Source organism: Bacillus sp. UMB0893 (genome assembly GCF_002858905.1).
Taxonomy (GTDB): domain Bacteria; phylum Bacillota; class Bacilli; order Bacillales; family Bacillaceae; genus Bacillus_P.
On record NZ_PKLB01000013.1, the window covers coordinates 1 to 54,846 of the forward strand.

Consider the following 54,846-nt stretch of genomic DNA (forward strand, 5'->3'; position numbering starts at 1 on the left):
TCCGCTCGACTTGCATGTATTAGGCACGCCGCCAGCGTTCGTCCTGAGCCAGGATCAAACTCTCCGAAGAAAATTTGTGACTCAATTTGTTGCTGACTTCAAAAATTTAAAACGTTTGGTACGCTTTTGGTTTTGTTTAGTTTTCAAAGATCATTTCGCCATCACTGGTGACGGCTTATATAATTTAACATGGTCACTATCGCTGTGTCAACAACCTTTTGAATTTTTTTTTACTTATTTCAAAGTCGATTTGTTTCTTAGCGACGAAAAATAATATACCACCAATTCCAAACAATCGTCAATAGAAATTACCTAATATTTTTATTGAAATGTTGATCAAGTTTTCCGCTAATTATTTTATATAAATTAACCAGCAGCTCTCTTTTTTCTAAAAGTGATTTTTTTTGAACAAAAGTCAAATTATCACCTATTAGTATATTGCATACAATTGCTAATTCTTGTTCTACTAACATTTCTATTTCTTTAGCTTCTTTGTCGTTGAAGATAAATCCTTTTGCCATATAATCCTCCTCTTGGGGTTTTATCATTATTGCACAACCTGTATTTTTCTAATCATATATTTAACAGCTTGGCATACATATGAGACAAGAACATTGGGACGGGGTTGATTAAGATGAACAATTTTTATATTATGCATATGAAAAACATTAAACAGATTCTCATTATTGTCATAGCAGCTCTTTTTACAGCTGGAATTTTATATATCGAAAATGTTCTGCAATTTCCTGTTTTTTCAACGGCTGATGGTCCAAAAGCCATCTTTAGAGGAGAAGAGAAAGAGAATAAAGTTTCTTTAACGTTTGATATTAGCTGGGGAGACGAGAAAGCAGCACCAATCCTTGAGACTCTTAAGAAAAACGGGGTCACGAATGCAACCTTTTTTCTCTCCGCTGCCTGGGCAGAACGGCATCCTGAAATCGTCAAACAAATTGTTAAGGATGGGCACCAAATAGGCAGCATGGGTTATGCCTACAAAAATTACACATCTTTAGAAGCAACGGAAATTCGCCGTGATCTTTTAATGGCACAGGACGTGTTTAAAGAATTAGGTTTAAAAGACGTTAAACTCCTCAGACCGCCAACCGGCAATTTCAATCAAGAAATTCTTACAATAGCCGAACGATATGGTTATACTGTCGTGCATTACAGCGTGGATTCTGATGATTGGACAAATCCAGGCGTGAGTGAAATAGTAAAGAATCTCAATGACTCCGTACAAGGCGGCGATATTATTCTTTTACATGCTTCAGATTCAGCTAAGCAAACTCAAAAAGCATTGCCTCAAATTGTAGAGGGCCTTAAGCAAAAAGGGTTAAAGAATGTATCCGTTGCAGAATTAATTGCCAACGCAAATGCTAAGTCAACAGAAGTTAAATAAATGGTTGGATAGATGTTGTTTTTAAGAATATAAAAGAAAGCTAAGCTCACATGGGCTTAGCTTTTTTTGCTGGCGATAATTTAGTTAGCAGCAGAAGCTGGTAGGCGTTGCAAATAAGGAGCGGAAGCAGCATGAGATATAACCAGTCTCCTTCATTCACACGAAGTGCAGGAACCCACTCAACGGTAGTGACGACAATCATAAAAAATAACGCAGGAATGAATGCCTTTTTATTTGTTTGCTGCATTTTAATATAAGCTACTGCCAGCGAGAAAATGACCACGAATAACGCAAGAACCGTATAGGACACGACAGACTCGCCTTCAGCTGCAAAAAGCTGGTAGCGGAAATAAATTAAATCAAATACAACAAATAGGATTAACAGTATTTGAATGGCGTTCCATAAGGATGCTGTTTTAAAAATGCCAAGACCAAAACGATGGATGGTTAAATACGCAAAAAAGCCCATTTGGCTGATAATACTAAAAATAAATCCTACTCCAATGAGCCAAAATAAGATGGATAGTATTTCAATGATATCAAACGATATAAAAAATTCCTGGTACTCGCCCCATTTTAATGCAAATCCAACGATACTTGTACTAATGCCGCCAACGAGCAGAGTCGTCAGAAATAAACGCACCCAATTTCGACTATTCAATGTTGTATCCCCCAATATGTATTCTACTCATGAAATTTTACCAATGTCTGTCTAAAAAAGCTATTTTATTTACCAGTATAAAAAGCTCTAGATAATTCATATTAAAAATAGGCAACTTGAAAAAGAAAGGAGCTTTGATCACATGAAAAAGCGAAGGTTGCTCTTATTGATAACAGTTATAGCCATCTGTTCTATCCTTGCAAGCTGCTCGCCACAGGATCAGCCTGCCGGACAGCTTGATTATGAAGAAACGAAAAAGATGGTTGTTGATATATTAAAGACAGATGATGGAAAGAAAGCCATTGAAGAAATATTAGCCAATGATGATATGAAACAAAATTTAATTATGGATCAAAAAGTGGTTTCAGATACCATCTCTAAAACCCTAACATCAGAAAAAGGCGTAGAATTTTGGCAAAAAACATTTGAAGATCCCAAGTTCACCGAAAGCTTTGCTAAAAGCTTAAAGACTGAGCATGAAAAAGTAATAAAAGGATTAATGAAAGATCCTGAATATCAAGAAATGCTAATTAAAGTGCTTCAGAATCCTGAAATGGAAAAAGAAATGACGAAGGTGCTTCAAAGCCAGGAATTCCGCAAGCATTTGCAGGAAGTTATTACCGAGACTATCAGCAGCCCGCTCTTTAAAACCAAGATGGAAGAAACTCTTCTAAAAGCCGCTAAAGAAATGCAGCAAGAAGGCGGCAGTTCGGGTGGCGGCAGTGAAGGCGGCGGCGGTCAATCCGGGCAGGGCGGCGGACAAAGTGAATCAGGTGGAGAAGGCGGACAATAATTGACCTTAACCCCTTATTGAAAGCAAGATAAAAAAGCGCCAATCACTTGGCGCTTTTCCTTTAAACATTTACAGGCACAAGTTCTGTTACCTTTTTGGCGATTTCCAAATAAATCGCGCCTGTTGGATGGTCTTTTGCGTAGACAGATGGAGCAAAATCCTCTTCGTTCCAATCTGGCTGCTGAAGAGGGATGTTTCCAAGCACCGGCACTTCAAGTTCGCGGGCAAGTTTGTCTCCTCCGCCTTTGCCAAATACATATTCTTTTTCTCCAGTCAGCTTGCTTTCAAAATAAGCCATATTTTCAACGACTCCGATAACTTCATGTTCTGTTCTGAGTGCCATTGCACCTGCTCTGGCAGCTACGAATGCAGCTGTTGGATGTGGAGTCGTGACAATGATTTCTTTACATGAAGGAAGCATGGCATGTACGTCAAGAGCAACATCACCTGTTCCAGGAGGCAAATCAAGCAGCAGATAATCAAGATCTCCCCACTCTACCTCTTGAAAAAAGTTATTGAGCATTTTACCAAGCATTGGCCCGCGCCAAATAACAGGTGCATTGTCTTCTACGAAAAATCCCATTGAGATGACCTGAACACCAAAGCGCTCAACTGGGATAATTCTCTCTCCCCGCACAACAGGTCTAGTTGTAATACCCATCATATCCGGAACACTGAATCCGTATATATCAGCATCAATTAAGCCTACCTTTTTGCCTAAACGTGCCAAAGATACGGCCAAATTAACCGAAACAGTGGATTTGCCTACTCCGCCTTTTCCGCTTGCAATGGCAATAAACGTCGGCTGTTTGCTTGCAGCAAGGACAGAGGCATCTTCAGGTTTAGCTGTTTGATACTTAGCTGTTACTTCCTTAGAAAGTTCTGTAAATCGAAGACCGACAGTCTCAGCACCCGCTTCTTTTAGCTTAGCAACAATTTCCTGCTGCAGCTGCATCTGTTCAGATGTACCTGTTTTGGCAATTGCCACTTTTATGCTAATATGATTTTTCTCTGCTTTAATAGACACTTCTTCAATCGCATTTAATTCTTCTAATGTTTTATGTAAAAAAGGTTCTTTTAATTCACCGACAATTTTACGTGCAATATCCTCTCTCACCATGCTAATCACCCTTTGTTGTATTCGTTTTCACAATTATAACATAATTACTTTTGGAAGTAGATAAGAAACGCTTGACCTGCTCTATTTCAAAATTTAAGCAAATCGGGAGCGCGTTAATCGCAAGATTTGTTTTGAACGAACAACTTAAAAAAACCCTCACTCAGGAGGATTTTTTTCATGTGTCATATATCTTAGGATTCCGTTATAGATCGATGCAGCGACCTTATCTTGGTATTCTTCCGTTCCAAGCAGTCTTGCCTCCTCTGGATTTGACAGGAAGCCTACCTCTACCAACGCACCCGGTTTATCGATGTGTTTCATTAAGTACAGTGTGTTCATTTGTTTTGCTTTTCTTGTCGTATTTTCCAAATTTCTTCTTAATTCATCCTGAATGAACTTTGCAGCTTGTTCATTCTCTTCCATTTTTGAATTGTAAAAAGTCTGGGCACCGCTCCACTGATTCGAAGGGATTGCATTCAAGTGGATGCTTAAATACATGTCTGCTTCAGACTCATTAATGATTTTAAGCCTCTTTCGCAGATCCTGCGTTTTCCTTCTTGAATACCCTTTCGTATCTTTGTCAGCAAGGTCTTTATCCTTTTCACGAGTAAGCAGGACTAATGCTCCCTGTTCCTGTAAGTAATCTCTGATTTTCATGGATATGGAAAGAGCAATATCTTTCTCTAAAAATTCTGCTCCAACAGCTCCACCATCTGGTCCGCCATGTCCAGGATCTAAGTATATGACCTTTCCTGTTAAAGGGAGGTTCCATGACTTCCATGAACTGTCATTATTAAATTGAAATTGAAATAAAAGGAGTAATAAAATAAATCCCGCTGCGAAGCCAAACCATCTTAGCTTTCTCTTCATTTTTTCCCCTCCTGCTCGTCCTCTAACAATATATGGGGGACTGGCAGGGAATATGTTAAGAAATAGAATGGAATTATGCTAAAAAAAGTTTAATGAAGCCGAAGCTTGTACCGTTTTTCACCTATATCAAATCCTTCAGACCACCATGAATGAATTAAAAATTCACAAGCATAGTAAATGGATTCATTTGTAAAATCACTTTCGCTCTGATTACCCCATATCAGCATATATTCATACAATTCATCGACAAGCAGCTTTTCTTCTCTTCTGCTTCTATTATTGACAGTCTGAATGGATTCTCCAAAGAAGCCAAACCTGCTGTAGCTGGCACCCAGCAAATAAGCTTCAATCGAAAAGTCAATGCAGCCATCCTCAATGGCTGAATAATCGAATGTACCAGAATGCATGAAAACACCAAAGCTTTCATAGGCTTTTGCTTTTAGCTGGGTTAACGTGAGATCCTTAAGGATGCTTCGTTCGTATTTGATTTGTTTATCTCTTCTTTTATCTGCAAGTGATGTTATAATTTCCATTTATTCATCGCCCCCTCTCTCTATTGTTTTACTGCTGTTTTTTTATCATTCGTGATTGTTTTACCAATTAAAGGAGGATCCGGAGGCTTTCGATTGCGATTAATGAAAACAACAAAAAACCACACATGAATATTGTGGTTTTGATAGAAGTAACGTTTTAAGACCTGAGGTGCACGAATAGGTTCCCCATTTAAATGTCCAAATCACGAAAAGACAAAAGGGTGCCCAATTATGTACATGTTCTACATGATTAAATGTTATTTTCAAACCTTATCACTATACATTGATGGTTATCTTTCATTGTAAGGTAACCTGGGTATAGCGTATCTTACCGCCGTTCACATGTAGAAACTGGCTGGTTACGCAGGCCGACTCATTAGATGATAGGTAAACGTATGCAGGAGCTAGTTCAAAAGGTTGTTCAGCTCTCCCCATTTAAATGTCTTTCCTGAATCTGAGTTGATGTTCCGCGGGATATGTGCTTACCGTAAATATCAAATCCAGAAGTTGTCCCGTGACTTCAATGTTTAAACCGGATGAAATGACGAGGTCATAAGTTTACATACACACACATACCTTTTAATGTCACGGATTTTTGGAGAGGAGGAAATGATTTGTATAACCAAAATCCAAATCACTTTACACCGGTTAAAACATATAAACCCTTTCATAGCCGTTTTGATCCCTGTCCGCCGATTGGAAGGAAATATTATTCGACCCCTCCTAACTTATACATGAATTTTCAGCCGCCTAACCTGGAACAATTTCCGCCTTATGAAGCATTGAAAAAAGGAACGCTTTGGAAAGCTTTATACGATCCTTACGAAAATCCATATAAAGAGAGGAAGTCTTGATTTGGTAAAGCAAATTGATGATGAATACTATCAATTGATGCATCAGATTCAGGCTGCAGATTTCGTTCTAGTCGAATTAACACTTTACCTTGACACGCATCCTGATGATGAGAACGCATTACAGCAATTCAACCAGTATTCCGATTACTCAAGACAAGTGAAACAGGTTTTTGAAGGGAAATACGGTCCTTTGCTCCAATTTGGAGTCAGCAATAATCCCGGCCCCCGCTGGGATTGGGGAAGCGGGCCCTGGCCATGGCAGGTTTAAGGAGGAGAGCATATGTGGGTCTATGAAAAGAAGTTGCAATATCCTGTAAAAGTTAGTAAATGCAACCCAACCCTTGCAAAGTATTTGATTGAACAATACGGGGGTGCGGATGGAGAACTTGCGGCAGCACTCCGATACTTAAACCAGCGGTACTCCATTCCCGATAAAGTGGTTGGGCTTTTAACTGATATTGGTACTGAAGAATTTGCCCATCTTGAGATGATTGCGACAATGGTTGTTAAGCTTACCAAAGACGCTACACCCGAGCAGCTAAGAGATGCCGGGATTGGCGAACATTATGCGAATCATGACAGTGCAGTTTTTTATCATAACGCAGCTGGTGTACCATGGACTGCTTCATATATTCAGGCAAAAGGGGATCCGATTGCAGATTTATATGAAGATATAGCAGCCGAGGAAAAAGCGCGTGCTACCTATCAATGGCTGATCGATATGTCCGACGATCCAGACATTAATGATTCGCTTAGCTTTTTAAGAGAACGTGAAATCGTCCACTCTATGAGATTCCGTGAAGCGGTTGAAATATTAAAAGAAGATCGAGATCAGAAAAAAGTTTTTTAGGTCTAAAAAAACAGCAGGAATTTCCCCCTGCTGTTTTTCAAAATCATGTAAGCCCAGTCTGCATGCTTTTGCCACCGCCTGGCGACAGAGACATGTTCACGCCCGGTATAGTACTAGAATACAGAAGAATAAACTCCTTTTTCATCTAACGGTAAAGATTGATGAATATTTACGAATCCATAATAACAAAATGTGACCAAAACCCCATTACACATTAACCCCCCCCCCCAACCAAATCGGTTGAGAGCCTTGAAACGTTGGTAATTATCGTTTTGAGAATTGAGGTGCACGACGAACGCCTTTAAGACCGTATTTTTTACGTTCTTTCATGTGTGCATATAATATTAAGAAGCATGAAAAAAATAATCCTTTTTATATCAATGTTTAGCCGCTTTTTATAACAAAAAAGAAAAATGAAATAATATACCTTTCTATATGTTACGTGACAAAATGTGATTTAAAAAACTCTCCATTAGCTTTTTTATATAGTCCTTTCGGAACCCGCCTTTCGCATTCGCTAAGCGGGCATTTTACATTAACCCCTATAAACTCTCCTTCATGAAAAATAGATTGCGCTATGTCAAATCCGCACGATATGGTGAAATGAACGCCATAACGGATTTCCGCATCGACAAAAAGCTTTTCCACCTCCGCGATGCTGCGAATGTTTTCCCTACGGTCATCCGGACCGAAACTGAGTTCTTTGTTCAAACCGTGTCGGATGTTATCCCCATCCAGAACATAAGAGCGGCAATTCAGGTTTGTGTCCAAACGGCAGCGGTCATCTGTTGTAATTTGGAACGGATGCCACGCTTTTCGACAAGCTTCTGCCCTCCTCATAATTACTGTTATGGAATCCACGAATGTAAAGACTTGACTCAGACAAACGTACATTTTTAGTAAACTAGGTATTTCATCCAACCTCTATATGGGGATCGCACATATCGTAACAAATAAATTGGTAATGCAAGGAGGGTATTTATCTGTGTTGCTTTTACGGGTTGGAGTACCAAGATTTTCAATATCGGAGGTCGATAGGAATGGCAGATCAAAGCGTCCATATGAAACAATTCGAGGAAGCCAAAACACTCCATTATAATGGGGTGGACGGGGACAAAAAAGCGGTGATAAAAGCAAACGGGATGCTCTTAAAGCTTCGTGAGGCCGAGCCAGAGAATGCGCTAATTGAAGCCTATTACGGCAGTACTCTCGTTCTATTAGGCCGGGATGCCGTTAAAATTCTGGAAAGAGCGGATAAGGCGCAAGAGGGATTAGATGCATTGAATCGGGCCGTTTCTTTAGACTCAAACCATAAAGAAATTCGGTTGTTGCGCGGGAACATTTGTCTGAGGCTGCCGGAGTCCTTTTTCCATTGCTCGGAAACGGCGATCGAGGACTTCACCTTCCTGCTTGACCACTATAAAGAGAATTCCAACTACCTTACTCCCAAACAAGTACGCGAAGTACTGCGAAACTTAAGTGCAGCTTACCAAAATGCAGGAAAACCTGACAAAGCAAATTCAGTCTTGCAGCGTCTCGATCAATTGGAACGGAACAAAAAATCATAAGAAAAGAGAGGGAGGAGACATCTATTCCCTTCCGTAGAATATATTGATCTTGGATATCGTTCATTCGCGGCCAGAGATTACGAAACTGGAGAGTGGATAATTTTGAAAAAAGTATTCGTCAACGGCACTAACATTTGTTATGAATCGATCGGGGAAGGCTTTCCTTTGATCGGACTTACAGGAAAAGACAGCAACATGGACTGGTGGAACCCGGCAATCAAGGCCGCGTTAAGCGAAAGGAACAGCTTCATCATGCTCGATCATCGAGGTACAGGCCGGAGCGACGCTCCGACAGAAGCGTACGACATCTCGGATATGGCCAAGGATGTCATTGGGCTAATGAACGCGCTCGATATCGAAAAGGCACATATTTTAGGCCAATCGATGGGGGGAATGATTGCGCAGGAGCTTGCAATCGAAGACCCCAGCCGCGTGTCGAAATTAATTTTATGTTCCACGACCTGTGGCGTCAAACGGGTGCCGCCTTCTTTTCGGATGATCAAGTGGCTGATGCGTAAGAACGCTGCATTTTCCCCTCAGGACACGCTAAATATGCTTTACTCCAAAGCCTATATCCAGGAGAATCCAGACTTGATCGCATCACTCGTGGAACGGATGCAGATTGCGCCTTCTAACCCTAGAAGCATGGAGATTCATCGTGAGGCGAGCAAGAATTTCGATTCGTACCATCGGCTCGGACAAATTTCGGCACCAACTCTTATTATTCACGGCGAGGATGATTGGGTCTTCAGTCCGAAGCATGCCAATATTCTGAACCGTCGTATTCCAGGCTCCAAGCTGATTCTATTTCCCAATGCGGGCCACGGTGTCTTTTCACAGGAGCATCGCAAGGTGTTGGAGGAAATCCATCGTTTCGTTGAATGATCGGCATTAACGAAACAAAAAGACGACTCTTATTCATTTTGAATGAGTAGTCGTCTTTTCCATTCAGTCCAACATTGCGGCATATCGTTTGAACTGATCCTCTATAACGAGACATGCCATGGCGGGCACGATTCTCGGACAAATGCACGCATACCGGCCTTCTATGCGAATCTGCGGATCTTCTCCTTTAATGTTGATGGTCTTCTGTGGAACAGAAATGGATGACGCAGGCTTTACGACAACCCAGAATATGATTTCCTGTCCCGTGCTTATCCCACCGATGATTCCTCCCGAATGCTCATCAAAGGTCCGGCACCCGATTTCTTTCGTATAAGCCAGAACCTGTACTCCTCTTTTCTTCAGCACCCAGCGCGCCACTATGGCTGCCGTTTCTCTTCCGGATGTCCGCCCACTCCCCCCATGGTCACGAATCCCGTACTTCTGAAGATAAGTAATCCGCATGTCCAGCTTCGTTCGTCATGATAAGTTCGGCTCCTTAGTTTACAGCTTTTAAAGCGGTATCCAACACTTCCTCAATAGAGCGGGCGGAGCGGTTCCGTTTGATCAGTGCCACGCCGATCTCCAGCGCGATATGATCGATGTCCGCTACGTGGATAAAACCATGGATGCGGCACAACATTATCGCCCCGGCAAATCCGATTGTGTCCTGCAGCAGTCTTGCCACATACAAATCCTGATATCCTCGGGTCTTCGCCATACGGTCGGCGGCATGTCCGTTCCAAAGCTCACGGAACTGAAGCTCGAATTGTGTCCATAAGTCGTGCACGGTATCCAGCAGGTAGCGGCGGTAATCGGTGCGCTCCAGCGCATCCGTGCTCCAGCCCTCTTGACCTGAATAGTTCAGCAGCAGATTGGCAATAACCGTCCCGATATCAAAGCCCATCGGACCGTAATAAGCAAATTCGGGATCAATGACCTTCGTAGAATTCGGCTTGATGAAGATATTATCTGTATGAAAATCGCCATGCAGCAGGGCCTGTGCTTTCGTCAGAAATTTCTCCCTCAGCAGCGCGACCTCAAGATGCAGCTCCTTATCCGCCCAAATGCGCTCAACAGCATCACGGATATGAGGCTCGAAGATATTCATCCGGGACTTTGTATAAGGAGCGTATAAGATGAGATCCTCGGTAATATTGCAAAGCTCCGGATTGATGAAAGATTTCACCCGCAGTTTCTTCTCCTGTTGGTCCATGGCCAGGTCCGAGGTGAAGAACAACGTCCGCGCCAAGAATGATCCGATATGCCCGGCGAACAACGGATAACGGCCCCGCTCCATCAGTCCGCGGCGCATGACGATGTGATCGCTCAAATCCTCCATGACCATCAACGCCAAATCGGGTTCGTACCTGTATACCTTTGGAGTCATATCAGGACATAGCTCCCCTTGAATGCGCAATGCTTCGCATTCTATGCGTACTCTGTCCAGCGTCAAGGGAACCGATTCGCCGATCATCTTGGCGAAAGGAAGCGCCTGCTTCAGAATTAAGGCTCGCCCTGATGCCGGATCCGATATATGAAACACAAGGTTAAGATTACCGTCGCCGATCTCCCGGAACTTCAGCTGCGCACCATCCGGGAATACATCCTCGATGCCGTGTGCATACTCGACCGCTTCCGCTTGCGTTAAGGCGTGATAATTTGTCATTTCCGCATCCCTCCGAATACCGATTCCTATTTAGCCTAGCATATATCGAGCACAGGCTAGAGCTGTTCCGTGATGGCAAGGGCGTATTGACGCACCGCAATGCCGACGGCTTTGCGACAGCCCGCTAAGAAACACAGCATAAACCTCGTTATTAAATTAATATGCTGAAAAATATATGCATATGCTGAAAATATATGCATAGTAATTCTTGATTACCTAAATACTGGCGTAGAAAACATTTTCGATGGAGGCTTGTTTATCCTCTCGGTTACGAAGACGGTTATTTCGGGTTGCATCATCACAATGTAAGGCTGATTTCACTGATATTTTTGTTGAACATTTCTGGGTAGCCGACGACATTAATGTACCGCAAATAATTGTTCCTCTTCTGGATTTCGCAACAGCGTTAGCAAGGTGAAACAATAAGTTAAATCTATTTTGGTATTCCAACTTTGAAGCCGTTGTTCTTGTCCTGAACCGTCAAACGGTATATGTTCTTGTTCAAGCAAATCAAGTTTTTAAATGCGCTTTAAAAATGGATATTATCTCAAAGAACCCGTTGGAGCATGTAAGTATAGCAAGACAGCAAAAAGAGTTAATTAGCGAGGAAAATGAGGCAGATGAGAGGAATTATTGGAAAAAGGATGAGATATAACATTTCTGCGGTCAATTGAGATCAATAATATCTTCGTGACCAAAATGTGATCAAAAGCATTTTTCAGCTATAAAAAAGACCCCCAGCCATAATGGTTGAGAGCCTTTGAAACGTACAGATTAACGTTTTGAGAACTGAGGTGCACGACGAGCGCCTTTAAGACCGTATTTTTTACGTTCTTTCATACGAGCGTCACGAGTTAGAAGACCAGCGCGTTTTAATGTTCCGCGGTATTCTGGATCAGCTTCTAATAATGCACGTGAGATACCGTGACGGATAGCGCCAGCTTGACCAGCGAATCCACCGCCGTTAACACTAACTAAAACATCATAGCTTCCAGTTGTTTCAGTTAAGTTTAATGGTTGTTTAATATCTTCGATTAAAGCTGCGAATGGGATGTAATCTTTTACTTCACGATCGTTGATAACAATACGGCCTTCGCCTGGAACCAGACGAACACGCGCTACTGAGCTTTTACGACGGCCAGTACCGTAATATTGAACCTGTGCCAAATTAATAACCTCCTTAATAATTAACCGCGAAGTTCGTAAACTTCTGGTTGTTGTGCTTGATGTGGATGTTCGTTGCCAGCATATACATGTAATTTTTTGTACATTTGACGTCCTAATGAACCTTTAGGAAGCATTCCGCGAATTGCTAATTCAAGCATTTTCTCAGAATAGTTTGTACGCATCTCAAGAGCTGTTCTTGATTTCAAACCACCTGGGAATTGGCTGTGACGGTAGTAAATCTTGTCAGTCAATTTTTTACCAGTAAGTTCGATTTGTGCTGCATTGATGATGATCACATGATCACCAGTGTCTACATGTGGTGTGTAAGTTGGTTTGTGTTTACCGCGAAGTACAGATGCTACTTCACTAGCTAGACGACCTAAAGTTTTGCCAGCCGCATCTACCACGAACCATTTACGTTCAACTTCAGTTGCTTTCGCCATATATGTTGTACGCATGTTTTTCCCTCCTAAATATCTTTCAATTGTTATAATTTTAATCATTCTATTTCAAAACACAAATTAAACTCTTCCGGGGCTTATTTGTGGGGTTGAAATACATACCATATGATATATTATAACGTTCAGGCAACATTGTCAAGAAAATGTTACACCTGGTTTAGTTGTCATAATAAACATTCCACAAATATAATCCGCATCCTGGGGCTGTTTTTCCGCAAAGGGATCGATCGCGTGCTTCAAGTATTTCTGAAATGCGATAAGGATCCAAAACTCCACGCCCTGCATTTATTAATGTTCCGACTAAAATCCTTACCATATTATATAAAAATCCATCGCCGACAAAACGGAAGGTCAGCACATCATTCTCTTCATAAAATTCAATGTCATACAGCGTTCTTACCCGGTCTTCTTTAGTTGTTTTAGCAGAGCAGAAGCTTGTAAAGTCATGAGTGCCGATAAGAAATTTAATGGCTTCTCTCATTTTGATGTAATCAAGCTTATATGGATAATGATAAGAATAATTGCGGTCAAATACATTCCTAATGGATGAACGGTTAATTTTATATCGGTATTCCTTAGCACGAACATCAAACCGTGCATGAAACGCATCTTCTGCAAAAGAAACGGATTGAATCACGACATCTTCTGCGAGCAGCGAATTTAATGCATGGGGCCAGCGCGCTTCAGGTATAAGAATATCAGTATCAAAATGCAATACTTGACCGACTGCATGCACTCCTGCATCAGTCCTTCCCGATGCAAATACCTTTATTTCTTCACCTTTATGAAGCCTTTTAAGCGCTCTTTCAACCTCACCTTGTACAGTCCTCATATTCGGCTGAATTTGAAACCCGTTAAATCCAGTCCCATCATATCCGATTGTGCATTTTACCCTCATTGTGAACTCCTATGAACGTAATAGTAATAAGACAATACCCATACCAATCAATATGGCCAAAATGACAGTATCGAGGATTCCCCATTTTAATTCACGCAGTTTTGTTCTGCCTTCTCCGCCCTGGTATCCTCTTGCCTCCATCGCTGTAGCCAGTTCCTCAGCCCGTTTAAAAGCACTTATAAACAAAGGAACTAGGAGAGGAATTATAGCAGCAATTCTTTGTTTGATTGGACCGCTTGTAAAATCAACCCCTCTTGCCATTTGCGCTTTCATGATTTTGTCCGTTTCTTCCATAAGCGTTGGAATGAACCGGAGTGAGATCGACATCATTAACGCAAGCTCATGGACAGGAAGACCAACCTTTTTAAACGGGTTCAGCAGACTTTCCATCCCATCTGTCACCTCTATAGGCGTTGTCGTTAAGGTTAGAATCGTCGTGAGCAGAATAAGGAATAAGAATCGCAAGGAAATAAAAATACCTTGTCTGATCCCTTCTTCATGAACTTGAATAAAACCTAATTCAAATAAAACCTGACCTTCTTTTGTCACAAGAATGTGCAAAATAAAAGTAAATATAATAATCCAGATGATCGGCTTTAACCCATTCAGCAGAAATCGTGCAGGCAGTTTTGTTGAACCGACAATAAAAAGAGTGAATACGCCTAATATGGCATAGGTCAGCGAATTATTAGCAAAGAAAACTATGAAAACAAATAAGAAAATCATAGTTAATTTAGAACGGGGATCCATTTTATGAATCACTGAACTGCCGGGTACATATTTTCCAATGATCATACTGTTCATCATTTTGATTCACCTTTTATCTCTAGAACAACCTGATTAACCAGTTCATCGATGGAAAGCGAGATTCCCTTCAGTTCTTTTCCGAACTTTTGTTCAATCACTTTTTGAAGCTTAACCGTTTCAGGAAGATCCAAACCTGATGATATCAATGATTCAGCTTGATTAAAAACTTCTTTAGGTGATCCCTTCATTTGTACAGTGCCTTTTTGCATAACGATAACTTCATCTGAATAGCGCGCAGCATCCTCCATACTGTGGGTGACAAGGATGGTCGTTAAGTGCTGATCTTGATGAAGGGAATAAAATAGGTCCATGATCTCTTTTCGGCCGCTTGGATCTAGTCCTGCTGTCGGCTCATCCAAAACAAGCACTTTCGGTTCCATAGCGAGCACCCCTGCAATAGCTACACGCCGCATTTGTCCGCCGCTCAAATCAAATGGTGATTTTTGAAGCACTTCGGCGGGGAGCCCGACCCGAGTTAATGCTTCTCTTGCTTTTGCTTTTGCAGCCTCAGCTGGCACTCCAAAATTTAAAGGCCCGAACATAATATCACGTTCAACCGTCTCCTCAAAAAGCTGATGCTCCGGGAATTGAAACACAATGGCGACGGATTGGCGGATCGTTTTTAAATTTTTGTTTTTCTTATTTGCTTCAATTTTCCGATCACCAATGGTAATGGAACCTTTAGTAGGTTTCAGAAGGCCATTTAAATGCTGCAGGATAGTAGACTTTCCAGAACCTGTATGACCGATAATGGAAACGAATGAACCATCTTTAATGTCAAGATTGATATCGTACAAGGCAAGACGTTCGAACGGTGAATGAACCTGGTACCTGTGCTCTAAATCTTTGAATGTAATGTCCATAGTTCATTCACCAGGCTTTCTTCATCTAGATGGTTTTGAGCGAGGTTAATACCTGCTTCTCTTAGTTTCATGCTGACTCTATAAGGAAAAGGCAAGTCAAGGCCAATCTCAACTAGCTTGTGATCCAGCTTGAAAATTTCTTTAGGTGTACCTTCAGCGAATTTTTCTCCGGCATTCATCACAATAATCCGATCAGCCTTTGAAGCTTCTTCTAGATCATGAGTAATCGATATGACCGTAACAATTCCTTGAGCATTTAATTCTCTTACCGTCTCCATGACTTCATTTCTTCCCTGAGGATCGAGCATGGAAGTTGCTTCATCAAGAATAATAATCTGAGGCAAAACAGCAATGACACCAGCAATAGCTACACGCTGCTTTTGACCGCCAGATAGATGGTGCGGCTCTTGATCGAGAAAAGCTTCCATCTTCACTTTAGCTGTGGCCCATTCGACTCGTTTTTTCATTTCTTCCCTCGGCACACCGTGATTTTCCAAACCAAAAGCCACATCATCTTTTACGGTTGTACCGACAAACTGGTTATCCGGATTCTGAAAAACCATTCCAACTTGTTTGCGTATATCCCATACTGTATCCTCATTCAGCACGGCTCCATTAACATGAACTTGACCTTGCTGCGGCAAAATCAGACCATTAAGCACTCTGGCAAGTGTTGATTTGCCTGAACCATTGTGACCGACTACCGCCAGCCACTCACCTTGTTTGACTGAAATCGAAACGGAATTCAAGGCTGGTTTTTCATCATCTTCATGATAACGAAATGTAACCTGATCCACATGAATGATTGGTTGTTCCATTGCTGCCTCCCTCACCTGTGTTTATGCAATTAAACGATCTACAAACACCTGATCTCTCCCTATTCTTTCTCTGCTCAATAAAAACCCCCTCTTCATCTCTAAAAGATAGAGAGGGGCTTTAAGTGTATAAAAAAAGGGCATAGATCCAGTTTCAAAAAACTGACCCGCCCTTACAGTACGTTAAATATGATTAAACTAGTTCGATAATAACCATTGGTGCTCCGTCGCCGCGGCGAGGTCCAAGTTTCATTATGCGAGTGTATCCACCTTGACGTTCTGTATAACGTGGTGCGATATCAACGAATAGTTTTTGAAGTGCATTTTGCGTGCCTTCTTCGTTTGCTACCTCATTACGGATGTAAGCAGCAGCTTGGCGGCGGGCATGAAGATCCCCACGTTTACCTAAAGTAATCATTTTTTCTACAGTTGAACGTAATTCTTTAGCACGAGCCTCTGTAGTTTCAATGCGCTCGCTGATAATTAAATCTGTAGTCAGATCACGAAGTAACGCTTTGCGTTGAGCACTTGTACGTCCTAATTTTCTGTAAGGCATTATGTGTTCCCTCCTTCGTTAAATACTATATCTTAATTTTAGAAACACGCGAAAACGCTAGTTAACTTGTTAACTAGTCGTCAGTCGTCTTTACGAAGACCTAAGCCAAGTTCTTCTAGTTTCGCTTTAACTTCTTCCAAAGATTTACGACCTAAATTACGAACTTTCATCATGTCTTCTTCTGTTTTATGAGCAAGCTCTTGTACAGTATTGATGCCTGCACGTTTTAAACAGTTATAAGAACGAACTGACAAATCCAATTCTTCGATCGTCATTTCTAAAACTTTTTCTTTCTGGTCCTCTTCTTTTTCCACCATAATCTCAGCGTTTTGAGCTTCATCAGTAAGCCCTACAAAGATATTAAGATGTTCAGTTAAGATCTTTGCACCAAGTGCAATAGCTTCTTTTGGACCTGTGCTTCCATCTGTCCACACATCAAAAGTAAGTTTATCATAGTTCGACACTTGACCTACACGTGTATTTTCAACTTGATAAGACACGCGAGAAACAGGTGTGAAAATTGAATCGATTGGGATTACACCAATAGGCTGATCTTCTCTCTTGTTTGCATCAGCTGGAGTATATCCGCGTCCGCGCTTTGCAGTCAATCTCATACGGAAGTGTGCACCCTTCGCTAATGTAGCAATATGAAGGTCCGGATTTAGAATCTCAACATCACTGTCGTGAGTAATATCTGCAGCCGTTACAACTCCTTCATCCTGTACGTCAATCTCAAGCGTTTTTTCTTCCTCTGAATAAATTTTCAAAGCAAGTTTTTTAATGTTTAAGATAATAGTTGTAACATCTTCAACAACGCCTTCAATTGTAGAGAATTCGTGGAGTACACTATCTATCTGGATTGATGTTACAGCGGCACCAGGGAGTGAGGATAAGAGAATACGACGCAAGGAGTTACCCAAAGTAGTACCATATCCACGCTCGAGTGGTTCGACGACGAATTTACCGTACTTGGCATCGTCGCTGATTTCAACCGTTTCGATTTTTGGTTTTTCAATTTCTATCATCTATAAACCCTCCTTCAAAACGTCGAAACCCCGGCTAGACAAATAACATGCTTTTGGTGTGTCTAACCGAAATTCCCCATTATAAAGTCCCGAATGTGCACAACAACAGAATAGTTATTTCTGCGAGAACTTTTTACTGTATCATAACCCATTATTGACAGGGATACAAAATCTATACAGAAAATTTATACACGACGACGTTTTGGCGGACGGCATCCGTTATGTGGAACCGGAGTAACGTCTCTGATAGCTGTTACTTCAAGACCAGCAGCTTGAAGTGCACGGATTGCAGCTTCACGGCCTGCGCCTGGTCCTTTAACAGTTACTTCAAGAGTTTTCATACCGTGTTCAATTGATCCTTTAGCTGCAGCCTCAGCAGCCATTTGTGCAGCAAATGGAGTTGATTTACGTGATCCTCTGAATCCCAGTGAACCTGCACTTGACCAAGAAAGAGCGTTACCATGTACGTCTGTAATAGTAACAATCGTGTTGTTAAATGTTGAACGAATATGAGCGATTCCTGCCTCAATATTCTTTTTTACGCGACGTTTACGAGTGTTCGTTTTACGAGCCATTGTGGGTTAACCTCCTTTACCTTATTTTTTCTTGTTCGCAACCGTACGACGAGGTCCTTTACGAGTACGAGCGTTATTTTTGGTATTTTGACCACGAACAGGTAAACTGCGACGATGACGCAAACCGCGGAAACTGCCGATCTCAATCAGACGTTTGATGTTTAAAGAAACTTCACGACGAAGGTCTCCTTCAACTTTCAGCTTGTCTACGATATCACGAATTTTACCTAATTCTTCTTCTGTTAAGTCACGCACACGTGTATCTTCAGAAACACCAGCCTCAGCCAGTACTTTTTCAGCAGTTGGACGACCAATACCGAAAACGTAAGTTAATGAAATAACAACGCGTTTGTCACGAGGAATATCTACACCAGCAATACGAGCCATTTAAAGCTGCACCTCCTTTAGTTTTAGCCTTGTTTTTGTTTATGTTTTGGATTCTCACAAATTACCATTACTTTGCCTCTTCTGCGAATAACTTTACATTTCTCGCAGATTGGCTTAACCGATGGTCTTACCTTCATGATTTCTCTTACCTCCTTGGTTGCGGAGTGTTTTATTTAAAACGGTACGTAATTCTGCCACGAGTTAGATCATATGGTGATAATTCTACCGTAACTTTGTCTCCAGGTAAAATACGAATAAAATGCATGCGGATTTTTCCAGATACATGCGCTAAAACCGTATGACCGTTCTCAAGCTCAACTTTGAACATTGCATTAGGCAATGTCTCCTGTACAGTACCCTCTACTTCAATTACATCGTCTTTCGCCATTCACTTTTCTCCCTTCTTCAAATCAGCAACTTGCTCATTGACAAACTTTGTTAAGGCAAACCTTAGTTTACCGTTTGTCACACGACCTGTTTCATATATACTGTTCTGAACTTCCGGAGATACGCAATCAATAAATTCTAGATGATTAACATTCTTCTTTTTCGGGGAGTGAAACAATCGATTCTCTCCATCAGCTATTAAAACGAATCGTTCATCGAGAATTTTGATCACAACAGCATATTTCCCAGCTTCTCTGCCTTCAGTTATATAGACAAACTGACCTATGCGCGGACTCGATTCGGGTTCGTTCAAACAATATCACCTTCGGATTAGGCTTTGGTTAAAATCTCGTAGCCAGTTTCTGTTATAGCGATCGTGTGTTCAAAGTGAGCACACATTTTGCGATCTTGCGTAACAACTGTCCAGTTGTCAGCCAGAGTTTTCACATAACGGCTGCCGGCATTAACCATTGGCTCAATTGCCAAGACCATGCCAGGTTTTAACCTCGGACCTTTGTTTGGCGGACCATAGTGCGGAATCTGCGGATCTTCATGTAAATCCTGTCCGACGCCGTGTCCAACATATTCCCGAACGACCGAGAATTGATGCTGTTCAACATACGTCTGAATAGCGTGTGATATATTGGATAGTCTCTCACCTGGCTTAGCTTCTTCTAAGCCTTTGTACAAGGATTCCTCCGTTACCTTTAGAAGGCTTTCGGATTCCTCAGAGATTTTTCCAACAGGATATGTCCAAGCAGAGTCACCATGATAGCCATTATACTTCGCACCGATATCGATGCTGATAATGTCTCCTTCACGCAATACTCGATCTCCAGGTATTCCGTGAACGAGCTCCTCATTCACTGAAGCACAAATGCTCCCGCGAAAACCATTATAACCTTTAAAGGAAGGAATTGCATTGCTTGCGCGTATAAACTTTTCGGCAATTGCATCCAATTCTTTTGTAGTGATTCCAGGCTGTATATGTTTTTGGAGTTCTTGGTGGGTCAATGCGACAATGCGACCAGCTTCACGCATGATTTCAATTTCACGTGGAGTCTTACAAATGATCATTCACCTAATCCTCCAAGCAGTTCATTAACGTCAACGAAAACCTGCTTAATGTCTTGTTGGCCATTAATATTACGCAAATATCCTTTTTCTTCATAGAAATTCAGCAAAGGTTGTGTCTGTTTGAGATTCACTTCAAGCCTGTTTGCAACAGTCTCTTCGTTATCATCTGCCCTTTGATAAAGTTCACCGCCACATTTGTCGCAGATTCCTTCTACAGCAGGAGGATTGAAAACTAGGTGATATGTTGATCCGCATTGTTTGCAAATACGGCGGCCTGTAAGACGCTCCATAAGGATGTCTTTATCAACCTCAATGTTAATGACGTAATCAATTTTTCTATCAAGATCTGACAAAATTTCTTCCAAAGCCTGAGCTTGAGCAACTGTGCGCGGAAACCCATCTAATAGGAAACCTTTTTCACAATCATTCTTGCCCAATCTCTCGCGGACGATACCAATTGTTACTTCATCAGGAACAAGTGCACCCTGATCCATGAAAGATTTTGCTTTAAGTCCTAATTCTGTTTCATCTTTAATAGCAGCTCTAAACATATCCCCTGTTGAGATATGAGGGATTTCATATTTTTCAACGATTCGTTCTGCCTGTGTGCCTTTACCGGCTCCTGGCAGACCCATAAGAACTAAATTCAAGAATATTCCCCCCTCAGTCTCTATTTAGAAGGAAAGGGACACTAGTCCCATAACCTTACTGTTTTATAAATCCTTTATAATGACGCTTAACAAGCTGACTTTCAAGTTGTTTCATCGTTTCAAGAGCAACCCCTACTACGATCAACAAGCTCGTTCCGCCGATCTGTGCAGATGCTGGCAAGTTAGCGAACTTAATAAAGAATACAGGAAGAACTGAGATAGCTGCCAAGAAAAGAGATCCAACAAATGTCAGTCTGTAAAGAATTTTTGTTAAATATTCTTGCGTATTTTTACCAGGACGAATGCCCGGGATATATCCGCCTTGCTTTTTCAGATTCTCTGACATTTGCTCTGGGTTAACCTGAACAAATGCATAGAAGTAAGTGAAAGCAACGATTAGTGCAACGTAGACAATCATGCCGATTGGCTGTGTATAGTCAAACGTTTTAGTGATCCAATCCGTTACATCATTTTTTCCAAAGAAAGATGCAATCGTTGGCGGTGTAATAATAAACGAAACCGCAAAAATGACAGGGATTACGCCAGCTGGGTTCACTTTAAGCGGAAGGTGAGTAGACTGACCTTTCGCCGGTGCACGGCCTGCTGAGTTCTTCGCATACTGAATCGGTATCTTGCGAAGAGCCTGCTGAATGAAGATAACTCCAACAATAATTGCAATAATCGCTAATACTATCAGCGCAACTTTTACAATATTAAGGAAAAGCTGATCTCCAGCGTCCTGGAATTGTTGTGCATAAATTTGGTTTAGAGTTGTAGGGATTCCTGCTGCAATCCCTGCAAAGATGAGAATGGAAATACCATTCCCCACACCTTTCGATGTGATTTGCTCCCCTAGCCACATTAAGAAAGCAGTACCTGCTGTTAAGACAACTGCAATTAAAAGGTACGTTGTAATACCTGGGTTTTCAATTAATAATCCCCCAGCGAGATTATTAAAACCGTAAGACATACCCAACGCTTGGATGAAACCTAGTACAATCGTAAAATACCTAGTGAATTGTGCTAGTTTACGACGGCCAACTTCACCTTGCTTTGACCACTCAGTAAATTTCGGAACAACATCCATTTGCAGAAGCTGCACGATAATGGATGCTGTGATGTAAGGCATAATCCCCATCGCAAGGATCGAGAAGTTATACAGTGCACCACCGCCGAACGTGTTAAGAATTCCGAATACATTCATTTGATCCTGAGCCTTTAAAACGTCAGCGTTGACGTTAGGCACAGGGATGAATGTACCAATGCGAAATATAATTAACATTAAAAGGGTGAACAAGATTTTATTGCGGATATCACCCACGCGCATAAAATTGGAGATTGTCTTAAACATTAAATCACCTCAGCTGAACCGCCAGCAGCTTCAATAGCTTCTTTAGCAGATGCAGAGAATTTGTTTGCTTTTACAGTAAGTTTTTTCTCAAGCTTGCCATTTCCAAGCACTTTAACGCCTGATCTTACTTTGCTGATCATGCCAGCTTCAAGTAAAAGTTCAATTGTTACTTCAGTGCCATCTTCGAAAAGGTTCAACTTGTCTAAGCTTACGATCGCAAAATCTTTACGGTTAATGTTCGTAAATCCGCGTTTAGGCAGACGACGGAATAAAGGAGTTTGACCACCTTCGAATCCAGGGCGAACACCGCCGCCGGAACGAGCGTTTTGTCCTTTATGACCTTTACCAGACGTTTTACCGTTACCAGAACCGGTACCACGGCCAACACGATTACGTGTTTTGCGTGACCCTTCTGCAGGTTTTAATTCATGAAGTTTCATCGGGACACCTCCTTGATATTAGAAGATCTATATTATTGTTCTTTAACTGTAACCAGATGTGATACTTTACCAATCATACCGCGGATAGCAGCATTATCGTCAAGTACAACAGTTTGATGCATTTTTTTAAGACCTAGTGTTTTTACAGTAATACGTTGGTCTTCTGGACGACCAATTACACTACGAGTGAGGGTAATCGCTAATTTGTTTGCCATCATATTTCCCTCCTTATCCTAACAATTCTTCTACCGATTTGCCGCGTAATTTCGCAACATCTTCAGCACGCTTTAGTTCTGTTAAACCAGAAATAGTAGCACGAATCATGTTAATTGGAGTGTTAGAACCTAGTGATTTTGACAAGATATCACTAACTCCTGCTAATTCTAGTACTGCACGAACAGGACCACCAGCGATAACACCAGTACCTTCAGATGCAGGTTTTAAGAAGATGTTTCCTGCACCGAATCTTCCGATGACTTGGTGAGGAATAGTAGTACCAACCATAGGTACTTCAACAAGATTCTTCTTAGCGTCTTCAATAGCTTTACGGATAGCTTCTGGAACTTCTTGTGCTTTACCAGTACCAAAACCTACATGTCCGTTTTTGTCACCGACAACAACTAATGCAGCGAAGCGGAAACGACGTCCACCTTTAACTACTTTAGCTACACGGTTTACGGTAACAACGCGTTCTTCAAGCTCTAATTTGTTTGGTTCAATACGACCCATTCTCTGTGTCCCTCCTTTTTTTATTAAAATTCTAATCCAGCTTCGCGAGCAGCTTCAGCTAAAGCTTTTACACGGCCATGGTATAAGTAACCCCCGCGGTCAAATACAACAGATTTAACACCTTTTTCAATTGCGCGCTTAGCAACTAATTCGCCAACTTTTTGAGCTGCATCGATATTAGCTTTTGCATCAAGATTAAGATCTTTATCTAAAGTAGAAGCACTAGCAATTGTAACTGATTGTGCATCATCAATTACTTGAGCATAGATGTGCTGATTAGAACGAAATACGTTTAAGCGAGGACGGACAGTTGTTCCTGATAATTTCGCACGAACACGGCCATGTCTTTTCTTACGTACAACGTTTTTATCAAGTTTCGTAATCATCTAGGTCACTCCTTTCTTATCATCTAAGCGATATTACTTCGCAGTTTTACCTTCTTTACGACGTACATATTCACCTTCGTAGCGGATACCTTTGCCTTTATAAGGCTCTGGTGGACGAATAGCACGGATGTTTGAAGCGATAGCTCCAACACGTTCTTTATCAGTACCTTTTACAATCACTTTTGTGTTTGTTGGGACTTCGATTTCGATACCTTGTTCAGGAACGATTTCTACAGGATGTGAATATCCAACAGCCAGGACTAATTTGTTTCCAGATTTAGTAGCACGGTAACCGACACCTACTAATTCAAGACCTTTTTCAAATCCTTTAGAAACGCCCTCAACCATGTTGCCTAAAAGGCTGCGTGTTGTACCGTGAAGAGCACGATGTTCTTTTTGATCAGAAGGACGTGTCACAGTAAGTACGTTATCTTCAACTTTAACAGTGATATCAGCGTTAAAAGTACGAGTTAATTCACCTTTAGGGCCTTTTACAGTTACAGTGCTTTCGTTAACAGTAACTGATACACCTGCAGGGATTTCAAGTGGTTTTTTACCAATACGAGACATTCATGTACACCTCCATTCTATTTCAGCTTCTTACCAAACGTATGCTAGAACTTCTCCGCCAGCTTGCTTCGCACGAGCTTCTTTGTCAGTTATAACACCTTGAGAAGTAGATACGATTGCAATTCCTAAACCGTTTAGTACACGTGGTACTTCGTTAGCTTTAGCGTATACGCGTAATCCTGGTTTACTGATACGTTTCAAACCAGTGATAACACGTTCGTTGTTTGATCCGTATTTCAAGAAAATACGAATGATACCTTGTTTGTTATCTTCTACATATTCAACATCACGTACGAAACCTTCACGCTTAAGAATTTCAGCGATTTCTTTTTTCGCTTTAGATGCAGGAATTTCTAATTTTTCATGACGAACCATATTCGCGTTACGAATACGAGTAAGCATATCTGCAATTGGATCTGTCATTACCATATCAAAATTACCTCCTTCCCGATTATGGGGTATTACCAGCTAGCTTTTTTAACGCCTGGAATTTGACCTTTATATGCGAGTTCACGGAAACAAATACGGCAAAGTTTAAATTTACGAAGAACTGAATGTGGACGACCACAGCGTTCGCAACGTGTGTACTCTTGTACTTTAAACTTTTGAGTGCGTTTTTGTTTCGCAATCATTGACTTTTTAGCCACGTTTTCGCCTCCCTATTTCGATTATTTTTGGAATGGCATACCGAACTGAGTTAGTAACTCACGAGATTCTTCGTCAGTGTTAGCAGTTGTAACGATAACGATGTCCATACCACGAACTTTTGATACTTTATCATAATCAATTTCAGGGAAGATTAGTTGTTCTTTAACACCTAGTGTGTAGTTGCCGCGTCCGTCAAAAGACTTTTTAGAAATACCGCGGAAGTCACGTACACGTGGTAATGAAACAGAAACTAACTTATCAAAGAATTCGTACATACGCTCGCCGCGAAGAGTAACTTTCGCACCGATAGGCATACCTTCACGCAGACGGAATCCTGCAATTGATTTTTTAGCTTTAGTGATAACCGGCTTTTGACCTGAGATAGTTGTTAACTCTTCAACAGCTGTGTCAAGAGCTTTAGAGTTAGATACTGCGTCACCAACACCCATGTTGATTACGATCTTCTCAAGCTTTGGAACTTGCATAACTGATTTATAGTTGAACTTGCTCATTAAAGCAGGTGTAATTTCTTTTTGATACTTTTCTTTAAGGCGGTTCATGAGATGACCTCCCTTCCTTATTTACTATTTATCTAAAGTTTCACCAGATTTTGTTGCAACACGTACCTTTTTGCCATCAACCACTTTGAATCCAACACGAGTTGGTTCACCAGATTTAGGATCTAGTGGCATAACATTTGATACATGGATAGGTGCCTCTTGGCTTATAATTCCGCCTTGAGGATTTGCTTGAGAAGGTTTTGAATGTTTTTTCATGATGTTAATACCTTCAACAAGTACTCGGTCTTTCTTAGGAAAAGCTGCAAGAACAACGCCTTGTTTGCCTTTATCCTTACCAGAGATAACCATTACCTTATCACCTTTTTTTACATGCATCCCAGTCGCACCTCCTTAGTAAGGCTGTCTATTTTTGATTTATATAACTTCTGGAGCAAGAGAAACAATTTTCATAAAGTTGTTTTCACGCAATTCACGTGCAACAGGTCCAAAGATACGAGTTCCACGAGGGCTCTTGTCATCTTTAATGATTACACATGCGTTTTCATCAAAGCGGATATAAGATCCGTCTTGACGGCGTGCACCACTCTTCGTGCGAACGATAACTGCTTTAACAACGTCACCTTTTTTAACAACGCCTCCTGGTGTTGCTTGTTTGACCGTGCAAACAATTACATCACCAATACTAGCAGTCTTACGTCCAGATCCGCCAAGAACTTTAATTGTAAGTACTTCACGGGCACCAGAATTGTCAGCAACTTTTAAACGGGATTCTTGTTGAATCATTTACGTTACCTCCCTTCGGAAATAATATCCGAACAATATTAGATAATAACAGCTTCTTCAACAATTTCAACTAGACGGAAACGTTTAGTAGCTGATAAAGGGCGAGTTTCCATGACTTTCACTACATCGCCAACTTTAGCTTGGTTGTTCTCATCATGAGCTTTAAACTTTTTGGAGTATTTTACACGCTTGCCATAAAGCGAATGCTTTTTATATGTTTCGACAAGAACAGTGATCGTTTTATCCATTTTATCAGAAACTACACGTCCAGTGTAGACTTTGCGCTGGTTGTTGCGTTCACTCATTCTGCAACCTCCTCTCAGGATTATCGATTATTTGCAGCGATCTCTCTTTCAGTGATCACAGTTTTCATACGAGCGATCGATTTACGAACTTCACGAATGCGAGCAGTGTTTTCAAGTTGTCCTGTCGCTAATTGGAAGCGCAAGTTGAACAACTCTTCTTTAAGTGATTTTACTTTTTGTTCAATTTCTGCAGTGGTAAGATCACGAATATCATTAGCTCTCATTTGATTCACCACCAATTTCCTCGCGTTTCACGAATTTTGTTTTGATAGGTAATTTGTGAGATGCAAGACGCAATGCTTCGCGTGCTACTTCTTCAGAAACACCAGCAATCTCAAACAAAACTTTACCCGGTTTAACTACTGCTACCCAGCCTTCTGGAGCACCTTTACCGGATCCCATACGTACCTCTAGAGGTTTAGCCGTGTATGGCTTAGAAGGGAAAATTTTGATCCAGACTTTACCGCCACGTTTCATGTAACGAGTCATCGCAATACGAGCTGCCTCGATTTGACGATTTGTGATCCATGAAGCTTCTAAAGCTTGAATACCGAACTCACCGAAGTGAACTTCTGTACCGCCTTTAGCACGACCGCGCATTTTTCCACGGTGCTCTCTGCGATACTTAACGCGTTTTGGCAACAACATAATTATTTTCCTCCTTCCTCTTTTTTCTTCTTAGTAGGAAGAACCTCTCCACGATAGATCCAAACTTTTACGCCTAATTTACCATAAGTAGTGTCAGCTTCAGCTGTACCATAGTCAATATCAGCACGAAGAGTGTGAAGTGGAACAGTTCCTTCACTGTAATGTTCAGAACGAGCGATATCAGCACCGCCAAGACGACCAGATACCATTGTTTTAATTCCTTGTGCACCAGCGCGCATAGCACGTTGAATTGTTTGTTTTTGAGCACGACGGAAAGAAATACGGTTTTCTAATTGACGAGCAATATTTTCAGCAACTAATTTAGCATCTAAATCAGCTCTTTTAATTTCAAGGATGTTGATGTGTACACGCTTGCCAGTTAATTGATTAAGAGCTTTACGAAGTGCTTCCACTTCTGTACCGCCTTTACCGATAACCATGCCTGGTTTAGCAGTGTGTACTGTTACATTCACACGATTAGCAGCACGTTCGATTTCAATCTTAGAAACAGAAGCGTCGCTTAAACGTTGGTTGATATATTCACGAACTTTAATGTCTTCGTGTAAAAGATTAGCATAATCTTTACCAGCGAACCACTTAGATTCCCAATCACGAATGACACCAATGCGAAGACCGACTGGATTTACCTTTTGACCCACGGATTATCCCTCCTTCTTTTCTGATACAACGATTGTAATGTGGCTTGTGCGTTTGTTGATTGCACTAGCACGGCCCATTGCGCGTGGACGGAAACGTTTTAGAGTTGGACCTTCGCCTACATAAGCTTCAGTTACAACCAAGTTGTTAATGTCCATTTCATAGTTGTGCTCTGCATTTGCCACAGCAGATTTTAGAACTTTTTCAATAATTGGAGAAGCAGTTTTCGGTGTGTGACGAAGAATCGCTACCGCTTCACCTATTTGCTTTCCTCGGATAAGATCAATTACTAAACGAGCTTTACGAGGAGCAATACGTACTGTTCTTGCAACGGCTTTAGCTTGCATTTAAAAGCCTCCTCTCATTAACGTCTTGTTTTTTTGTCGTCAGCAGCATGACCTTTATACGTGCGTGTAGGTGCAAACTCACCGAGTTTGTGTCCAACCATATCTTCAGTTACGTATACAGGAACATGTTTGCGACCATCATATACTGCGATCGTTTGACCGATGAATTGTGGGAAGATAGTAGAACGGCGAGACCAAGTTTTGATCACTTGTTTTTTCTCTGACTCGTTTAACTTTTCAACCTTTTTGAATAAATGCTCATCTACGAATGGTCCTTTTTTCAAGCTACGGCCCATACTTGTACCTCCCTTCGCGATTGCGCTACGGTTCCTTCGAACCGTAGAACTATCACGTTATTTTTTACGACGACGTACGATGAATTTATCGGACTTATTGGATTTCTTGCGAGTTTTGTAACCAAGAGTTGGTTTACCCCAAGGAGTCATTGGAGACTTACGTCCGATTGGAGCACGACCTTCACCACCACCATGCGGGTGATCGTTAGGGTTCATTACAGAACCACGAACTGTAGGTCTGATGCCTAACCAGCGTGAACGTCCAGCTTTACCAATGTTGATAAGTTCATGCTGTTCATTTCCTACTTGACCAACTGTTGCGCGGCAAGTAGCAAGGATCATACGAACTTCACCAGAAGTTAAACGAACTAATACGTATTTGCCTTCTTTACCAAGTACTTGTGCAGAAGTACCAGCAGAACGTACTAATTGTCCGCCTTTTCCAGGTTTTAATTCGATGTTGTGAATAACTGTACCTACTGGAATGTTTTGAAGTGGAAGTGCATTTCCTACTTTAATATCAGCCTCAGGTCCAGAAACAACTTGTAAACCTACTTCTAGGTTTTTTGGAGCAAGGATATATCTTTTCTCACCATCTGCATAATTGATAAGTGCAATGTTTGCAGAACGGTTCGGATCATACTCAATTGTAGCAACGCGTCCTGGTATACCATCTTTATCGCGTTTAAAGTCGATAATACGGTATTGACGTTTGTGACCGCCGCCTTGATGACGTACAGTAATTTTACCTTGGTTGTTACGACCGCCTTTTCTGTGAACAGGCGCAAGTAATGACTTTTCTGGTTTATTCGTTGTGATTTCAGCGAAATCAGAAACCGTCATGCCGCGACGACCATTTGAGGTTGGTTTGTACTTTTTAATCGCCATCTCGTTTCCCTCCTATCTTAAATAATATATTAGACTTCGAATAATTCGATTTCTTTGCTGTCAGCAGTTAATTTCACAACTGCTTTTTTACGTTTATTAGTAAGACCTGAATAACGTCCTACACGTTTGTATTTACCTTTGTAGTTAAGTACGTTAACTTTTTCTACTTTTACGCCAAAGATTGCTTCAATAGCATCTTTCACTTGAGTTTTGTTAGCTTTAACGTCCACTTCAAACGTGTATTTTTTTTCAGTCATTAAGTCAGTTGAAAGTTCAGTGATTACGGGGCGCTTAATAATATCACGAGGATCTTTCATTATGCAAGCACCTCCTCTACTTTTTCCACCGCTGCTTTCGTGATGACAAGCTTCTCATGGTTAAGTACATCTAAAACGTTAATAGAATTAGCTGTAAGAACTGTAATGCCAGGGATGTTACGTGCAGATAATGTAACAGTTTCGTTAACATCAGCTGTAACGATCAATGCTTTTTTCTCAACAGAAAGACCAGCTAGAATAGAAGTCATTTCTTTTGTTTTTGGAGCATTCATTAGTAAGTCTTCTAATACTAATACGTTATTTTCTTGTACTTTAGATGATAAAGCTGATTTGATCGCTAAACGGCGAACTTTTTTTGGTAATTTGTAAGAATAGCTGCGTGGTGTTGGACCGAATACGATACCACCGCCGCGCCATTGTGGAGAACGGATAGATCCTTGACGAGCACGACCAGTACCTTTTTGCTTCCAAGGCTTGCGGCCGCCGCCTCTAACTTCTGAACGATTTTTTACTTTATGGTTTCCTTGACGCAAGGAAGCTCTTTGCATGATAACCGCTTCGAATAAAACGTGCTGATTAGGTTCGATACCAAAAACAGAATCATTCAGTTCGATTTCTCCAACGTTTGATCCGCCTTGGTTTAATAATGCTACTTTCGGCATTATCGAATTCCTCCTTTCTTATGAAAATTAATTAGATTTTACTGCTTTTTTAACAGTAATAAGTGCTTTTTTAGGACCTGGTACGTTACCTTTGATCAATAGCAAGTTACGTTCAACGTCAACTTTAATGATTTCAAGGTTTTGAACAGTAATGCGCTCTCCGCCCATACGTCCTGGTAAAAGTTTGTTTTTGAATACACGGTTTGGAGCAACAGGACCCATTGAACCTGGGCGACGGTGGTAACGTGAACCATGTGACATTGGTCCGCGAGATTGGTTATGGCGTTTGATAGAGCCTTGGAAACCTTTACCTTTCGAAATACCTGTTACATCTACTGTATCTCCAGCAGTGAAAATATCAACTTTGACTTCCTGACCAACTTCATACTCACCAGCATCTCCGCGGAATTCCCTTACGAAGCGCTTAGGTGCAGTATTAGCTTTTGCAACGTGTCCTTTTGCAGGTTTGTTAGAAAGTTTTTCGCGTTTGTCTGAGAAACCAACTTGAACAGCTTCATAGCCGTCACTTTCAACAGTTTTCAATTGAAGAACAACGTTTCCAGTAGCCTCAATTACTGTTACGGGGATAAGGTCACCCTTTTCCGTAAATACTTGAGTCATACCGATTTTTTTACCTAAGATTCCTTTGGTCATTAGTCACACCTCCTATAATTGTCTTTTAAGATCTATTTTTGAAATTAAAGTTTGATTTCAATGTCAACGCCTGACGGTAAGTCTAATCGCATTAATGCATCAACAGTTTGTGGTGTTGGATTAATGATATCGATTAAGCGTTTGTGCGTGCGCATTTCAAATTGCTCACGAGAATCTTTGTATTTGTGTACCGCACGAAGAATCGTATAAATCGATTTTTCAGTTGGTAATGGGATCGGACCAGAAACGTTAGCACCAGAACGTTTTGCTGTTTCAACGATCTTTTCAGCAGATTGATCAAGAATTCTGTGATCATATGCTTTTAAACGAATACGAATTTTTTGTTTTGCCATTATTTTCCCTCCTTTTCGCCTACTTTTAAAATAGACTTTCTCCGTAGAAATTTTCCGCACACTCGCCATGGCAAAGCGGCCGTGTGTATCGGCAACCTCCTACTTCATCGCAGTCAAAGACCAACATTGTCTATTATATAGAAATTTCGTGTTCAATGCAAGAAGAAAATTATATTTCCTTTTCTAGCGCACTTTTTCAATTATACATACTTCAATGCTCATAATCAAGCAGATCTGCAGCTGGAAAATAATTTATGAATTTTTATCCTTGAAGATTTTATTATTATATAGAAGAGATTTTTCACAACAAAAAAAGCTGAGCATAGAGCTCAGCTTTTTAAAGTAGAATTACTCAGTGATCGTAGCTACGACACCAGCGCCTACTGTACGTCCGCCTTCACGGATTGAGAATTTAGTACCTTCTTCAATCGCGATTGGAGCGATAAGTTCAACAGTCATTTCGATGTTATCGCCAGGCATTACCATTTCAACGCCTTCAGGAAGTTGAATGATACCAGTTACATCCGTTGTACGGAAGTAGAACTGTGGGCGGTAGTTAGAGAAGAATGGAGTATGACGGCCACCCTCTTCTTTTGAAAGAACGTAAACTTCTGATTTAAATTTAGTGTGTGGAGTGATTGTTTTTGGCTTAGCAAGAACTTGTCCACGTTGGATATCTTCACGAGAAACCCCACGAAGAAGTGCACCAATGTTATCTCCAGCTTCTGCATAGTCAAGAAGCTTACGGAACATTTCAACACCAGTTACAGTTGTAGATTTTGGCTCTTCAGTGAAACCGATGATGTCGATAACGTCACCAATTTTAACTTGTCCGCGTTCTACACGACCTGTAGCAACTGTTCCACGGCCAGTGATTGAGAATACATCCTCAACTGGCATCATGAATGGTTTTTCAGTGTCACGTGTTGGAGTTGGGATATACTCGTCAACAGCGTTCATAAGTTCAACGATTTTTTCTTCGTAATCAGCATCGCCTTCAAGAGCGCGAAGTGCAGAACCTTTGATTACAGGAATATCGTCACCAGGGAAATCATATTCAGAAAGAAGATCACGAATTTCCATTTCAACTAATTCAAGTAACTCTTCGTCGTCAACCATATCACATTTGTTCATGAATACAACTAGGTAAGGTACACCTACTTGACGAGAAAGAAGGATGTGCTCACGAGTTTGTGGCATTGGGCCATCAGAAGCAGAAACAACTAGGATTCCGCCGTCCATTTGAGCAGCACCAGTGATCATGTTTTTAACATAGTCAGCATGTCCTGGGCAGTCAACGTGTGCATAGTGACGAGTTTCAGTTTCATACTCAACGTGTGCTGTTGAGATTGTGATTCCGCGCTCGCGCTCTTCTGGAGCAGCATCGATCATGTCATATGCCATTGCAGCACCTTTACCGCTACGTTTAGCAAGTACAGTTGTAATTGCAGCTGTTAAAGTTGTTTTACCGTGGTCAACGTGTCCAATTGTACCGATATTGGCATGCGTTTTGGAACGGTCGAATTTTTCTTTACCCATTCTAAATTCCTCCTTAGAGTCATAATTAGTTATATAGATTATAGAAAGTGAGACTAGTCACTTTCTATGCATACATAAGTAGTTATACTTCAATAATTGGTGAAAATCAATTATTCACCTTTATTTTTTTTGATAATTTCTTCAGAAATTGATTTTGGAACTTCTTCGTAATGATCAAAATGCATTGAGAAAGTTCCGCGTCCTTGTGTGTTTGAGCGCAACGCAGTTGCATAACCAAACATTTCAGAAAGTGGTACCATCGCACGAACAACTTGAGCATTTCCGCGAGCTTCCATACCTTCAACTCGTCCGCGACGAGATGTGATGTCGCCCATGATATCTCCCATGTACTCATCAGGGATTACTACTTCAACCTTCATAACAGGCTCAAGGATAACAGGGTTACACTTAGATACAGCGTTTTTAAGAGCCATAGATGCAGCAATTTTAAACGCCATTTCACTGGAGTCAACATCATGGTAAGATCCATCAACTAATGTTGCTTTTACATCGATTAGCGGATAACCAGCTAGGACACCATTTTTCATAGAGTCTTCTAGACCAGCTGCAACAGCAGGCACGTATTCACGCGGCACTGTACCACCAACTACTTTATTTTGGAACTCAAAGCCTTTTCCTTCTTCGTTTGGTTCGAATTCTACCCAAACGTGTCCGAACTGACCGCGTCCACCAGATTGACGTGCGAATTTACCTTCAACTTTAGCAGAGCCACGGAAAGTTTCACGATATGCAACCTGAGGAGCACCAACGTTAGCTTCAACTTTAAATTCACGTCTCATACGGTCAACAATGATGTCAAGGTGAAGTTCACCCATACCAGAGATGATCGTTTGACCCGTTTCAGTGTCAGTGTGAGCTTTGAAAGTTGGATCTTCTTCAGAAAGCTTTGTTAAAGCTGTAGACATTTTGTCTTGGTCAGCTTTAGATTTTGGTTCAACAGAAAGTGAGATAACAGGCTCTGGGAAATTCATTGATTCCAAGATAACAAGGTTCTTTTCATCACATAGAGTGTCACCAGTAGTAGTATCTTTAAGACCTACTGCAGCAGCGATATCTCCAGCATATACTGTTGAAATTTCCTCACGAGAGTTAGCATGCATTTGCAGGATACGACCTACGCGTTCACGCTTGCCTTTCGTAGAGTTCTGCACGTATGATCCAGAGTTAAGAACACCTGAATACACACGGAAGAATGTTAATTTACCAACGTAAGGATCTGTCATAACTTTAAATGCAAGTGCTGAGAATGGACCCTCATCACTAGATTCACGAACGACTTCATCCTCACTGTCAGGCAATGTACCTTTGATTGCTGGTACATCTAGTGGTGATGGCAGGTATTCTAGAACAGCGTCTAGCATTAACTGTACACCTTTGTTTTTAAATGCAGAACCGCAGATAACTGGGTAGAACTCTACATTTACAGTACCTTTACGGATAGCAGCTTTCAATTCTTCAATTGTAAGCTCTTCTCCCTCAAGGTATTTCATCATAAGTTCTTCATCAAGTTCCGCTACAGCTTCTACAAGCTTTCCGCGCCACTCTTCTGCAAGTTCTTTATACTCATCAGGAATTTCCATAGCTTCTGAACGAGTTCCCAGGTCATCTTCGTAGATGTATGCCACATTCTCTACTAAATCGATAATACCTACAAACTCATCTTCAGCACCAATTGGAAGCTGGATAGGATGAGCGTTTGCTTCAAGACGGTCATGCATTGTTTTTACAGAGTATAAGAAATCCGCACCGATTTTATCCATTTTATTAACGAATACAACACGCGGTACTCCGTAAGTTGTTGCCTGGCGCCATACTGTTTCAGTTTGTGGCTCAACACCTGATTGTGCATCAAGTACTGCTACCGCACCATCAAGTACACGCAATGAACGTTCAACTTCAACTGTGAAGTCTACGTGTCCTGGTGTATCGATGATGTTTACGCGATGACCCTTCCACTGAGCAGTTGTAGCAGCAGAAGTGATAGTGATACCACGTTCTTGCTCTTGCTCCATCCAGTCCATTTGAGAAGCACCTTCATGTGTTTCACCAATTTTATGGATACGTCCAGTGTAGAATAATACACGTTCAGTAGTAGTCGTTTTACCGGCATCAATGTGAGCCATGATGCCGATATTACGAGTTTTGTCTAAGGAGAACTCTCTTGCCATTTGGGTTTTTCTCCTTCCTATTATAAGGATTAGTATATTTTATGGTTTGAATCCTACCAGCGGTAGTGAGCAAATGCTTTGTTAGCTTCAGCCATTTTGTGTGTATCTTCACGTTTCTTAACTGATGAGCCAGTGTTGTTAGCTGCATCAAGAATCTCGTTAGCTAAACGCTCTTCCATTGTTTTTTCACCGCGAAGACGAGCGTAGTTTACTAACCAGCGAAGACCAAGAGTAGTACGGCGGTCAGGGCGAACTTCAACAGGTACTTGATAGTTTGCACCACCAACACGACGAGCTCTTACCTCAAGAACTGGCATGATGTTTTTAAGTGCTTGTTCAAACACTTCGATTGCTTCTTTACCTGAACGCTCTTTAACTAAGTCAAAAGCAGTGTAAAGAATAGTTTGTGCTTTACCTCTCTTACCGTCAACCATAATTCTATTGATTAGACGAGTAACAAGCTTTGAGTTGTAAAGTGGATCTGGTAATACGTCTCTTTTTGTAACAGGACCTTTACGTGGCATGTTATTTCCTCCCTTCATGCTATAATCTTAAGCTTTTATATACTTAAGGCATTATTTTTTTGGTGCTTTTGGGCGTTTTGTACCGTATTTAGAACGGCCTTGCATACGTTTGTCAACACCAGCAGTGTCTAATGCACCGCGCACGATGTGGTAACGTACACCCGGTAAATCTTTCACACGTCCGCCGCGGATTAATACAACGCTATGCTCTTGCAGGTTGTGTCCGATACCAGGAATGTAGGCAGTTACCTCAATTCCGTTAGTTAAACGAACACGAGCATATTTACGAAGAGCCGAGTTCGGTTTCTTCGGTGTCATTGTACCAACACGAGTACAAACTCCGCGTTTTTGTGGAGATGAAGTGTTAGTGTGCTCTTTTTTGAAGCTGTTGTAACCTTTGTTTAACGCAGGTGAAGTTGATTTCTCAACTTTGCTTACGCGTCCCTTGCGAATTAATTGGTTAATAGTAGGCATGTTATGTGTCCTCCCTTCTAAAAGTTTAATCCCACACATCCAGGTGGTTCATATTTGGGCAAAAACAAAGTTTTTGCAGAGAGTTTAAAACCCTTGGCAAAAACGGTTTTAATTGATAATCGCAACAGTTACTGCTCCAACTTCTATTCCACAAGCTTTACCAAGCTTCTTCATAGAATCAACCAGTGTAAAAGGTACGTTTTGCTGGGTGGCAAGTTCGATGATCATTTTTATGATTCTTGAATCTGCATCTTCAGCAATGACCAGTTCCTTTACCTGATCTTGTTTGAGCGCTTTAACAGTTTGCTTTGTACCAACAATAATTTTATGAGCCTGAGATACTTTTTCATAAGACATATGAATATATCCTCCAAAGCAACAGGTTTTAATTAAGCACCTAGAATATACTAACATCGGAAGAGATGGATGTCAACTAGATCAATGAAACATTTTTCTAGCATCGTCCATCTCTTTTTTTGTTAGTTAATCTACAGTTACAGTTTCATCCTCTGGCTGTATGCGCGGAATTGGGTTAACGCGTCTGTAGCGCTGCATTCCCGTACCGGCAGGGACTAACTTACCGATGATAACATTTTCTTTTAAGCCTAACAGTTCATCACGTTTACCTTTGATTGCAGCATCCGTTAAGACACGAGTTGTTTCTTGGAATGATGCAGCAGATAAGAATGAGTCTGTTTCAAGTGAAGCTTTTGTAATACCAAGTAGGATCGGACGTCCTGTTGCAGGGCGCTTGCCATCAAGCAATACTTTTTTGTTGGCATCCGTAAATTGGTGTACATCAAGCAATGTTCCTGGAAGCACATCAGTATCTCCAGCATCCATCACTCTTACTTTGCGAAGCATTTGGCGAACCATTACTTCAACGTGTTTATCTCCAATTTCTACCCCTTGCATACGGTATACTTTTTGAACTTCACGAAGCAAATATTCTTGGACTGATGTGATGTCTGTTACTTTCAGCAATTCCTTAGGATCAATTGATCCTTCTGTAAGCTCTTGACCATGCTTGATTTTATCGCCTTCAACCACTTTAAGTCTAGCGTTATAAGCAGCTGTGTAAGAACGTGTTTCAACATCGCCTTTAATGACGATTTCTTGTTGTCTGTCACGCACTTCATTAATCTCAACTACCACACCATCGATTTCAGAAATCGTTGCTTGACCTTTAGGATTTCTCGCTTCAAACAGCTCTTGAATACGAGGTAAACCTTGTGTGATATCGTCTCCGGCAACACCGCCTGTATGGAACGTACGCATTGTAAGCTGTGTTCCTGGTTCTCCGATAGATTGAGCAGCGATAATACCAACTGCTTCTCCAACTTCAACCTCAGTTCCTGTAGCCAAGTTGCGTCCGTAGCATTTTTTACATACACCATGACGAGTGTTACATGTAAATGCAGAACGGATCCATACTTCTTCAATACCTGTTTCAACAATCGCTAAAGCAAGGTCTTCTGTAATGAGATCATTTTCAGAAACGATGACTTTGCCAGTCTCCGGATGTTTAATTGTTTTGCGTGCATGACGTCCAATTAAACGTTCTTCTAAATGCTCGATTACTTCAGTGCCTTCTTTAATTGACTTTGTTAAGATGCCTCGGTCTGTTCCGCAGTCTTCATCACGAATGATAACATCCTGTGCAACATCAACAAGACGTCTTGTTAAGTAACCAGAGTCAGCTGTTTTAAGAGCTGTATCAGCAAGACCTTTACGAGCACCATGTGTCGAGATAAAGTACTCTAATACAGTTAAGCCTTCACGGAAACTTGATTTGATTGGAAGTTCAATGATACGTCCAGCCGGGTTGGCCATCAGACCGCGCATACCCGCAAGCTGCGTAAAGTTAGATGCATTACCACGGGCTCCGGAATCACTCATCATGAAGATTGGATTGCGTTTATCAAGAGAAGCCATCAGCTTGCCTTGGATAACATCTTTAGATGCACTCCAAATCGAGATAACACGTTCATAGCGCTCTTCCTCAGTGATTAGACCGCGCTTGAATTGCTTCAGAACGTTATCAACTTTCGCTTGACCATCTTTTAAGATTTCTTGTTTTTCAGGTAATACGATGATATCTGATACGCCAACTGTAATACCGGCTTTTGTCGAATATCTGAATCCAAGATCTTTCATGCGGTCTAGCATTTTAGATGTTTCAGTTATATGGAACTTCTTAAAGATTTCAGCAATGATTTTTCCTAAGATACCCTTTTTGAATGGAGGGATAATCTCTTGGGATTGAATGTATTCTTTTACATTCACGCTAGCATCGATAAAGAATCTTTCCGGTGTCTCATCTTCAATATTGCTTTTTGTCGGCTCGTTCATGTATGGGAATGAAGGCGGTAAAATTTCGTTAAAGATAAGTTTACCGACTGTCGTTACGAGCAGCTTCTTACGCTGTTCATCTGTAAATGATTCATTCGGCAATGAACTTGCTTGCACAGCAATACGAGAGTGAAGATGAACATATCCATTTTGATATGCAATCAAAGCTTCGTTCGTATCCTTGAAGATCATCCCTTCACCGACAGAATCTTCACGCTCTAATGTTAGGTAGTAGTTACCTAATACCATATCCTGAGAAGGCGTAACAACAGGCTTTCCATCTTTAGGATTTAGAATGTTTTGAGCTGCAAGCATCAGAATACGTGCTTCAGCTTGAGCCTCAGCTGATAGAGGTACGTGAACAGCCATTTGGTCACCATCAAAGTCAGCGTTATAAGCTGTACATACTAATGGATGAAGACGGATAGCACGGCCTTCTACAAGTGTAGGTTCAAATGCCTGAATTCCAAGTCTGTGAAGAGTAGGCGCACGGTTTAATAAGACCGGATGCTCGCGAATAACAGACTCTAATACATCCCAGACTTCTGGTGATACACGTTCTATTTTACGCTTAGCACTCTTAATGTTATGAGCTAAACCTTTTTCAACCAGTTCTTTCATTACGAACGGCTTGAATAATTCAAGTGCCATTTCTTTCGGCAATCCGCATTGATACATTTTCAGGTTCGGTCCAACAACGATAACAGAACGGCCTGAGTAGTCAACACGTTTACCAAGCAGGTTTTGACGGAAACGCCCTTGTTTCCCTTTCAGCATATGTGAAAGTGATTTAAGCGGACGGTTACCAGGTCCTGTAACAGGACGGCCGCGGCGGCCATTATCGATCAATGCATCAACAGCTTCCTGAAGCATGCGTTTTTCGTTTTGAACGATGATGCTCGGAGCTCCAAGATCCAAAAGACGTTTTAAACGGTTGTTGCGGTTGATTACACGGCGATACAAATCATTCAAGTCAGATGTGGCAAAACGCCCGCCATCTAATTGCACCATTGGGCGCAGTTCAGGAGGGATAACCGGAAGGACATCAAGGATCATCCAAGATGGCTCATTTCCAGAATTACGGAATGCCTCTAAAACCTCTAAACGTTTGATTGCACGTGTTCTGCGCTGACCTTGTGAAGTTTTAAGCTCTTCTTTAAGCTGATCAACCTCTTTGTCCAAGTCGATATCAGAAAGAAGTTTTTTAATCGCTTCTGCACCCATTGCAGCCTGGAATGTTGAGCTGTATTTATCACGGTATGCTCTGTATTCCTTCTCAGAAAGCAATTGTTTTTTCTCAAGCGGTGTGTCACCTGTTTCAGTAACTACGTAAGAAGCGAAATAAATCACTTCTTCTAATGCACGCGGAGACATATCAAGGACTAAGCCCATACGGCTTGGAATTCCTTTAAAATACCAAATGTGTGAAACAGGGGCAGCGAGTTCAATATGCCCCATACGCTCACGGCGAACTTTTGCACGAGTGACTTCCACTCCACAGCGATCGCAGACTACACCTTTGTAGCGAACTCTTTTATATTTTCCGCAATGGCATTCCCAGTCTTTTGTAGGACCGAAAATGCGCTCACAGAACAAACCGTCTTTTTCTGGTTTTAATGTACGATAGTTAATTGTTTCTGGTTTCTTAACTTCACCGAATGACCACGAGCGAATTTTATCAGGTGAAGCGAGACCGATGTTCATATACTCAAAGTTATTTACATCTAGCAAGGGGCCTACCTCCCTTTTCGTCTTCAGGTTTTACCCTTATTGCTTACTATTCTTTAGTAACTGCGTCTTTTTCTTTTTCCATGGCTGCTGATGAAAGATCATCCGGCTGATCATTCAAGGATAAGCCTTCTGACTGCTGTCCTTCTTCATCATCTTCCATATCTCTCATTTCGATTTCTTTTTCATCGCCTGAGAGAATCTTGACATCCATGCCTAAACTTTGAAGTTCTTTAATTAAAACTTTAAATGATTCTGGAACACCAGGTTCTGGAACATTTTCACCTTTAACGATCGCTTCGTACGTTTTTACACGTCCAACAACATCATCAGATTTAACTGTGAGGATCTCTTGAAGAGTATAAGCTGCGCCATACGCTTCAAGCGCCCATACTTCCATTTCTCCAAAACGCTGTCCGCCGAACTGGGCTTTACCGCCAAGTGGCTGCTGCGTAACAAGTGAATAAGGACCTGTTGAACGAGCATGCAATTTATCATCAACCATGTGAGCAAGTTTAATCATATACATAATCCCTACAGAAACACGGTTATCAAACGGTTCGCCTGAACGGCCATCATAAAGGACTGTTTTAGCATCGCGTGCCATGCCAGCTTCTTCTAGAGTTGACCACACATCTTCCTCGCGGGCTCCATCAAATACTGGAGAAGCAACGTGTAAACCGAGTTTGCGTGCTGCCATTCCAAGATGCAGTTCAAGCACCTGTCCGATATTCATACGAGATGGTACACCAAGTGGATTTAACATGATATCTACTGGAGTTCCATCTGGCAAATACGGCATATCTTCTTCAGGAAGAATTCTTGAGATAACACCTTTGTTACCATGGCGTCCAGCCATTTTATCTCCTTCAGAGATTTTACGCTTCTGAACGATATATGCACGGACTAACTGGTTAACGCCCGGTGGAAGTTCGTCGCCGTCTTCACGGTTGAAAACTTTAACATCAAGTACGATACCGCCGCCTCCGTGTGGAACACGAAGTGAAGTATCACGCACTTCTCTCGCTTTTTCACCAAAGATTGCATGAAGAAGGCGTTCTTCAGCTGTAAGTTCAGTTACCCCTTTAGGCGTAACTTTACCAACAAGCAAATCTCCGTCTTTTACTTCAGCACCAACACGGATAATACCACGATCGTCTAAGTTGCGAAGTGCATCTTCTCCAACATTCGGGATATCGCGTGTGATTTCTTCAGGCCCAAGCTTTGTATCACGTGATTCTGATTCATATTCTTCAATGTGAATAGAAGTGTAGACATCATCTTTCACAAGACGCTGACTCATGATGATGGCATCCTCATAGTTGTAGCCATCCCATGTCATGAATGCAACCATAACGTTGCGTCCAAGTGCCAATTCACCTTTTTCCATTGAAGGTCCATCAGCAAGGATTTCACCTTTAACTACTTCATCGCCTACACTTACGATTGGGCGCTGGTTGTAGCAAGTTCCTTGGTTAGAACGAATGAATTTTAAAAGGCTGTATTTATCTAAGTTACCTTTAGTTTTAACGCCATCTACATCTTCGTAACGTCGTACCCAGATGTTTTTAGCTTCTACTTTTTCAACGACACCAGGGAATTTGCAGATTACTGCAGCTCCTGAGTCTTTACCTGACACATACTCCATTCCTGTACCCACAATCGGTGATTCTGGGTTCATAAGCGGAACAGCTTGACGCTGCATGTTCGCGCCCATAAGCGCACGGTTGGAGTCATCATTTTCCAAGAAAGGAATACAAGCTGTTGCAGCAGAAACTACTTGTTTAGGTGATACATCCATGTAATCCATTCTGTCACGGGACATAACTGTGTTTTCACCGCGGAAACGGGAAACGATATCCTCATCAAGGAATGAACCATCATCTGCTAAACGAGCGTTTGCTTGAGCAACTACGTAATTATCCTCTTCATCTGCTGTTAAGTAATCGATGCGGGACGTTACTTTCCCTGTTTCAGGATCTACGCGTCGATACGGAGTTTCAATGAAACCAAAGCGATTGACTTTAGCATAAGAAGAAAGTGAGTTAATCAAACCAATGTTTGGTCCCTCAGGTGTTTCAATCGGACACATGCGGCCATAGTGAGAGTAATGAACGTCACGCACTTCGAATCCAGCACGTTCACGTGTTAAACCACCAGGTCCAAGTGCAGATAGACGGCGTTTATGAGTCAATTCAGCAAGCGGGTTCGTTTGATCCATGAACTGTGACAACTGAGAACTTCCGAAGAACTCTTTAATCGACGCAATAACAGGACGAATATTGATCAGCTGCTGAGGTGTAATCGTATTTGTATCTTGAATCGACATTCTTTCGCGTACAACACGTTCCATACGGGAAAGACCAATTCTGAATTGATTTTGAAGTAGTTCGCCAACAGAGCGAAGACGGCGATTTCCTAAGTGATCGATATCATCAGTGTCTCCTACTCCATGCAATAGGTTAAAGAAATAACTGATTGAAGATAGGATATCAGCAGGTGTGATATTTTTAACGTTTTCTTCAACATAAGCGTTGCTGATTACGTTAATTACTTTTTCACCCTCTACATCAATAGGTGCATAGATTTTAATTGATTGAAGCGTAACATCTTCTTCAACAACTCCGCCAGAAGGCGTAATTTTTCTGAAGCCTACTCCACTCTCTAAATTAGGAATGATTCGGTCAAGTGTACGTCTATCAATTAATGTATCTTTTTCAGCAATAATTTCGCCAGTTTCTGGGTCTACTAATGTTTCAGCAAGACGCTGATTAAAGAGACGATTTTTAATATGAAGCTTTTTGTTGATCTTGTAGCGTCCTACACTTGCAAGATCGTAGCGCTTTGGATCAAAGAATCTTGAATCCAGCAAGCTTTTTGCATTATCTACTGTAGGCGGCTCACCCGGGCGCAGGCGCTCATAGATTTCAAGAAGAGCTTTCTCTGTGCTTTCCGTGTTGTCCTTATCCAGCGTATTGCGCAAATATTCATTTTCACCGAATAAATCGGTGATTTCTTGATCAGAGCCAAACCCTAGTGCGCGCAAAAGAACCGTTACCGGTAATTTCCGAGTGCGATCAATGCGCACATACGCGACATCTTTAGCATCTGTTTCGTACTCTAACCAAGCACCACGGTTTGGAATGACAGTTGCAGTAAAACCTTTTTTACCATTTTTATCGACTTTACCGCTGTAATAAACGCTTGGTGAACGTACAAGCTGTGATACGATAACGCGCTCAGCGCCATTAATCACAAATGTACCTGTTTCAGTCATCAATGGGAAATCACCCATGAATACATCCTGATCTTTTACTTCACCAGTTTCCTTGTTAATTAAACGCACCTTCACACGAAGCGGTGCAGAATAGGTAACGTCACGCTCTTTAGATTCCTCTACTGAATATTTAGGATCACCTAAACTATAATCAATAAATTCCAGCGAGAGGTTACCAGTGAAGTCTTCGATAGGAGAAATATCCTGGAACATCTCTCTAAGACCCTCATCAAGAAACCACTGATAGGAAGAGGTTTGAATCTCAATAAGATTTGGTAATTCTAACACTTCACTAATACGTGCATAACTTCTGCGTTGGCGGTGTCGTCCATACTGAACTAGTTGACCTGTCAACTGCTTCACCCCTCAAATCAAGCGTAATATGACTTGTAATATGTATTCGAAATCACTCTATTAACTACCAATACACACACAAGGAGAAAACAAAAATAAAAAGGTCTCTATAAATTAGAAAACCACTTTTGTAAAACGGACTATTGATTTTATAAGTTTTTCCATCTGTTCTAAATTTATACATTTTCCGCAAAAAATAGAGACTTATGGAATATATATATTGGCATTTTATAATATTAACATAGCAAAAAAAACGAGTCAATCTTTTTCTGCTCTAATAATAAAGTAGCCTTTATCCTTTTTAACTGTATCAACTTCTTTAAACATCTCATTCAGCTTGGCAATTGCCGAAGGGGCACCTTGTTTTTTCTGAATGACAACCCATAATTCACCGCCTGGTGCAAGAGATTCAAAGCTTTTTACAAAGATTTCATGAACCACTTTCTTGCCGGCCCTGATTGGAGGATTGGTTAAAATAGCCGCATACTTTTTTAAAGGATCAACATTTTCAAAAAGATTGCTTGCGATAATACGAACGTTTTTCACACCATTTGCTTCTGCATTTAATGCAGCAAGTTCAACAGCTCTCTCGTTAATATCAATCATATCAATCGTGAGATTTTTGTATTCTTTAGCTAGCGATATCCCAATCGGTCCGTATCCGCAGCCAACATCCAGCAAGTCTCCTTTGATGTTAGGCAAACTAAACGTTTCAACTAGCAGCCTCGATCCAAAATCAACTTCATTTTTCGAAAAAACGCCGCGATCACTTTGAAAATGAAAGGAATTCCCTCTTAAAGTAAACGTCCATGATTTACGGTCACTTTCAGCCTCTGGCTGCTGTGAGTAATAATGATTTGTCATCTTTTTTCCCTCCATGTTAAAGGAGTATAGCAAATCATGCTATTTTTTATACATCTTTAAGTCAATCAAACCATAACGAGAAAAAAAGCTCGCTATATAAATTAAGCGAGCTTTGTCTTTTTTGGAATTACTTAACTTCTACAGAAGCGCCAACTTCTTCAAGTTTAGCTTTGATTTCTTCAGCTTCTTCTTTAGCGATTCCTTCTTTAACAGCTTTAGGAGTGTTGTCAACTAGTTCTTTAGCTTCTTTCAAGCCAAGACCAGTGATTTCACGAACCACTTTGATTACTTTGATTTTTTGAGCGCCTGCACCAGCAAGTACTACATCAAATTCAGTTTGCTCAGCAGCAGCTTCGCCGCCAGCAGCGCCACCAGCCATTGCTACAGGAGCAGCTGCAGTTACGCCAAATTCTTCTTCGATTGCTTTAACTAAGTCGTTTAATTCTAAAACAGTCATTTCTTTAACTGCTTCAATGATTTGTTCTTTAGTCATTGTATATTTCCTCCTTATAAACCTATTAGTTTTTTGTTTTGGTACGGGTCAAACAGATTAAGCGCCTTGCTCTTCTTTTTGATCTGCAACTGCTTTAGCAGCAAGTGCAAGATTGCGAATTGGAGCTTGAAGTACGCTAAGCAACATTGAAAGTAAGCCTTCACGTGACGGAAGATCAGCAAGAGCTTTAATTTGTTCTACTGTTGCGATGTTTCCTTCGATTACACCTGCTTTGATTTCTAACGCTTCATGCTTTTTAGCAAAATCGTTAAGAATTTTAGCAGGAGCAACTACGTCTTCATTACTGAATGCAATCGCATTTGGACCTGTTAGGGCGTCATTAAGACCAGTAAGTTCAACATTTTCTACTGCACGGCGAGTCATTGTGTTTTTGTAAACTTTGAACTCGATGCCAGCATCACGAAGAGTTTTACGAAGTTCAGTTACTTCAGCTACTGTTAAACCGCGGTAGTCAACAACGATTGTTGTTTTGCTGTCACGAAATTTAGCAGTAATGTCATCTACGATGGATTTTTTTGTTTCGATAGCGCTGCTCATTGATACACCTCCTGTAAGAATCAAAGTTCCACACTTATACCGATCGGTGTTTCTCTTAAAACAAGAAATGCCTCCACGTCAGACATGGAGGCAGTATATATACAAGCGATCTAATAATTTTAGTTCACATATATACACCTCGGCAGGAAATTAAGCTTTTAAAAGCACCTACTGTCTATGGTATAAATGAAGTTATTTTGTTAAACAACATTTTGATTATATATAAAGCTGACTCTTAAGTCAACTATTATTTAACGCCGAAACTTGATGAATCAACTTTAACGCCAGGTCCCATTGTAGAAGCAACAGCAATGTTCTTCATGTATGTGCCTTTAGCAGCTGCAGGTTTAGCTTTTAATAACGTTTCGAAGATAGTAGTGAAGTTTTCAACTAGTTTGCTGTCTTCAAAAGATACTTTACCGATTGGCACGTGGATATTTCCAGCTTTGTCAACACGGTATTCAACTTTACCAGCTTTGATTTCTTTAACTGCTTTATCAACGTCAAAAGAAACTGTTCCAGTTTTAGGGTTTGGCATTAAGCCTTTAGGTCCAAGTACGCGGCCAAGTTTACCAACTTCACCCATCATGTCAGGAGTAGCAACGATTACATCGAATTCAAACCATCCTTGTTGGATTTTATTGATATAGTCAGCATCGCCTACAAAGTCAGCTCCAGCAGCTTCTGCTTCTTTCGCTTTTTCACCCTTAGCAAATACTAAAACGCGTTGAGTTTTGCCCGTTCCGTTTGGAAGAACAACTGCTCCGCGGATTTGCTGATCGTTTTTACGTGGATCAACGCCTAAACGGAATGCAACTTCAACTGTTGCATCAAATTTAGCTGTGTTTGTTTTCTTTACAAGTTCAATTGCTTCTTGAACTCCGTAAGCTTGAGTACGGTCTACTAATTTAGCAGCTTCTACGTACTTTTTACCTCTTTTAGCCATAATAATTTTCCTCCTTAGTGGTTTTAGCGGAATAACCTCCCACGAATAAAGGTTGCGAACTTGTTAAAAGCAAACTCGCAACCCCTAAAACAAAAACAACAATTAGTCTTCGATGACGATACCCATGCTGCGTGCAGTACCTTCAACCATACGCATAGCTGATTCAACATTAGCTGCATTTAAGTCAGGCATTTTTGTTTCAGCGATTTCACGTACTTTATCACGCTTAACTGTTGCTACTTTATTACGGTTAGGTTCACCAGAACCTGACTCGATTCCAGCTGCTTTTTTAAGCAATACTGCTGCAGGCGGAGTTTTTGTAATAAATGTAAATGAACGGTCTTCAAATACCGTAATTTCAACAGGAATGATAAGTCCAGCCTGATCAGCTGTACGAGCGTTAAACTCCTTACAGAATCCCATGATGTTAACACCAGCTTGACCTAATGCAGGACCAACCGGCGGCGCTGGATTCGCTTTCCCAGCAGGAATTTGCAATTTAACCATTTTAATTACTTTTTTAGCCACGAGACACACCTCCTTAAGTCCGTGATGTGGTAATAGGGTAATACCCTCCCACTCATGTCGTTCATTCTTTATATGAATGATAGAAATTTAATCAAGTTTTTTGTCCCGCAAAGCGAGACATACTGACTTATGAAATATTATCACTTTTCTTTTGTGAATTCAAGTTTTTTTCTTATAATTTATCAACTTGAGAAAATTCAAGCTCAACAGGTGTTTCACGGCCAAACATGTTAACCAGCACCTTAACTTTGCTTTTATCTTTATCAATCTCTTCAATGGAACCTGTGAAGTTTGCAAATGGTCCATCTATGACTTTTACAGTCTCTTTTAAGTCGAAATCCAGTTCAACTCTCTTTTCTTCCATTCCCATATGTTTAAGGATTGTTACAACTTCCTCAGGCAGCAGCGCAGTCGGCTTCGATCCGGATCCTGCAGAACCTACGAATCCTGTTACTCCAGGAGTATTCCGGACGACGTACCAGGAATCATCTGTCATTACGATTTCTACGAGCACGTACCCTGGGAATACTTTCTTTTTTGTGACTTTCTTTTTGCCATTTTTATAATCTGTTTCTTCTTCTTCCGGAACAATTACACGGAAGATTTTATCTTGCATGCCCATTGATTCTACGCGCTTTTCAAGATTCGCCTTCACTTTATTCTCATATCCGGAATAAGTGTGGACTACATACCAATTTTTCTCCATTTTTAATAGGACGACTTGTCCTTCCCTCCCTGCATTTGGGTCTTATATTTGTTTTGACGCTTTTGATCTTTGACTATTTAATTTATATTAAAAAGACAATGAAAAAACCCGTCGAACGGGTTTTTTGGGAAATATAATATTCTCTATTATAGCACGATTTATTATCTATTATTCAAAAATAAAACGAAATTTGCAATTGAAGTTTTATTTTTTAAGGTACAAGACGAATTAATGATGATATACCGAGATCAACGATGGCAAAAAAGACGACAGCAAATGCGACAGTAGCGATAACCGTGATGGTATAGCGAGTCAGCTCTTTGCCTTTAGGCCAGCTTACCTTTTTCATTTCGCGGGATACATTTTTAAAAAAATCAACAATACGCTGCATTTACATTACCTCCAAGAGAATTCAGAAAGCCTGTCAAAGAAATAAAGAATCATGAGATGAATACTACTTTGTTTCACGGTGGTCCGTATGTGCGTTACAAGCTTTACAAAATTTCTTGAATTCTAAACGCTCTTCGGAGCTTGACGTGTTTTTCATTGTTGTGTAGTTTCTGCTTCCACAGTCCGTGCAAGCCATTGTAACTTTCTTACGCATTTTGGGCACCTTCCGCTAATCTTGCATTTTTTCTATAAAAATGTAACACACGCATGTCCCTTCGTCAATCATGCCTGGTATGTTTCGGCTATTTTCACAAAGATTGCTATTTTAAGAAAAAAGACTGGTTGCAGTATTCTTGACGGTTGTGTGCTTCAATGTTTTACATACTGATTTCCCGAAGCTCAAGGTATCTTTCGAGCTTGCGTTTCACCCGCTGAAGGGCATTATCTATTGATTTGACGTGGCGGTTCAGCTCCTCAGAAATCTCCTGATAGGATCTGCCGTCAAGATAGAGCACGAGCACTTTACGTTCCAAGTCACTCAACAGCTCTCCCATCTTTACTTCTATATCATCAAATTCTTCTTGATTAATAATTAATTCTTCAGGGTCCATGACTTTTGTCCCAGAAATGACATCCATTAGCGTTCGGTCTGATTCTTCATCGTAAATAGGCTTGTCCAGTGAAACATAAGAGTTAAGAGGAATATGTTTTTGACGGGTTGCGGTTTTAATTGCGGTAATGATTTGGCGAGTGATGCATAATTCTGCAAAAGCTTTGAATGAAGTAAGCTTGTCCTCCTTGAAATCACGGATGGCTTTATACAAACCTATCATACCTTCTTGAATAATATCTTCTCTGTCAGCCCCTATCAAAAAATAGGATCGTGCTTTAGCTCTCACAAAATTACGGTATTTTGTAATTAAATAATCAAGAGCATCGCTGTCTCCGTTATGAACAAGTTCAACGACCTGTTCATCCTCCAAAGCATGAAAATCTTCCTTGCTGAGTTTACCCGTGAAATGTATGTTCATGCCGATCCCCCCGACCGCACAATAGATAGAAATATTATACAGTATGATTTTTGCAAGCGTCAACAGTCTATAAATCGCCCCGTCGCCATTTTTCAAACATTTCCAGCACGTCATCTGCTATCGGAATCTTTGATTGAGGACTATTAACTTTTATTTTCTCTACTCTTTTTTGTATTCTCTTTTCAATCGCTTCGACTTCATTTAAAAGTTCTCTTGCCGATTTTCTTAGAGCTCCCTGGCCAAAAATCGCCCATTGCTCAGTAAAATCGGAAGTTGCGACATGTATCTGTGTTTTAATATTGCTGAGGGAAATTGCAAGTTTTTCAATGCGTTCATCCGCTGTTTCATTTTCTCTGGTATAGATGACTTCCACTCGATGGTTTTTCTGTTTCTTTTCGATGCCCTTTACTTGGTGGGCATCGAAAACAACAATTACCCGAAATCCGGTGTAAGCTTGATATTCTGCCATTTTTTGAATAAGCAAATCTCTTGCTTCTGAGAGATTCTCTTTTTTCAATGATTGAAGATTCGCCCATGCACCGATGATGTTATATCCGTCAACCAGAAGGATATCCATATATTATTCTCCTAATGGATGACGCTTTCGATACACCTCATACATCAGTAAACTTGCTGCGACTGATGCATTGAGAGAAGTGACCTGGCCAGCCATCGGCAAGTTGACCAGAAAATCACATTTTTCTTTAATTAGTCTTCCTATTCCTTTTCCTTCACTGCCTATGACAAGGCCAAGCGGCATCTTGCCATCCATTGAACGATAGTCGTCTGAACCTTTGGCATCTGTACCGACAATCCAAACTCCCCGCTCTTTTAATTCCTCAATCGCTCTTGCCATATTTGTCACTCTTGCTACAGGTATATATTCAATTGCGCCAGTAGATGATTTTGCAACCGCAGCCGTCAATCCTACTGCTCTTCTTTTCGGAATTATGATGCCATGGGCACCTACGGCATCTGCCGTTCTCATAATAGAGCCTAAGTTATGAGGATCTTCAATTTCATCTAAAAGCAGGATAAACGGAGCTTCGTTTTTATCTTCAGCTGCTTTCAGAATATCATCAACCTCTGCATATTCGTATGCTGCGACCTGAGCGACGACGCCTTGATGATTCCCTTCGACCATTTGATCAATTTTCTTTTTTGGAACGGTTTGAATGGTCACCCCTTTTTCTTTTGCAAGAACGGTGATTTGCTGAGCTTGTCCCTTAACGGAGTTTTCCGCCATGAATATTTTATATACATTTCTAGTTGATTTAAGTGCTTCAATCACGGTATTGCGGCCAATAATATATTCTTCTGACATGCCTATTTCCTCCCTTCGTTCTGAATCAATTCAAATGATGTTTGAATGATTTCTGCTAGACGATCTGCATTTTTTTCAAGATGGAGATAACCGATTAATGCTTCAAATGCAGTACTATAGCGGTAGGTTTGAACATCTGTATTCTTTGGAACAGTTCCTGACTTTGCATTGCGACCTCTGCGGATAATAGCCATTTCTTCTTCAGAAAAGAACTCCATTTTTGACAATTCGTGAAGCACGGTTGACTGGGCCTTCGCTGAAACGTACTTTGTTGCTAATTTATGAAGCTGATTCGGACGGACATTTCCTTTAGATAAAAGATGATGCCTGACATAAACCTCATATATGGCGTCGCCTATATATGCAAGTGCCAGGCTGTTCACCTGTTTAGGATTTGGGATATCTTCTAAGTGAAGCATGCTTACCCTCTTTTCCATCTCGTGCCTTGCGGAGTATCTTCCAGAATAATGTTCAATTCCTTCAGCTGATCACGAATTTGGTCGGAAAGCTGAAAGTTGCGGTCTTTTCTTGCTTGAATACGCTGCTCAATCAATTCTTCAATTTCTGCATCAAGCAGTTCCTTTTTTCCAAACTGCAGGCCAAGCACTGCTCCCAATTCATCAAATGCAGCTAAAAATGCTTCTATCACTTCTTTTGATGTATTTTTTTCCTGCAAATAATAGTTCGCTTGCTTTGATAATTCAAACATGACTGAAATAGCATTTGCTGTATTAAAATCATCATCCATCGCTTCTGTAAAAACCGTTCTCTGTTCAGACACATTGTTCAGCCATTTCTCATTGTCATCTGTTAATTCTGTGCTGCTTCCGATGCGGTGCAGAAGATTTGCATACGAGGTACGCAGGCGGTCTAATGCATTTTTTGTGCTCTCAAGCAAATCAACTGAGTAGTTAATCGGATGACGATAATGAACGGACAGCATGAACATTCTTAGAACTTGTGCATCATGCTCCTTCAGTATGTCATGAACTAGAACAAAGTTGCCCAGAGACTTAGACATTTTCTCGTTGTTAATATTAATATACCCATTATGCATCCAGTAGTTAGCAAATGGTTTTTCAGTTAACGCCTCAGATTGTGCAATTTCATTTTCATGATGAGGGAATGTTAAATCCTGTCCGCCTGCATGAATATCAATTGTGTCGCCAAAGTGGTCATGGACCATTGCAGAGCACTCAATATGCCAGCCCGGTCTTCCTTTGCCCCATGGACTTTCCCAGAAAATTTCGCCTTCCTTTGCTGCCTTCCACAAAGCAAAGTCAAGTGAATCCTGCTTCTTCTCGCCTGCATCAATTCTCGCACCTATACGTAATTCATCAATTGATTGATGAGACAGTTTGCCGTAGTCTTTAAAAGCTCTTGTTCGATAATAGACATCTCCATCTGCTTCATAAGCAAACCCTTTTTCTATTAAAGCATTAATGAAGTCAATAATAATATCCATGCTTTCTGTTACACGCGGATGTGCATTTGCCCGGTCGCAGCCAAGTGCTGTTACATCCTCAAAATAGGCTTCAATAAAACGATCGGCAATCGTCTGCACATCTTCTCCAAGTTCATTCGCAGCCTTAATCAGCTTGTCATCTACATCTGTGAAATTAGATACAAATGTCACGTCATACCCTCTGTACTCTAAATATTTACGGACAGTATCATACACAATTGCAGGACGGGCATTTCCTATATGAATATAGTTATAAACGGTAGGTCCGCACACATACATTTTAACCTTGCCCTCTTCAAGAGGCTTAAAAACTTCTTTTTGTCTCGTTAGCGTATTGTATAACTTGATGGTCATCTTGACTCTTCCCTTCTTTCAGTTGTAGCAGCTCTTGTCTTAAATGCAGCATTTCTGCTTCCAGCTCTTTAAATCTGTCAGCGACTGGATCAGGAAGATTGCAGTGATCTAGATCATTTTTGATTCTTTTCCCATTTTGGATAACGACCTTGCCCGGTATTCCAACAACAGTCGAATGATCAGGCACATCACGAAGGACAACAGAGCCTGCACCAATTTTAGAGTACGCCCCAACTGTAATGGATCCCAGTACTTTTGCACCCGTAGCAATCAAAGCATTGTCTAGAATTGTCGGATGTCTCTTTCCTTTTTCTTTCCCGGTTCCGCCCAACGTTACTCCCTGGAAAACCGTTACGTTATTTCCAATTTCACACGTCTCTCCAATGACAACACCCATCCCATGGTCTATAAAAAAGCGGCGGCCAATCTTTGCTCCTGGATGAATTTCAATTCCCGTGAAAAAACGGCTCACCTGTGAGATCACTCTGGCTATGAAGAACAGATTCCGTTTAAAAAAGGCGTGTGCCAGCCGGTGCGCCCAAATTGCATGAAGCCCGGAATAAGTAAGTATCACTTCTAAATAAGATCTTGCAGCTGGATCCTGTTCGAAAACAATCTCGATATCTTCCTTTAGCATTTTGAACATTCTATTCCCCCCAAACTTCCCCTGAAATGGTTTAAAAAATCTAAAAAAGCGCCTCTGCCTAATAGACAGAGACGCTTTTGATGCGCGGTTCCACTCTGTTTAAGCAAGATGGTTAGATGCTTGCTTCAACTTTAGGCTCGTGTAACGGTGAGCATCCGCTTTTATTTACTGCAATCAGGCTTGCTGATGGTTCAATAAAAGACTCAAAGGTGCATTTCGAGAATGATTTCGCATAAACCTCTCTCAGCCAATGGAGGTTCTCTCTAATAAGGAAATGGATTCTCTACTTCTCCTTTTCAACGTGTTTTCATGTTATTAATCATACTATATTACATTTTCAGAGAAAAGTTAACTGTTCTCGCTTTTTAATCGGGTTAAAATGGTTTCTTTTCCTAATAGCTCAATGGCCTGGGGAAGATCTGGCCCATGAGTTTGCCCTGTTGCTGCAACACGGATAGGCATAAACAAGTTTTTCCCTTTATGTCCAGTCGCCTTTTGCACCGCTTTTATAGCTGCCTTAATATGGTCGGCTGTAAAGGAATCGAGCTTCTCAATTTCCTCTGCAAGTGCTCCCAGCACATCTGGAACTTGTTCCTCATCAAGTACGCTTCGAGCTTCACGGTTATACGTAATTTCTTTTTTGAAGAACAGTTCTGTCAGTTCAACAATTTCTGCACCGTAGCTTATTTTCTCTTGATGAAGACCAATTAATTTGCTTGCCCACTCGATTTCATCAGCTGAAGCAGCTTCTGACACTTTTCCCGCCTTCACAAGATGAGGAAGGGTAATGTCAACAAGCTCATCTAATTCAAGCTGTTTTATATATTGATTATTCAGCCACATTAATTTCTGGGAATCAAATACAGCCGGTGATTTCGATAGACGGGCAGGATCGAAAATTTCAATGAATTGCTCTTTGCTGAAAATTTCTTCCTCCCCGACTGGAGACCACCCAAGCATTCCGATAAAGTTAAAAAGTGCCTGCGGCAAATAACCCAATTCTTTATATTGTTCAATAAATTGAATAATTGATTCATCACGCTTGCTTAATTTTTTGCGATTTTCATTTACGATCAATGTCATGTGGCCAAAAATAGGTGCTTTCCAGCCAAACGCATGAAAGATCATAATTTGCTTCGGTGTATTTGAGATATGATCTTCTCCGCGAAGGACATGAGTCATTTTCATCAAATAATCATCGACCGCTACTGCGAAGTTATAAGTTGGTGTTCCGTCTTTTTTCACAATAACAAAGTCACCGATGCCATCTGTTTCAAATGAGATTTCATCTTTAACGATATCCTTAAACGTGATGACTTCTCCCTTAGGAACACGGAAACGGATGCTTGGCTTTCTTCCTTCTTCCGCGCGTTTTTGCTGCTCTTCCGGTGTTAAATGAGCACATTTCCCTGAATATTGAGGTGTCTCGCCTCTCGCACTTTGCTCTTCACGCTCTTGTTCAAGCTCTTCTTCCGTACAATAGCACTTATAAGCTTTCCCGTTTGCAAGCAGTTCGTCGTAATGTTTTTTATATAAATCATTTCGCTCTGATTGTCTGTACGGACCATATTCTCCGCCGACATCTACGCCTTCATCCCAGTCAATCCCGAGCCATTTTAAATACCTCAGCTGGCTTTCTTCGCCGCCTTCAATGTTTCTCTTTTTATCTGTATCTTCAATACGGATAATGAATTTTCCGCCTGTATTTCTCGCATATAAAT

73 protein-coding genes, 1 rRNA gene, 3 pseudogenes and 2 other annotated features (1 of these 79 only partly in view) are annotated in these 54,846 nt (G+C 41.0%); of the genes and pseudogenes, 7 read left to right on the forward strand and 70 right to left on the reverse strand.

Annotated elements, in window-relative coordinates:
* Positions 1-70: ribosomal RNA gene (locus CYJ36_RS21720) — 16S ribosomal RNA — on the reverse strand; the annotation flags it as partial.
* Positions 71-308: 238 nt separating this feature from the next.
* The gene (locus tag CYJ36_RS21725; RefSeq protein ID WP_101569341.1) at positions 309-521 is read right to left on the reverse strand and encodes a hypothetical protein; all 213 of its coding nucleotides are present in this window, start codon (positions 519-521) and stop codon (positions 309-311) included.
* A 113-nt stretch (positions 522-634) separates the two neighbouring features.
* On the opposite strand from CYJ36_RS21725, the gene pdaB reads away from it, so the two are divergent.
* The gene (gene pdaB / locus CYJ36_RS21730; RefSeq protein WP_101569342.1) at positions 635-1,399 is read left to right on the forward strand and encodes a polysaccharide deacetylase family sporulation protein PdaB; all 765 of its coding nucleotides are present in this window, start codon (positions 635-637) and stop codon (positions 1,397-1,399) included.
* 46 nt (positions 1,400-1,445) lie between these two features.
* On the opposite strand, the gene CYJ36_RS21735 is transcribed toward pdaB, so the two are convergent.
* A complete protein-coding gene (locus CYJ36_RS21735) occupies positions 1,446-2,060 on the reverse strand; it encodes a KinB-signaling pathway activation protein (protein WP_101569343.1) in 615 nt (204 codons plus the stop codon).
* Between the two features lie 142 nt (positions 2,061-2,202).
* Between CYJ36_RS21735 and gerD the strand changes: the two genes are divergently transcribed.
* On the forward strand, positions 2,203-2,853 hold the full coding sequence (gene gerD / locus CYJ36_RS21740; RefSeq protein ID WP_101569344.1) for a spore germination lipoprotein GerD: 651 nt from the start codon (positions 2,203-2,205) through the stop codon (positions 2,851-2,853).
* 61 nt (positions 2,854-2,914) lie between these two features.
* Here gerD and CYJ36_RS21745 read toward each other — a convergent pair whose 3' ends face one another.
* The 3 genes from CYJ36_RS21745 to CYJ36_RS21755 all read right to left on the reverse strand — a co-directional run bounded on the left by CYJ36_RS21745 (position 2,915) and on the right by CYJ36_RS21755 (position 5,376).
* Positions 2,915-3,973 carry an Mrp/NBP35 family ATP-binding protein gene (locus tag CYJ36_RS21745; protein WP_101569345.1) on the reverse strand — a complete coding sequence of 353 codons (1,059 nt, stop codon included), beginning with the start codon at positions 3,971-3,973 and terminating at the stop codon, positions 2,915-2,917.
* 156 nt (positions 3,974-4,129) lie between these two features.
* The gene (gene cwlD / locus CYJ36_RS21750; protein ID WP_101569346.1) at positions 4,130-4,843 is read right to left on the reverse strand and encodes an N-acetylmuramoyl-L-alanine amidase CwlD; all 714 of its coding nucleotides are present in this window, start codon (positions 4,841-4,843) and stop codon (positions 4,130-4,132) included.
* Positions 4,844-4,932: 89 nt separating this feature from the next.
* Positions 4,933-5,376 carry a DUF2521 family protein gene (locus tag CYJ36_RS21755; protein WP_101569347.1) on the reverse strand — a complete coding sequence of 148 codons (444 nt, stop codon included), beginning with the start codon at positions 5,374-5,376 and terminating at the stop codon, positions 4,933-4,935.
* 614 nt (positions 5,377-5,990) lie between these two features.
* Here CYJ36_RS21755 and CYJ36_RS21760 point away from each other — a divergent pair.
* The 3 genes from CYJ36_RS21760 to cotJC are packed head-to-tail and all read left to right on the forward strand — an operon-like array spanning position 5,991 to position 7,080.
* Positions 5,991-6,230, forward strand: a complete 240-nt coding sequence (locus CYJ36_RS21760) for a spore coat associated protein CotJA (RefSeq protein ID WP_101569348.1) — start codon at positions 5,991-5,993, stop codon at positions 6,228-6,230.
* A 37-nt stretch (positions 6,231-6,267) separates the two neighbouring features.
* Positions 6,268-6,498 carry a spore coat protein CotJB gene (locus CYJ36_RS21765; RefSeq protein ID WP_142382733.1) on the forward strand — a complete coding sequence of 77 codons (231 nt, stop codon included), beginning with the start codon at positions 6,268-6,270 and terminating at the stop codon, positions 6,496-6,498.
* Positions 6,499-6,510: 12 nt separating this feature from the next.
* On the forward strand, positions 6,511-7,080 hold the full coding sequence (gene cotJC, locus CYJ36_RS21770; protein ID WP_101569350.1) for a spore coat protein CotJC: 570 nt from the start codon (positions 6,511-6,513) through the stop codon (positions 7,078-7,080).
* Between the two features lie 264 nt (positions 7,081-7,344).
* On the opposite strand, the pseudogene rpsI (CYJ36_RS21775) reads toward cotJC, so the two are convergent.
* Both rpsI (CYJ36_RS21775) and CYJ36_RS21780 read right to left on the reverse strand, forming a co-directional pair.
* A pseudogene (rpsI, locus tag CYJ36_RS21775) lies at positions 7,345-7,416 on the reverse strand (30S ribosomal protein S9); the annotation flags it as partial.
* Positions 7,417-7,518: 102 nt separating this feature from the next.
* A complete protein-coding gene (locus CYJ36_RS21780) occupies positions 7,519-7,974 on the reverse strand; it encodes an adenylyl-sulfate kinase (protein WP_101569351.1) in 456 nt (151 codons plus the stop codon).
* Between the two features lie 146 nt (positions 7,975-8,120).
* Here CYJ36_RS21780 and CYJ36_RS21785 point away from each other — a divergent pair, with 146 nt between their 5' ends.
* A complete protein-coding gene (locus CYJ36_RS21785) occupies positions 8,121-8,648 on the forward strand; it encodes a tetratricopeptide repeat protein (protein ID WP_101569352.1) in 528 nt (175 codons plus the stop codon).
* A 102-nt stretch (positions 8,649-8,750) separates the two neighbouring features.
* On the forward strand, positions 8,751-9,533 hold the full coding sequence (locus CYJ36_RS21790) for an alpha/beta fold hydrolase (protein WP_101569353.1): 783 nt from the start codon (positions 8,751-8,753) through the stop codon (positions 9,531-9,533).
* 63 nt (positions 9,534-9,596) lie between these two features.
* On the opposite strand, the gene CYJ36_RS21795 is transcribed toward CYJ36_RS21790, so the two are convergent.
* The 62 genes and pseudogenes from CYJ36_RS21795 to gltX all read right to left on the reverse strand — a co-directional run.
* On the reverse strand, positions 9,597-9,899 hold the full coding sequence (locus CYJ36_RS21795; RefSeq protein ID WP_441296222.1) for a chorismate synthase: 303 nt from the start codon (positions 9,897-9,899) through the stop codon (positions 9,597-9,599).
* Positions 9,900-9,905: 6 nt separating this feature from the next.
* Positions 9,906-9,995, reverse strand: a pseudogene (locus CYJ36_RS24985) (hypothetical protein); the annotation flags it as partial.
* 34 nt (positions 9,996-10,029) lie between these two features.
* Complete coding sequence (gene mtnK, locus CYJ36_RS21800; RefSeq protein WP_101569355.1) at positions 10,030-11,199, reverse strand: S-methyl-5-thioribose kinase; 1,170 nt, start codon at positions 11,197-11,199, stop codon at positions 10,030-10,032.
* A gap of 774 nt (positions 11,200-11,973) precedes the next feature.
* Positions 11,974-12,366 carry a 30S ribosomal protein S9 gene (gene rpsI, locus CYJ36_RS21805; RefSeq protein ID WP_070875208.1) on the reverse strand — a complete coding sequence of 131 codons (393 nt, stop codon included), beginning with the start codon at positions 12,364-12,366 and terminating at the stop codon, positions 11,974-11,976.
* A gap of 20 nt (positions 12,367-12,386) precedes the next feature.
* Positions 12,387-12,824: a 50S ribosomal protein L13 gene (rplM, locus tag CYJ36_RS21810; protein ID WP_070875209.1), complete on the reverse strand. Its 438-nt coding sequence runs from the start codon at positions 12,822-12,824 to the stop codon at positions 12,387-12,389.
* 160 nt (positions 12,825-12,984) lie between these two features.
* On the reverse strand, positions 12,985-13,725 hold the full coding sequence (truA, locus tag CYJ36_RS23925; RefSeq protein ID WP_101569356.1) for a tRNA pseudouridine(38-40) synthase TruA: 741 nt from the start codon (positions 13,723-13,725) through the stop codon (positions 12,985-12,987).
* A 9-nt stretch (positions 13,726-13,734) separates the two neighbouring features.
* Entirely contained in the window at positions 13,735-14,532 is a 798-nt protein-coding gene (locus tag CYJ36_RS23930; RefSeq protein ID WP_101569357.1) for an energy-coupling factor transporter transmembrane component T family protein, read from the reverse strand.
* A complete protein-coding gene (locus CYJ36_RS21825; protein WP_101569358.1) occupies positions 14,529-15,395 on the reverse strand; it encodes an energy-coupling factor ABC transporter ATP-binding protein in 867 nt (288 codons plus the stop codon). Before CYJ36_RS21825 ends, CYJ36_RS23930 begins: the two co-directional genes overlap by 4 nt.
* Complete coding sequence (locus tag CYJ36_RS21830; protein WP_101569359.1) at positions 15,371-16,213, reverse strand: energy-coupling factor ABC transporter ATP-binding protein; 843 nt, start codon at positions 16,211-16,213, stop codon at positions 15,371-15,373. Before CYJ36_RS21830 ends, CYJ36_RS21825 begins: the two co-directional genes overlap by 25 nt.
* A 190-nt stretch (positions 16,214-16,403) precedes the next feature.
* Positions 16,404-16,766, reverse strand: coding sequence for a 50S ribosomal protein L17 (gene rplQ, locus CYJ36_RS21835; protein WP_101569360.1), 363 nt, complete (start codon positions 16,764-16,766; stop codon positions 16,404-16,406).
* A gap of 80 nt (positions 16,767-16,846) precedes the next feature.
* Complete coding sequence (locus CYJ36_RS21840; protein WP_070875215.1) at positions 16,847-17,791, reverse strand: DNA-directed RNA polymerase subunit alpha; 945 nt, start codon at positions 17,789-17,791, stop codon at positions 16,847-16,849.
* A gap of 185 nt (positions 17,792-17,976) precedes the next feature.
* On the reverse strand, positions 17,977-18,366 hold the full coding sequence (gene rpsK, locus CYJ36_RS21845; RefSeq protein WP_029282777.1) for a 30S ribosomal protein S11: 390 nt from the start codon (positions 18,364-18,366) through the stop codon (positions 17,977-17,979).
* Between the two features lie 21 nt (positions 18,367-18,387).
* On the reverse strand, positions 18,388-18,753 hold the full coding sequence (gene rpsM / locus CYJ36_RS21850; protein WP_070875216.1) for a 30S ribosomal protein S13: 366 nt from the start codon (positions 18,751-18,753) through the stop codon (positions 18,388-18,390).
* Between the two features lie 23 nt (positions 18,754-18,776).
* The gene (rpmJ, locus tag CYJ36_RS21855) at positions 18,777-18,890 is read right to left on the reverse strand and encodes a 50S ribosomal protein L36 (protein WP_000868344.1); all 114 of its coding nucleotides are present in this window, start codon (positions 18,888-18,890) and stop codon (positions 18,777-18,779) included.
* A gap of 32 nt (positions 18,891-18,922) precedes the next feature.
* A complete protein-coding gene (infA, locus tag CYJ36_RS21860) occupies positions 18,923-19,141 on the reverse strand; it encodes a translation initiation factor IF-1 (RefSeq protein WP_028390440.1) in 219 nt (72 codons plus the stop codon).
* A pseudogene (locus CYJ36_RS21865) lies at positions 19,119-19,453 on the reverse strand (KOW motif-containing protein). The gene infA and the pseudogene CYJ36_RS21865 overlap by 23 nt, the downstream one beginning before the upstream one ends.
* A gap of 17 nt (positions 19,454-19,470) precedes the next feature.
* Positions 19,471-20,217: a type I methionyl aminopeptidase gene (gene map, locus CYJ36_RS21870; RefSeq protein ID WP_101569362.1), complete on the reverse strand. Its 747-nt coding sequence runs from the start codon at positions 20,215-20,217 to the stop codon at positions 19,471-19,473.
* Entirely contained in the window at positions 20,214-20,867 is a 654-nt protein-coding gene (locus CYJ36_RS21875; RefSeq protein ID WP_101569363.1) for an adenylate kinase, read from the reverse strand. Before CYJ36_RS21875 ends, map begins: the two co-directional genes overlap by 4 nt.
* A 55-nt stretch (positions 20,868-20,922) precedes the next feature.
* Positions 20,923-22,218: a preprotein translocase subunit SecY gene (gene secY / locus CYJ36_RS21880; RefSeq protein WP_101569364.1), complete on the reverse strand. Its 1,296-nt coding sequence runs from the start codon at positions 22,216-22,218 to the stop codon at positions 20,923-20,925.
* Complete coding sequence (gene rplO / locus CYJ36_RS21885; protein WP_101569365.1) at positions 22,218-22,658, reverse strand: 50S ribosomal protein L15; 441 nt, start codon at positions 22,656-22,658, stop codon at positions 22,218-22,220. Before rplO ends, secY begins: the two co-directional genes overlap by 1 nt.
* Before the next feature lie 32 nt (positions 22,659-22,690).
* Entirely contained in the window at positions 22,691-22,873 is a 183-nt protein-coding gene (rpmD, locus tag CYJ36_RS21890; RefSeq protein WP_101569366.1) for a 50S ribosomal protein L30, read from the reverse strand.
* A gap of 13 nt (positions 22,874-22,886) precedes the next feature.
* Positions 22,887-23,387 (reverse strand): 30S ribosomal protein S5, encoded by a 501-nt coding sequence (gene rpsE / locus CYJ36_RS21895; RefSeq protein ID WP_101569367.1) that lies wholly within the window; start codon positions 23,385-23,387, stop codon positions 22,887-22,889.
* Between the two features lie 23 nt (positions 23,388-23,410).
* On the reverse strand, positions 23,411-23,773 hold the full coding sequence (rplR, locus tag CYJ36_RS21900; RefSeq protein ID WP_101569368.1) for a 50S ribosomal protein L18: 363 nt from the start codon (positions 23,771-23,773) through the stop codon (positions 23,411-23,413).
* A 33-nt stretch (positions 23,774-23,806) separates the two neighbouring features.
* A complete protein-coding gene (gene rplF / locus CYJ36_RS21905) occupies positions 23,807-24,343 on the reverse strand; it encodes a 50S ribosomal protein L6 (RefSeq protein ID WP_101569369.1) in 537 nt (178 codons plus the stop codon).
* Positions 24,344-24,373: 30 nt separating this feature from the next.
* On the reverse strand, positions 24,374-24,772 hold the full coding sequence (rpsH, locus tag CYJ36_RS21910; RefSeq protein WP_101569370.1) for a 30S ribosomal protein S8: 399 nt from the start codon (positions 24,770-24,772) through the stop codon (positions 24,374-24,376).
* Between the two features lie 32 nt (positions 24,773-24,804).
* Positions 24,805-24,990: a 30S ribosomal protein S14 gene (gene rpsN, locus CYJ36_RS21915; RefSeq protein ID WP_010285078.1), complete on the reverse strand. Its 186-nt coding sequence runs from the start codon at positions 24,988-24,990 to the stop codon at positions 24,805-24,807.
* 21 nt (positions 24,991-25,011) lie between these two features.
* Positions 25,012-25,551, reverse strand: coding sequence for a 50S ribosomal protein L5 (gene rplE / locus CYJ36_RS21920; RefSeq protein ID WP_101569371.1), 540 nt, complete (start codon positions 25,549-25,551; stop codon positions 25,012-25,014).
* A 24-nt stretch (positions 25,552-25,575) separates the two neighbouring features.
* Positions 25,576-25,887, reverse strand: coding sequence for a 50S ribosomal protein L24 (rplX, locus tag CYJ36_RS21925; protein ID WP_101569372.1), 312 nt, complete (start codon positions 25,885-25,887; stop codon positions 25,576-25,578).
* 39 nt (positions 25,888-25,926) lie between these two features.
* On the reverse strand, positions 25,927-26,295 hold the full coding sequence (gene rplN, locus CYJ36_RS21930; RefSeq protein ID WP_101569373.1) for a 50S ribosomal protein L14: 369 nt from the start codon (positions 26,293-26,295) through the stop codon (positions 25,927-25,929).
* A 38-nt stretch (positions 26,296-26,333) separates the two neighbouring features.
* Positions 26,334-26,600: a 30S ribosomal protein S17 gene (gene rpsQ, locus CYJ36_RS21935; protein WP_101569374.1), complete on the reverse strand. Its 267-nt coding sequence runs from the start codon at positions 26,598-26,600 to the stop codon at positions 26,334-26,336.
* Positions 26,601-26,620: 20 nt separating this feature from the next.
* A complete protein-coding gene (gene rpmC, locus CYJ36_RS21940; protein ID WP_070875227.1) occupies positions 26,621-26,824 on the reverse strand; it encodes a 50S ribosomal protein L29 in 204 nt (67 codons plus the stop codon).
* Positions 26,814-27,248 carry a 50S ribosomal protein L16 gene (gene rplP / locus CYJ36_RS21945; protein ID WP_070875228.1) on the reverse strand — a complete coding sequence of 145 codons (435 nt, stop codon included), beginning with the start codon at positions 27,246-27,248 and terminating at the stop codon, positions 26,814-26,816. The genes rpmC and rplP overlap by 11 nt, the downstream gene beginning before the upstream one ends.
* A gap of 2 nt (positions 27,249-27,250) precedes the next feature.
* Positions 27,251-27,907: a 30S ribosomal protein S3 gene (gene rpsC, locus CYJ36_RS21950; RefSeq protein ID WP_101569375.1), complete on the reverse strand. Its 657-nt coding sequence runs from the start codon at positions 27,905-27,907 to the stop codon at positions 27,251-27,253.
* Between the two features lie 3 nt (positions 27,908-27,910).
* Complete coding sequence (gene rplV / locus CYJ36_RS21955) at positions 27,911-28,252, reverse strand: 50S ribosomal protein L22 (RefSeq protein ID WP_029282822.1); 342 nt, start codon at positions 28,250-28,252, stop codon at positions 27,911-27,913.
* Positions 28,253-28,269: 17 nt separating this feature from the next.
* Entirely contained in the window at positions 28,270-28,548 is a 279-nt protein-coding gene (gene rpsS / locus CYJ36_RS21960) for a 30S ribosomal protein S19 (RefSeq protein WP_029282824.1), read from the reverse strand.
* 57 nt (positions 28,549-28,605) lie between these two features.
* Positions 28,606-29,436 (reverse strand): 50S ribosomal protein L2, encoded by an 831-nt coding sequence (gene rplB, locus CYJ36_RS21965; RefSeq protein ID WP_101569376.1) that lies wholly within the window; start codon positions 29,434-29,436, stop codon positions 28,606-28,608.
* Between the two features lie 29 nt (positions 29,437-29,465).
* On the reverse strand, positions 29,466-29,753 hold the full coding sequence (gene rplW / locus CYJ36_RS21970) for a 50S ribosomal protein L23 (protein WP_101569377.1): 288 nt from the start codon (positions 29,751-29,753) through the stop codon (positions 29,466-29,468).
* Positions 29,753-30,376, reverse strand: coding sequence for a 50S ribosomal protein L4 (gene rplD, locus CYJ36_RS21975; RefSeq protein ID WP_101569378.1), 624 nt, complete (start codon positions 30,374-30,376; stop codon positions 29,753-29,755). Before rplD ends, rplW begins: the two co-directional genes overlap by 1 nt.
* A gap of 27 nt (positions 30,377-30,403) precedes the next feature.
* A complete protein-coding gene (gene rplC, locus CYJ36_RS21980; protein WP_101569379.1) occupies positions 30,404-31,030 on the reverse strand; it encodes a 50S ribosomal protein L3 in 627 nt (208 codons plus the stop codon).
* Between the two features lie 44 nt (positions 31,031-31,074).
* Positions 31,075-31,383 carry a 30S ribosomal protein S10 gene (rpsJ, locus tag CYJ36_RS21985; RefSeq protein ID WP_029282834.1) on the reverse strand — a complete coding sequence of 103 codons (309 nt, stop codon included), beginning with the start codon at positions 31,381-31,383 and terminating at the stop codon, positions 31,075-31,077.
* Positions 31,384-31,731: 348 nt separating this feature from the next.
* Positions 31,732-32,922, reverse strand: coding sequence for an elongation factor Tu (gene tuf, locus CYJ36_RS21990; RefSeq protein ID WP_101569380.1), 1,191 nt, complete (start codon positions 32,920-32,922; stop codon positions 31,732-31,734).
* Positions 32,923-33,032: 110 nt separating this feature from the next.
* On the reverse strand, positions 33,033-35,111 hold the full coding sequence (gene fusA, locus CYJ36_RS21995; protein WP_101569381.1) for an elongation factor G: 2,079 nt from the start codon (positions 35,109-35,111) through the stop codon (positions 33,033-33,035).
* 53 nt (positions 35,112-35,164) lie between these two features.
* A complete protein-coding gene (gene rpsG, locus CYJ36_RS22000; protein ID WP_070875236.1) occupies positions 35,165-35,635 on the reverse strand; it encodes a 30S ribosomal protein S7 in 471 nt (156 codons plus the stop codon).
* Between the two features lie 51 nt (positions 35,636-35,686).
* Positions 35,687-36,109: a 30S ribosomal protein S12 gene (gene rpsL / locus CYJ36_RS22005; protein WP_101569382.1), complete on the reverse strand. Its 423-nt coding sequence runs from the start codon at positions 36,107-36,109 to the stop codon at positions 35,687-35,689.
* A 108-nt stretch (positions 36,110-36,217) separates the two neighbouring features.
* Positions 36,218-36,466 (reverse strand): 50S ribosomal protein L7ae-like protein, encoded by a 249-nt coding sequence (locus CYJ36_RS22010; protein ID WP_101569383.1) that lies wholly within the window; start codon positions 36,464-36,466, stop codon positions 36,218-36,220.
* A 126-nt stretch (positions 36,467-36,592) separates the two neighbouring features.
* Complete coding sequence (rpoC, locus tag CYJ36_RS22015) at positions 36,593-40,192, reverse strand: DNA-directed RNA polymerase subunit beta' (RefSeq protein ID WP_101569384.1); 3,600 nt, start codon at positions 40,190-40,192, stop codon at positions 36,593-36,595.
* Between the two features lie 46 nt (positions 40,193-40,238).
* The gene (gene rpoB / locus CYJ36_RS22020) at positions 40,239-43,820 is read right to left on the reverse strand and encodes a DNA-directed RNA polymerase subunit beta (RefSeq protein ID WP_101569385.1); all 3,582 of its coding nucleotides are present in this window, start codon (positions 43,818-43,820) and stop codon (positions 40,239-40,241) included.
* 258 nt (positions 43,821-44,078) lie between these two features.
* On the reverse strand, positions 44,079-44,684 hold the full coding sequence (locus CYJ36_RS22025; protein ID WP_101569386.1) for a class I SAM-dependent methyltransferase: 606 nt from the start codon (positions 44,682-44,684) through the stop codon (positions 44,079-44,081).
* 127 nt (positions 44,685-44,811) lie between these two features.
* Positions 44,812-45,177 carry a 50S ribosomal protein L7/L12 gene (gene rplL / locus CYJ36_RS22030; RefSeq protein WP_101569387.1) on the reverse strand — a complete coding sequence of 122 codons (366 nt, stop codon included), beginning with the start codon at positions 45,175-45,177 and terminating at the stop codon, positions 44,812-44,814.
* A gap of 57 nt (positions 45,178-45,234) precedes the next feature.
* Entirely contained in the window at positions 45,235-45,735 is a 501-nt protein-coding gene (gene rplJ / locus CYJ36_RS22035) for a 50S ribosomal protein L10 (protein WP_101569388.1), read from the reverse strand.
* 53 nt (positions 45,736-45,788) lie between these two features.
* Positions 45,789-45,934, reverse strand: a sequence feature (ribosomal protein L10 leader region).
* A 48-nt stretch (positions 45,935-45,982) separates the two neighbouring features.
* Positions 45,983-46,681 (reverse strand): 50S ribosomal protein L1, encoded by a 699-nt coding sequence (gene rplA, locus CYJ36_RS22040; protein WP_101569389.1) that lies wholly within the window; start codon positions 46,679-46,681, stop codon positions 45,983-45,985.
* Positions 46,682-46,783: 102 nt separating this feature from the next.
* A complete protein-coding gene (rplK, locus tag CYJ36_RS22045; protein WP_029282857.1) occupies positions 46,784-47,209 on the reverse strand; it encodes a 50S ribosomal protein L11 in 426 nt (141 codons plus the stop codon).
* Positions 47,210-47,381: 172 nt separating this feature from the next.
* On the reverse strand, positions 47,382-47,915 hold the full coding sequence (nusG, locus tag CYJ36_RS22050) for a transcription termination/antitermination protein NusG (protein WP_101569391.1): 534 nt from the start codon (positions 47,913-47,915) through the stop codon (positions 47,382-47,384).
* 211 nt (positions 47,916-48,126) lie between these two features.
* The gene (secE, locus tag CYJ36_RS22055) at positions 48,127-48,306 is read right to left on the reverse strand and encodes a preprotein translocase subunit SecE (protein WP_101569392.1); all 180 of its coding nucleotides are present in this window, start codon (positions 48,304-48,306) and stop codon (positions 48,127-48,129) included.
* Between the two features lie 63 nt (positions 48,307-48,369).
* The gene (rpmG, locus tag CYJ36_RS22060; RefSeq protein WP_083328099.1) at positions 48,370-48,519 is read right to left on the reverse strand and encodes a 50S ribosomal protein L33; all 150 of its coding nucleotides are present in this window, start codon (positions 48,517-48,519) and stop codon (positions 48,370-48,372) included.
* Between the two features lie 163 nt (positions 48,520-48,682).
* Complete coding sequence (sigH, locus tag CYJ36_RS22065; RefSeq protein ID WP_101569393.1) at positions 48,683-49,336, reverse strand: RNA polymerase sporulation sigma factor SigH; 654 nt, start codon at positions 49,334-49,336, stop codon at positions 48,683-48,685.
* Between the two features lie 67 nt (positions 49,337-49,403).
* Positions 49,404-49,913 carry an NYN domain-containing protein gene (locus CYJ36_RS22070; RefSeq protein WP_101569394.1) on the reverse strand — a complete coding sequence of 170 codons (510 nt, stop codon included), beginning with the start codon at positions 49,911-49,913 and terminating at the stop codon, positions 49,404-49,406.
* 3 nt (positions 49,914-49,916) lie between these two features.
* Entirely contained in the window at positions 49,917-50,660 is a 744-nt protein-coding gene (gene rlmB / locus CYJ36_RS22075; RefSeq protein WP_101569395.1) for a 23S rRNA (guanosine(2251)-2'-O)-methyltransferase RlmB, read from the reverse strand.
* Between the two features lie 2 nt (positions 50,661-50,662).
* The gene (locus tag CYJ36_RS22080) at positions 50,663-51,079 is read right to left on the reverse strand and encodes a Mini-ribonuclease 3 (RefSeq protein WP_101569396.1); all 417 of its coding nucleotides are present in this window, start codon (positions 51,077-51,079) and stop codon (positions 50,663-50,665) included.
* A 2-nt stretch (positions 51,080-51,081) separates the two neighbouring features.
* Positions 51,082-52,479, reverse strand: a complete 1,398-nt coding sequence (gene cysS, locus CYJ36_RS22085) for a cysteine--tRNA ligase (protein WP_101569397.1) — start codon at positions 52,477-52,479, stop codon at positions 51,082-51,084.
* Positions 52,430-53,125, reverse strand: coding sequence for a serine O-acetyltransferase (gene cysE, locus CYJ36_RS22090; RefSeq protein ID WP_101569398.1), 696 nt, complete (start codon positions 53,123-53,125; stop codon positions 52,430-52,432). Before cysE ends, cysS begins: the two co-directional genes overlap by 50 nt.
* A 64-nt stretch (positions 53,126-53,189) precedes the next feature.
* Positions 53,190-53,434, reverse strand: a binding site (T-box leader).
* A gap of 39 nt (positions 53,435-53,473) precedes the next feature.
* On the reverse strand, positions 53,474-54,846 hold the 3' portion of the coding sequence (gene gltX / locus CYJ36_RS22095; RefSeq protein WP_101569399.1) for a glutamate--tRNA ligase. Its footprint extends 85 nt past the window's final position; the window shows 1,373 of its 1,458 coding nt (coding positions 86-1,458); its start codon lies beyond the right edge, outside the window — the gene reads right to left on this strand; it ends in the stop codon at positions 53,474-53,476.

Excerpts from the sequence above, each read along its gene's own strand:
- rplP (WP_070875228.1), bottom strand. The coding sequence starts at position 27,248 with ATGTTGTTGCCAAAACGCGTTAAGTATCGCAGAGAGCACCGTGGAAAA.
- secE (WP_101569392.1), bottom strand. The coding sequence starts at position 48,306 with ATGCAGCGTATTGTTGATTTTTTTAAAAATGTATCCCGCGAAATGAAA.
- rplJ (WP_101569388.1), bottom strand. The coding sequence starts at position 45,735 with ATGAGCAGCGCTATCGAAACAAAAAAATCCATCGTAGATGACATTACT.
- rplW (WP_101569377.1), bottom strand. The coding sequence starts at position 29,753 with ATGAAAGATCCTCGTGATATTATTAAGCGCCCCGTAATCACTGAACTT.
- rplD (WP_101569378.1), bottom strand. The coding sequence starts at position 30,376 with ATGCCGAAAGTAGCATTATTAAACCAAGGCGGATCAAACGTTGGAGAA.
- rlmB (WP_101569395.1), bottom strand. The coding sequence starts at position 50,660 with ATGTCAGAAGAATATATTATTGGCCGCAATACCGTGATTGAAGCACTT.
- CYJ36_RS21745 (WP_101569345.1), bottom strand. The coding sequence starts at position 3,973 with ATGGTGAGAGAGGATATTGCACGTAAAATTGTCGGTGAATTAAAAGAA.
- CYJ36_RS23930 (WP_101569357.1), bottom strand. The coding sequence starts at position 14,532 with ATGATGAACAGTATGATCATTGGAAAATATGTACCCGGCAGTTCAGTG.
- pdaB (WP_101569342.1), top strand. The coding sequence starts at position 635 with ATGAACAATTTTTATATTATGCATATGAAAAACATTAAACAGATTCTC.
- cysS (WP_101569397.1), bottom strand. The coding sequence starts at position 52,479 with ATGACCATCAAGTTATACAATACGCTAACGAGACAAAAAGAAGTTTTT.
- rplC (WP_101569379.1), bottom strand. The coding sequence starts at position 31,030 with ATGACCAAAGGAATCTTAGGTAAAAAAATCGGTATGACTCAAGTATTT.
- rpsE (WP_101569367.1), bottom strand. The coding sequence starts at position 23,387 with ATGGGTCGTATTGAACCAAACAAATTAGAGCTTGAAGAACGCGTTGTT.
- rpmJ (WP_000868344.1), bottom strand. The coding sequence starts at position 18,890 with ATGAAGGTAAGACCATCGGTTAAGCCAATCTGCGAGAAATGTAAAGTT.
- rpsK (WP_029282777.1), bottom strand. The coding sequence starts at position 18,366 with ATGGCTCGTAAAACGAACACTCGTAAACGTCGCGTAAAAAAGAATATT.
- rplB (WP_101569376.1), bottom strand. The coding sequence starts at position 29,436 with ATGGCGATTAAAAAGTACAAACCAACCTCAAATGGTCGTCGCGGCATG.
- rpmD (WP_101569366.1), bottom strand. The coding sequence starts at position 22,873 with ATGGCAAACAAATTAGCGATTACCCTCACTCGTAGTGTAATTGGTCGT.
- rpmG (WP_083328099.1), bottom strand. The coding sequence starts at position 48,519 with ATGCGTAAGAAAGTTACAATGGCTTGCACGGACTGTGGAAGCAGAAAC.
- secY (WP_101569364.1), bottom strand. The coding sequence starts at position 22,218 with ATGTTTAAGACAATCTCCAATTTTATGCGCGTGGGTGATATCCGCAAT.
- CYJ36_RS22025 (WP_101569386.1), bottom strand. The coding sequence starts at position 44,684 with ATGACAAATCATTATTACTCACAGCAGCCAGAGGCTGAAAGTGACCGT.
- CYJ36_RS21840 (WP_070875215.1), bottom strand. The coding sequence starts at position 17,791 with ATGATAGAAATTGAAAAACCAAAAATCGAAACGGTTGAAATCAGCGAC.
- rplR (WP_101569368.1), bottom strand. The coding sequence starts at position 23,773 with ATGATTACGAAACTTGATAAAAACGTTGTACGTAAGAAAAGACATGGC.
- mtnK (WP_101569355.1), bottom strand. The coding sequence starts at position 11,199 with ATGACAAATTATCACGCCTTAACGCAAGCGGAAGCGGTCGAGTATGCA.
- CYJ36_RS21765 (WP_142382733.1), top strand. The coding sequence starts at position 6,268 with ATGCATCAGATTCAGGCTGCAGATTTCGTTCTAGTCGAATTAACACTT.
- rplN (WP_101569373.1), bottom strand. The coding sequence starts at position 26,295 with ATGATTCAACAAGAATCCCGTTTAAAAGTTGCTGACAATTCTGGTGCC.
- CYJ36_RS22010 (WP_101569383.1), bottom strand. The coding sequence starts at position 36,466 with ATGTCTTATGAAAAAGTATCTCAGGCTCATAAAATTATTGTTGGTACA.
- rpsL (WP_101569382.1), bottom strand. The coding sequence starts at position 36,109 with ATGCCTACTATTAACCAATTAATTCGCAAGGGACGCGTAAGCAAAGTT.
- rpsG (WP_070875236.1), bottom strand. The coding sequence starts at position 35,635 with ATGCCACGTAAAGGTCCTGTTACAAAAAGAGACGTATTACCAGATCCA.
- CYJ36_RS21825 (WP_101569358.1), bottom strand. The coding sequence starts at position 15,395 with ATGGACATTACATTCAAAGATTTAGAGCACAGGTACCAGGTTCATTCA.
- rpsQ (WP_101569374.1), bottom strand. The coding sequence starts at position 26,600 with ATGAGTGAACGCAACAACCAGCGCAAAGTCTACACTGGACGTGTAGTT.
- CYJ36_RS21755 (WP_101569347.1), bottom strand. The coding sequence starts at position 5,376 with ATGGAAATTATAACATCACTTGCAGATAAAAGAAGAGATAAACAAATC.
- cotJC (WP_101569350.1), top strand. The coding sequence starts at position 6,511 with ATGTGGGTCTATGAAAAGAAGTTGCAATATCCTGTAAAAGTTAGTAAA.
- infA (WP_028390440.1), bottom strand. The coding sequence starts at position 19,141 with ATGGCGAAAGACGATGTAATTGAAGTAGAGGGTACTGTACAGGAGACA.
- CYJ36_RS21780 (WP_101569351.1), bottom strand. The coding sequence starts at position 7,974 with ATGTACGTTTGTCTGAGTCAAGTCTTTACATTCGTGGATTCCATAACA.
- sigH (WP_101569393.1), bottom strand. The coding sequence starts at position 49,336 with ATGAACATACATTTCACGGGTAAACTCAGCAAGGAAGATTTTCATGCT.
- truA (WP_101569356.1), bottom strand. The coding sequence starts at position 13,725 with ATGAGGGTAAAATGCACAATCGGATATGATGGGACTGGATTTAACGGG.
- rpsS (WP_029282824.1), bottom strand. The coding sequence starts at position 28,548 with ATGGGCCGTAGCTTGAAAAAAGGACCATTCGTAGATGAGCATTTATTC.
- rplX (WP_101569372.1), bottom strand. The coding sequence starts at position 25,887 with ATGCATGTAAAAAAAGGTGATAAGGTAATGGTTATCTCTGGTAAGGAT.
- rplV (WP_029282822.1), bottom strand. The coding sequence starts at position 28,252 with ATGCAAGCTAAAGCCGTTGCAAGAACAGTACGTATTGCTCCTCGTAAA.
- rpsH (WP_101569370.1), bottom strand. The coding sequence starts at position 24,772 with ATGGTAATGACAGATCCAATTGCAGATATGCTTACTCGTATTCGTAAC.
- rpmC (WP_070875227.1), bottom strand. The coding sequence starts at position 26,824 with ATGAGAGCTAATGATATTCGTGATCTTACCACTGCAGAAATTGAACAA.
- rplL (WP_101569387.1), bottom strand. The coding sequence starts at position 45,177 with ATGACTAAAGAACAAATCATTGAAGCAGTTAAAGAAATGACTGTTTTA.
- rplE (WP_101569371.1), bottom strand. The coding sequence starts at position 25,551 with ATGAACCGCCTTAAAGAAAAGTATCAAAAAGAAATTACACCTGCTTTA.
- nusG (WP_101569391.1), bottom strand. The coding sequence starts at position 47,915 with ATGGAGAAAAATTGGTATGTAGTCCACACTTATTCCGGATATGAGAAT.
- cwlD (WP_101569346.1), bottom strand. The coding sequence starts at position 4,843 with ATGAAGAGAAAGCTAAGATGGTTTGGCTTCGCAGCGGGATTTATTTTA.
- rplO (WP_101569365.1), bottom strand. The coding sequence starts at position 22,658 with ATGAAACTTCATGAATTAAAACCTGCAGAAGGGTCACGCAAAACACGT.
- CYJ36_RS21830 (WP_101569359.1), bottom strand. The coding sequence starts at position 16,213 with ATGGAACAACCAATCATTCATGTGGATCAGGTTACATTTCGTTATCAT.
- CYJ36_RS22070 (WP_101569394.1), bottom strand. The coding sequence starts at position 49,913 with ATGGATATCCTTCTGGTTGACGGATATAACATCATCGGTGCATGGGCG.
- fusA (WP_101569381.1), bottom strand. The coding sequence starts at position 35,111 with ATGGCAAGAGAGTTCTCCTTAGACAAAACTCGTAATATCGGCATCATG.
- map (WP_101569362.1), bottom strand. The coding sequence starts at position 20,217 with ATGATCATTTGTAAGACTCCACGTGAAATTGAAATCATGCGTGAAGCT.
- rpsJ (WP_029282834.1), bottom strand. The coding sequence starts at position 31,383 with ATGGCAAAACAAAAAATTCGTATTCGTTTAAAAGCATATGATCACAGA.
- cysE (WP_101569398.1), bottom strand. The coding sequence starts at position 53,125 with ATGTTCAAAATGCTAAAGGAAGATATCGAGATTGTTTTCGAACAGGAT.
- rplM (WP_070875209.1), bottom strand. The coding sequence starts at position 12,824 with ATGCGTACAACATATATGGCGAAAGCAACTGAAGTTGAACGTAAATGG.
- CYJ36_RS21785 (WP_101569352.1), top strand. The coding sequence starts at position 8,121 with ATGGCAGATCAAAGCGTCCATATGAAACAATTCGAGGAAGCCAAAACA.
- rplF (WP_101569369.1), bottom strand. The coding sequence starts at position 24,343 with ATGTCTCGTATTGGTAAAAAACCACTTGAAATCCCTGCAGGTGTATCA.
- CYJ36_RS21725 (WP_101569341.1), bottom strand. The coding sequence starts at position 521 with ATGGCAAAAGGATTTATCTTCAACGACAAAGAAGCTAAAGAAATAGAA.
- rpsM (WP_070875216.1), bottom strand. The coding sequence starts at position 18,753 with ATGGCTCGTATTGCTGGTGTAGATATTCCTCGTGACAAACGCGTTGTT.
- rplQ (WP_101569360.1), bottom strand. The coding sequence starts at position 16,766 with ATGCCTTACAGAAAATTAGGACGTACAAGTGCTCAACGCAAAGCGTTA.
- tuf (WP_101569380.1), bottom strand. The coding sequence starts at position 32,922 with ATGGGTAAAGAAAAATTCGACCGTTCCAAAACGCATGCCAATATCGGT.
- gerD (WP_101569344.1), top strand. The coding sequence starts at position 2,203 with ATGAAAAAGCGAAGGTTGCTCTTATTGATAACAGTTATAGCCATCTGT.
- CYJ36_RS22080 (WP_101569396.1), bottom strand. The coding sequence starts at position 51,079 with ATGCTTCACTTAGAAGATATCCCAAATCCTAAACAGGTGAACAGCCTG.
- rplA (WP_101569389.1), bottom strand. The coding sequence starts at position 46,681 with ATGGCTAAAAGAGGTAAAAAGTACGTAGAAGCTGCTAAATTAGTAGAC.